50 protein-coding genes, 2 tRNA genes, 3 pseudogenes and 1 riboswitch are annotated in these 55,839 nt (G+C 53.6%); of the genes and pseudogenes, 20 read left to right on the forward strand and 35 right to left on the reverse strand.

Going from position 1 to position 55,839, the window contains the following annotated elements; all coding sequences use genetic code 11:
• Positions 1 to 99: 99 nt before the first annotated feature.
• From DES54_RS11055 to DES54_RS11100, 10 genes are all read right to left on the reverse strand, one after another.
• Positions 100 to 648 (reverse strand): hypothetical protein, encoded by a 549-nt coding sequence (locus DES54_RS11055; RefSeq protein WP_113867341.1) that lies wholly within the window; start codon positions 646 to 648, stop codon positions 100 to 102.
• Positions 649 to 716: 68 nt separating this feature from the next.
• Entirely contained in the window at positions 717 to 1,685 is a 969-nt protein-coding gene (dusC, locus tag DES54_RS11060; protein ID WP_113867343.1) for a tRNA dihydrouridine(16) synthase DusC, read from the reverse strand.
• Between the two features lie 163 nt (positions 1,686 to 1,848).
• A complete protein-coding gene (locus DES54_RS11065; protein WP_205680215.1) occupies positions 1,849 to 2,163 on the reverse strand; it encodes a YegP family protein in 315 nt (104 codons plus the stop codon).
• 213 nt (positions 2,164 to 2,376) lie between these two features.
• The gene (gene rhlE / locus DES54_RS11070; RefSeq protein ID WP_113867345.1) at positions 2,377 to 3,711 is read right to left on the reverse strand and encodes an ATP-dependent RNA helicase RhlE; all 1,335 of its coding nucleotides are present in this window, start codon (positions 3,709 to 3,711) and stop codon (positions 2,377 to 2,379) included.
• Positions 3,712 to 3,934: 223 nt separating this feature from the next.
• A complete protein-coding gene (locus tag DES54_RS11075) occupies positions 3,935 to 4,795 on the reverse strand; it encodes an IucA/IucC family C-terminal-domain containing protein (RefSeq protein ID WP_113867347.1) in 861 nt (286 codons plus the stop codon).
• On the reverse strand, positions 4,788 to 5,633 hold the full coding sequence (locus DES54_RS11080; protein ID WP_113867349.1) for an ABC transporter ATP-binding protein: 846 nt from the start codon (positions 5,631 to 5,633) through the stop codon (positions 4,788 to 4,790). The genes DES54_RS11075 and DES54_RS11080 overlap by 8 nt, the downstream gene beginning before the upstream one ends.
• Positions 5,634 to 5,645: 12 nt before the next feature.
• Entirely contained in the window at positions 5,646 to 6,680 is a 1,035-nt protein-coding gene (locus DES54_RS11085; RefSeq protein ID WP_113867351.1) for a FecCD family ABC transporter permease, read from the reverse strand.
• Positions 6,673 to 7,662 carry a FecCD family ABC transporter permease gene (locus tag DES54_RS11090; protein ID WP_113867353.1) on the reverse strand — a complete coding sequence of 330 codons (990 nt, stop codon included), beginning with the start codon at positions 7,660 to 7,662 and terminating at the stop codon, positions 6,673 to 6,675. Before DES54_RS11090 ends, DES54_RS11085 begins: the two co-directional genes overlap by 8 nt.
• Positions 7,659 to 8,633 carry an ABC transporter substrate-binding protein gene (locus tag DES54_RS11095; RefSeq protein WP_113867355.1) on the reverse strand — a complete coding sequence of 325 codons (975 nt, stop codon included), beginning with the start codon at positions 8,631 to 8,633 and terminating at the stop codon, positions 7,659 to 7,661. The genes DES54_RS11090 and DES54_RS11095 overlap by 4 nt, the downstream gene beginning before the upstream one ends.
• A complete protein-coding gene (locus tag DES54_RS11100; protein ID WP_113867357.1) occupies positions 8,623 to 10,749 on the reverse strand; it encodes a TonB-dependent receptor in 2,127 nt (708 codons plus the stop codon). The genes DES54_RS11095 and DES54_RS11100 overlap by 11 nt, the downstream gene beginning before the upstream one ends.
• Positions 10,750 to 11,120: 371 nt before the next feature.
• Between DES54_RS11100 and DES54_RS11105 the strand changes: the two genes are divergently transcribed.
• From DES54_RS11105 to DES54_RS11125, 5 genes and pseudogenes are all read left to right on the forward strand, one after another.
• On the forward strand, positions 11,121 to 11,837 hold the full coding sequence (locus DES54_RS11105) for a CerR family C-terminal domain-containing protein (RefSeq protein WP_113867358.1): 717 nt from the start codon (positions 11,121 to 11,123) through the stop codon (positions 11,835 to 11,837).
• A gap of 6 nt (positions 11,838 to 11,843) precedes the next feature.
• Positions 11,844 to 12,844, forward strand: a pseudogene (hlyD, locus tag DES54_RS11110) (secretion protein HlyD).
• Positions 12,837 to 14,578, forward strand: a pseudogene (locus DES54_RS11115) (ATP-binding cassette domain-containing protein). The pseudogenes hlyD and DES54_RS11115 overlap by 8 nt, the downstream one beginning before the upstream one ends.
• Positions 14,571 to 15,716, forward strand: a complete 1,146-nt coding sequence (locus DES54_RS11120) for an ABC transporter permease (RefSeq protein ID WP_240635002.1) — start codon at positions 14,571 to 14,573, stop codon at positions 15,714 to 15,716. Before DES54_RS11115 ends, DES54_RS11120 begins: the two are co-directional and overlap by 8 nt.
• 9 nt (positions 15,717 to 15,725) lie before the next feature.
• Positions 15,726 to 16,832, forward strand: a complete 1,107-nt coding sequence (locus DES54_RS11125) for an ABC transporter permease (protein WP_113867362.1) — start codon at positions 15,726 to 15,728, stop codon at positions 16,830 to 16,832.
• A 240-nt stretch (positions 16,833 to 17,072) separates the two neighbouring features.
• Here DES54_RS11125 and DES54_RS11130 read toward each other — a convergent pair whose 3' ends face one another.
• The 6 genes from DES54_RS11130 to moaA all read right to left on the reverse strand — a co-directional run bounded on the left by DES54_RS11130 (position 17,073) and on the right by moaA (position 20,619).
• Positions 17,073 to 17,783: a Bax inhibitor-1/YccA family protein gene (locus DES54_RS11130; RefSeq protein WP_113867364.1), complete on the reverse strand. Its 711-nt coding sequence runs from the start codon at positions 17,781 to 17,783 to the stop codon at positions 17,073 to 17,075.
• A gap of 78 nt (positions 17,784 to 17,861) precedes the next feature.
• The gene (gene moaE / locus DES54_RS11135) at positions 17,862 to 18,326 is read right to left on the reverse strand and encodes a molybdopterin synthase catalytic subunit MoaE (RefSeq protein WP_113867366.1); all 465 of its coding nucleotides are present in this window, start codon (positions 18,324 to 18,326) and stop codon (positions 17,862 to 17,864) included.
• Between the two features lie 2 nt (positions 18,327 to 18,328).
• On the reverse strand, positions 18,329 to 18,574 hold the full coding sequence (gene moaD / locus DES54_RS11140; protein ID WP_113867368.1) for a molybdopterin synthase sulfur carrier subunit: 246 nt from the start codon (positions 18,572 to 18,574) through the stop codon (positions 18,329 to 18,331).
• Positions 18,574 to 19,059 carry a cyclic pyranopterin monophosphate synthase MoaC gene (moaC, locus tag DES54_RS11145; protein WP_113867443.1) on the reverse strand — a complete coding sequence of 162 codons (486 nt, stop codon included), beginning with the start codon at positions 19,057 to 19,059 and terminating at the stop codon, positions 18,574 to 18,576. Before moaC ends, moaD begins: the two co-directional genes overlap by 1 nt.
• A gap of 17 nt (positions 19,060 to 19,076) precedes the next feature.
• Positions 19,077 to 19,595, reverse strand: coding sequence for a molybdenum cofactor biosynthesis protein B (gene moaB, locus DES54_RS11150; protein ID WP_113867370.1), 519 nt, complete (start codon positions 19,593 to 19,595; stop codon positions 19,077 to 19,079).
• A 34-nt stretch (positions 19,596 to 19,629) separates the two neighbouring features.
• On the reverse strand, positions 19,630 to 20,619 hold the full coding sequence (moaA, locus tag DES54_RS11155; protein WP_113867372.1) for a GTP 3',8-cyclase MoaA: 990 nt from the start codon (positions 20,617 to 20,619) through the stop codon (positions 19,630 to 19,632).
• Positions 20,607 to 20,754: riboswitch (molybdenum cofactor riboswitch) on the reverse strand. It overlaps the preceding gene by 13 nt.
• Before the next feature lie 301 nt (positions 20,755 to 21,055).
• Here moaA and yvcK point away from each other — a divergent pair.
• Complete coding sequence (yvcK, locus tag DES54_RS11160; protein WP_113867374.1) at positions 21,056 to 21,964, forward strand: uridine diphosphate-N-acetylglucosamine-binding protein YvcK; 909 nt, start codon at positions 21,056 to 21,058, stop codon at positions 21,962 to 21,964.
• On the opposite strand, the gene DES54_RS11165 is transcribed toward yvcK, so the two are convergent.
• From DES54_RS11165 to bioB, 6 genes are all read right to left on the reverse strand, one after another.
• Positions 21,965 to 22,396 (reverse strand): VOC family protein, encoded by a 432-nt coding sequence (locus tag DES54_RS11165; protein ID WP_113867387.1) that lies wholly within the window; start codon positions 22,394 to 22,396, stop codon positions 21,965 to 21,967.
• Positions 22,397 to 22,433: 37 nt separating this feature from the next.
• A complete protein-coding gene (uvrB, locus tag DES54_RS11170) occupies positions 22,434 to 24,446 on the reverse strand; it encodes an excinuclease ABC subunit UvrB (RefSeq protein ID WP_113867389.1) in 2,013 nt (670 codons plus the stop codon).
• 622 nt (positions 24,447 to 25,068) lie between these two features.
• Entirely contained in the window at positions 25,069 to 25,746 is a 678-nt protein-coding gene (gene bioD, locus DES54_RS11175; protein ID WP_113867391.1) for a dethiobiotin synthase, read from the reverse strand.
• Positions 25,739 to 26,500: a malonyl-ACP O-methyltransferase BioC gene (gene bioC / locus DES54_RS11180; protein WP_113867393.1), complete on the reverse strand. Its 762-nt coding sequence runs from the start codon at positions 26,498 to 26,500 to the stop codon at positions 25,739 to 25,741. Before bioC ends, bioD begins: the two co-directional genes overlap by 8 nt.
• Positions 26,490 to 27,638 carry an 8-amino-7-oxononanoate synthase gene (bioF, locus tag DES54_RS11185; protein ID WP_113867395.1) on the reverse strand — a complete coding sequence of 383 codons (1,149 nt, stop codon included), beginning with the start codon at positions 27,636 to 27,638 and terminating at the stop codon, positions 26,490 to 26,492. The genes bioC and bioF overlap by 11 nt, the downstream gene beginning before the upstream one ends.
• A gap of 36 nt (positions 27,639 to 27,674) precedes the next feature.
• A complete protein-coding gene (bioB, locus tag DES54_RS11190; protein ID WP_113867397.1) occupies positions 27,675 to 28,712 on the reverse strand; it encodes a biotin synthase BioB in 1,038 nt (345 codons plus the stop codon).
• Positions 28,713 to 28,807: 95 nt separating this feature from the next.
• On the opposite strand from bioB, the gene bioA reads away from it, so the two are divergent.
• From bioA to DES54_RS11220, 6 genes are all read left to right on the forward strand, one after another.
• A complete protein-coding gene (gene bioA / locus DES54_RS11195; RefSeq protein WP_113867399.1) occupies positions 28,808 to 30,094 on the forward strand; it encodes an adenosylmethionine--8-amino-7-oxononanoate transaminase in 1,287 nt (428 codons plus the stop codon).
• A gap of 342 nt (positions 30,095 to 30,436) precedes the next feature.
• On the forward strand, positions 30,437 to 31,231 hold the full coding sequence (locus DES54_RS11200; protein WP_113867401.1) for a GH12 family glycosyl hydrolase domain-containing protein: 795 nt from the start codon (positions 30,437 to 30,439) through the stop codon (positions 31,229 to 31,231).
• Positions 31,232 to 31,405: 174 nt separating this feature from the next.
• Positions 31,406 to 31,813, forward strand: coding sequence for a CidA/LrgA family protein (locus DES54_RS11205; RefSeq protein ID WP_113867403.1), 408 nt, complete (start codon positions 31,406 to 31,408; stop codon positions 31,811 to 31,813).
• On the forward strand, positions 31,813 to 32,511 hold the full coding sequence (locus DES54_RS11210) for a CidB/LrgB family autolysis modulator (protein WP_113867405.1): 699 nt from the start codon (positions 31,813 to 31,815) through the stop codon (positions 32,509 to 32,511). Before DES54_RS11205 ends, DES54_RS11210 begins: the two co-directional genes overlap by 1 nt.
• 198 nt (positions 32,512 to 32,709) lie before the next feature.
• A complete protein-coding gene (gene cdd, locus DES54_RS11215) occupies positions 32,710 to 33,600 on the forward strand; it encodes a cytidine deaminase (RefSeq protein ID WP_113867407.1) in 891 nt (296 codons plus the stop codon).
• A 176-nt stretch (positions 33,601 to 33,776) separates the two neighbouring features.
• Entirely contained in the window at positions 33,777 to 35,474 is a 1,698-nt protein-coding gene (locus DES54_RS11220) for an NAD-dependent malic enzyme (protein ID WP_113867409.1), read from the forward strand.
• Between the two features lie 57 nt (positions 35,475 to 35,531).
• Here DES54_RS11220 and gsiD read toward each other — a convergent pair whose 3' ends face one another.
• The 4 genes from gsiD to gsiA form a co-directional block, all read right to left on the reverse strand.
• Complete coding sequence (gene gsiD / locus DES54_RS11225) at positions 35,532 to 36,437, reverse strand: glutathione ABC transporter permease GsiD (protein ID WP_113867411.1); 906 nt, start codon at positions 36,435 to 36,437, stop codon at positions 35,532 to 35,534.
• Positions 36,438 to 36,460: 23 nt separating this feature from the next.
• Positions 36,461 to 37,381, reverse strand: coding sequence for a glutathione ABC transporter permease GsiC (gene gsiC / locus DES54_RS11230; protein ID WP_113867413.1), 921 nt, complete (start codon positions 37,379 to 37,381; stop codon positions 36,461 to 36,463).
• Positions 37,382 to 37,468: 87 nt separating this feature from the next.
• Positions 37,469 to 39,013: a glutathione ABC transporter substrate-binding protein GsiB gene (gene gsiB, locus DES54_RS11235; RefSeq protein WP_113867445.1), complete on the reverse strand. Its 1,545-nt coding sequence runs from the start codon at positions 39,011 to 39,013 to the stop codon at positions 37,469 to 37,471.
• A 28-nt stretch (positions 39,014 to 39,041) separates the two neighbouring features.
• Positions 39,042 to 40,940, reverse strand: a complete 1,899-nt coding sequence (gsiA, locus tag DES54_RS11240; RefSeq protein ID WP_113867415.1) for a glutathione ABC transporter ATP-binding protein GsiA — start codon at positions 40,938 to 40,940, stop codon at positions 39,042 to 39,044.
• A gap of 361 nt (positions 40,941 to 41,301) precedes the next feature.
• Between gsiA and moeA the strand changes: the two genes are divergently transcribed.
• From moeA to DES54_RS11255, 3 genes are all read left to right on the forward strand, one after another.
• A complete protein-coding gene (gene moeA, locus DES54_RS11245) occupies positions 41,302 to 42,537 on the forward strand; it encodes a molybdopterin molybdotransferase MoeA (protein ID WP_113867417.1) in 1,236 nt (411 codons plus the stop codon).
• Positions 42,538 to 42,539: 2 nt separating this feature from the next.
• Positions 42,540 to 43,292, forward strand: coding sequence for a molybdopterin-synthase adenylyltransferase MoeB (moeB, locus tag DES54_RS11250; RefSeq protein ID WP_113867419.1), 753 nt, complete (start codon positions 42,540 to 42,542; stop codon positions 43,290 to 43,292).
• Positions 43,293 to 43,552: 260 nt separating this feature from the next.
• Positions 43,553 to 44,152: a nitroreductase family protein gene (locus DES54_RS11255; RefSeq protein ID WP_113867421.1), complete on the forward strand. Its 600-nt coding sequence runs from the start codon at positions 43,553 to 43,555 to the stop codon at positions 44,150 to 44,152.
• Between the two features lie 125 nt (positions 44,153 to 44,277).
• Here the strand turns inward: DES54_RS11255 and DES54_RS11260 are convergent, their stop codons facing one another.
• Positions 44,278 to 45,180, reverse strand: a complete 903-nt coding sequence (locus DES54_RS11260) for a lipid kinase (RefSeq protein ID WP_427846329.1) — start codon at positions 45,178 to 45,180, stop codon at positions 44,278 to 44,280.
• Positions 45,181 to 45,523: 343 nt separating this feature from the next.
• Between DES54_RS11260 and DES54_RS11265 the strand changes: the two genes are divergently transcribed.
• Positions 45,524 to 46,984 carry a sensor domain-containing diguanylate cyclase gene (locus tag DES54_RS11265; protein WP_427846353.1) on the forward strand — a complete coding sequence of 487 codons (1,461 nt, stop codon included), beginning with the start codon at positions 45,524 to 45,526 and terminating at the stop codon, positions 46,982 to 46,984.
• 51 nt (positions 46,985 to 47,035) lie between these two features.
• Here the strand turns inward: DES54_RS11265 and DES54_RS11270 are convergent, their stop codons facing one another.
• From DES54_RS11270 to DES54_RS11280, 3 genes are all read right to left on the reverse strand, one after another.
• On the reverse strand, positions 47,036 to 47,374 hold the full coding sequence (locus DES54_RS11270) for an antibiotic biosynthesis monooxygenase family protein (RefSeq protein WP_113867425.1): 339 nt from the start codon (positions 47,372 to 47,374) through the stop codon (positions 47,036 to 47,038).
• A gap of 182 nt (positions 47,375 to 47,556) precedes the next feature.
• Entirely contained in the window at positions 47,557 to 47,724 is a 168-nt protein-coding gene (locus DES54_RS11275) for a YqaE/Pmp3 family membrane protein (RefSeq protein ID WP_113867427.1), read from the reverse strand.
• 165 nt (positions 47,725 to 47,889) lie between these two features.
• Positions 47,890 to 47,979: transfer RNA gene (locus DES54_RS11280), tRNA-Ser, on the reverse strand.
• 94 nt (positions 47,980 to 48,073) lie between these two features.
• Between DES54_RS11280 and mtfA the strand changes: the two genes are divergently transcribed.
• From mtfA to DES54_RS11295, 3 genes and pseudogenes are all read left to right on the forward strand, one after another.
• The gene (gene mtfA, locus DES54_RS11285; protein WP_113867429.1) at positions 48,074 to 48,871 is read left to right on the forward strand and encodes a DgsA anti-repressor MtfA; all 798 of its coding nucleotides are present in this window, start codon (positions 48,074 to 48,076) and stop codon (positions 48,869 to 48,871) included.
• A gap of 109 nt (positions 48,872 to 48,980) precedes the next feature.
• Positions 48,981 to 49,056 (forward strand) — tRNA-Asn (locus DES54_RS11290).
• Between the two features lie 160 nt (positions 49,057 to 49,216).
• Positions 49,217 to 50,472 (forward strand): annotated as a pseudogene (locus tag DES54_RS11295) (tyrosine-type recombinase/integrase).
• 735 nt (positions 50,473 to 51,207) lie between these two features.
• Here the strand turns inward: DES54_RS11295 and DES54_RS11305 are convergent.
• The 5 genes from DES54_RS11305 to DES54_RS11335 form a co-directional block, all read right to left on the reverse strand.
• Positions 51,208 to 52,092 carry an integrase domain-containing protein gene (locus DES54_RS11305; RefSeq protein ID WP_113867433.1) on the reverse strand — a complete coding sequence of 295 codons (885 nt, stop codon included), beginning with the start codon at positions 52,090 to 52,092 and terminating at the stop codon, positions 51,208 to 51,210.
• A 491-nt stretch (positions 52,093 to 52,583) separates the two neighbouring features.
• Positions 52,584 to 52,886 (reverse strand): transcriptional regulator ProR, encoded by a 303-nt coding sequence (gene proR / locus DES54_RS11315; protein WP_113867435.1) that lies wholly within the window; start codon positions 52,884 to 52,886, stop codon positions 52,584 to 52,586.
• A gap of 4 nt (positions 52,887 to 52,890) precedes the next feature.
• The gene (locus DES54_RS11320; protein WP_113867437.1) at positions 52,891 to 53,244 is read right to left on the reverse strand and encodes a type II toxin-antitoxin system RelE/ParE family toxin; all 354 of its coding nucleotides are present in this window, start codon (positions 53,242 to 53,244) and stop codon (positions 52,891 to 52,893) included.
• A 449-nt stretch (positions 53,245 to 53,693) separates the two neighbouring features.
• Positions 53,694 to 53,888 carry a helix-turn-helix domain-containing protein gene (locus DES54_RS11330; protein ID WP_113867439.1) on the reverse strand — a complete coding sequence of 65 codons (195 nt, stop codon included), beginning with the start codon at positions 53,886 to 53,888 and terminating at the stop codon, positions 53,694 to 53,696.
• On the reverse strand, positions 53,885 to 54,484 hold the full coding sequence (locus tag DES54_RS11335) for an ash family protein (protein WP_169050507.1): 600 nt from the start codon (positions 54,482 to 54,484) through the stop codon (positions 53,885 to 53,887). Before DES54_RS11335 ends, DES54_RS11330 begins: the two co-directional genes overlap by 4 nt.
• An 841-nt stretch (positions 54,485 to 55,325) precedes the next feature.
• Between DES54_RS11335 and DES54_RS11345 the strand changes: the two genes are divergently transcribed.
• Complete coding sequence (locus tag DES54_RS11345; RefSeq protein ID WP_240635003.1) at positions 55,326 to 55,754, forward strand: hypothetical protein; 429 nt, start codon at positions 55,326 to 55,328, stop codon at positions 55,752 to 55,754.
• The last annotated feature ends 85 nt before the right edge of the window (positions 55,755 to 55,839 follow it).

Genomic DNA, 55,839 nt, shown 5'->3' on the forward strand with positions numbered 1-55,839 from the left:
AAAAATGTCAGACAATTTATTAAAACCGCATCACCTTTCCCAGGCAACAAACCTGGACTAACAAAAGTGGAGCGGTAATAGGCGCAGTTATTTAGTACTTCACGCCACTGATGACGGATAAGGCGTAATGGTCAACGTTTCAAAGCCGTGATGGTGGATAAACTCACGCAGAATAAGCAACCGGGCGGTAAACGAGCGCTCCAGTGGAATGCCTTCCCATGAAGCGGGGCTGCCAAACATCACCCGCTCCAGACGTTTAAACGTTCTTTCTATCTCATCCTGAGAAAGCCACCAGCTTCCATCCTCTTCCTTTACGCCTGAGATCCGCGCAATCCCGGCATCGTCAGGATCGACGGAGAAGAGCGCGGAGTCTGCCAGAAGAGAGTGGCGGATACGCATTACCTCATCTTCCACGGTCATGATGGCCAGTTCCATTTCATCCGGTGTTGGCGGGAGATGCTTAAAAAACGTCTCGCCCGTTTTAACAAACCCGATGTTCAATGACAGCACGACAACGGGCTGCGCCTCGTTACCACAAACCACAACGGTTTGCTGTTCGCCAATACATAGCAATGCCACCGGCGTAGCCGGCGTAAGCCGCTGTCTGATCTGGGCGTAATGTTGACGGGCAATGGCTTCATTCTCCATGTTCTCGCTCTCTTCTTTATTAGTGATGGCGGTTTAGCGCTGGCAACATTGAACCATCTCGATGATATTTACCTGATAGGAGAAATAATAGGCACCCGGTAACAGGAAGGCGAGTCGATCACACGGGCGATCTCCGCCGAGGTTTTCAGCGCCCGGATCTCACTAAATAATGCCGTCGCCTCAGTATACTCTTTGCGTAGATAGCCCAGCCACTGCTTGATGCGCGCCACATGGTACATTCCGGTATCGCCCTGCTTTTCCAAACGAACATAGTTGCGCAACAACGCCATGACCTCGTTCCACGGCATACGCGGTGCATTATACTTAATCACCCGGCTCAGATTCGGCACATTCAGCGCACCCCGGCCAATCATGACGGCATCACAACCGGTTACCGTCAGACAATCCTGGGCGCTTTGCCAGTCCCAAATCTCGCCGTTGGCAATCACCGGAATGCTCAGACGCTTGCGGATTTCGCCAATCGCCCGCCAGTTGATGCGATCAGCCTGATAGCCATCTTCTTTCGTGCGTCCGTGCACCACCAACTCGCTCGCGCCAGCCTGCTGCACCGCATCCGCAATCTCGAACCGACGCTCGCCGGAGTCCCAGCCCAAACGTACTTTCACCGTTACCGGCAGCGATACAGGGACCGCTTCGCGCATGGCTTTGGCGGCCTGATAGATCAATTCAGGATCTTTTAACAACGTCGCGCCGCCGCCGCTGCCGTTTACCAGTTTGGAAGGACAACCACAATTTAGATCAACGCCATAAGAGCCCAACTCCACGGCACGCGCCGCATTCTCCGCCAGCCATTGCGGATGTTGCCCCAACAATTGGATACGCACCCGCGTCCCCGATGGGGTGCGGCTGCCATAACGCAGTTCAGGACACAGGCGATAGAACGATTTAATCGGCAGACGCTGATCCACCACCCGCAAGAACTCGGTGATGCACAGATCATAATCGTTAACTTCCGTCAGCAGTTCCCGCACTAACGCATCGAGAACGCCTTCCATTGGGGCAAGCAGAACACGCATAACACCACTCAGTTAAAAAAAGCACATCATGGTACTGTTCATCGTGAGCGCAACGCAATGGGAAAACATAATCGTCATGATCAGGAAGGCAATGGAAAATAACGGGCAGGCGACGCCTGCCTGAAAAGCGATTACCTTGCGGATGATTCAGTGAGATCGAAAACTATCGAATGCGGACCGTTTTTTTCACAGACTCAATGCCGTTTTCACGCGCCTGCGAGGAACTGTAAGTCTCGCTCCGGCCAATCACCTGATGATTAGCCGCTTTAAGATTAAAATAAGGTGAACCGTCTTGCGCGGTGAGACGCGCATATCGCTGATCATCCGGTGAATTTTCTATCACCGATTCAATGCCGTTTTCACAATTTGCTTTGCTGGTATAGCCTTCACTGACGAGGATGACCTCGCCATTTCCAGCTTTAAGACGAAAATAGAACTGATTATTTTTTCCAGTGTAAATCTCGTATTTACCACTCATCTTAATGACTCCCGCTAATCAGTAAAATAATGGATTCAAAGTCTGTCCCGAATAACAGGCTGAAATAAGTGTTGTCGCAGGATAAAAATACGTCAACCAACAGACGGAAGAATAGGTCTTGTCAACCATGAGACGGGATCGGCGTAAATAAGTAAGGGAGCCAACGGCTCCCTTACTTATATCAACTTATGAACTGAATGCGATAAATACCACTTAGCGGGCGGCTGGCTTGCCGCGATTTTGCGGACGCGGCGAACGGCGTTGCCCGTCGGCGCCATGACCTGACGTTTTACGCGGCTGGCGAGCGCCATCGGCGGGCTTGCGATCGGATTGGCCGCGTGGCGCGCCGGAACGACCGCCGCCGCGATTGCCCTGCCGACCGTTGATGATCGGCTCAGCCTTGATCGACGGATCAGGCTCATAGCCCGGCACCGCAATACGTGGAATTTCACGGTTCAACAGACGCTCAATATCACGCAATAGTTTATGTTCGTCGACACACACCAGCGACAGCGCTTCACCCGTCGATTCCGCCCGACCGGTACGACCGATACGGTGAACATAATCCTCCGGCACGTTCGGCAACTCATAGTTGACCACATGCGGCAATTGATCGATATCCAGACCACGGGCGGCGATATCGGTCGCCACCAGCACGCGGATCGTGCCGTCTTTAAAATTTGCCAGCGCACGGGTACGCGCGCCCTGACTTTTATTACCGTGGATCGCCGCCGCCGTAATCCCGTCTTTTTCCAGCAGTTCGGCCAGATGGTTGGCGCCATGCTTGGTGCGGGTAAACACCAGCACTTGCTGCCAGTTGTTCTCGCCAACCAATTGAGACAGCAGTTCGCGCTTACGGCGCTTATCCACAAAATGTACGTGTTGCGTCACCAGTTCCGAAGGGGTGTTGCGGCGCACCACTTCAACCGATGCCGGATTGGTCAGCAATTTGCCCGCCAGCGTTTTAATCTCATCGGAGAAAGTGGCGGAAAACAACAGGTTCTGACGTTTCGCCGGCAGCTTGGCCAACACGCGGCGGATATCATGAATGAAGCCCATATCAAGCATGCGGTCCGCTTCATCCAGCACCAGAATCTCAATCTGAGACAGATCAACCGCGTTCTGATGCTCCAGATCGAGCAAACGTCCCGGCGTCGCCACCAGAATATCCACGCCGCCACGCAATTTCATCATCTGCGGGTTGATGCTGACGCCGCCGAATACCACCAGCGAACGTAAACGCAGATATTTGCTGTAGGCACGCACGTTTTCATCTATCTGCGCCGCCAGTTCGCGGGTCGGCGTGAGGATCAACGCCCGAACCGGACGGCGGCCTTTCGCTGGAGGCGCGTTGCTGCTCAGTAATTGCAGCAACGGCAAGGTGAAACCCGCCGTTTTACCCGTACCGGTTTGCGCGCTGGCCATTAAATCACGACCAGCCAATACAACCGGGATCGCCTGACGTTGCACAGGCGTAGGTTCACGATAGCCCTGTTCTGCAACAGCACGCAGGATGTCGGCGCTCAGGCCGAGAGAATCAAATGACATAGAAAGAACAACTCCAGATCCGCCCTGACCGGATAACGACCGGTGTAGTTTTCAGAGGGATGATAAGACGGGTTTGCCGGGTCATCATTAACTCAACAATAACGACATAAGCAACAACCACGATGAACGGGCACAACTACGGTGCATAACTGACGGCGATTGTAGCAGAGATTCTGGACGTTAAGGGATTTTTATCTGTCGTACATCACTTTATTCTTTTGCCTCATTCTTTCGCCTTGCGCCTATCTTTTCCGGGACGCGACAGCGGGCAGGTGGAGCAATACGCCGGCGGTTGCGAAGCCTTATAATAGAAACAACAAGTACGGCGAAACCGAACCTCCCGGAAACACATGCCGTCCGGCGGTGGCGACGCCACCGGCACCCGCGTTTTAGGCCGATAAAAAGGCTTCAGCGGATTGTCGTCCGTGCCGAAAATCTCGCCGGACGCGTTGATCAACGCCGTAAAATCTTGCTGAATTCGCTGTGCCACGGTTAGTCCGGGCAGACATACCGCCGCCGGGTCGTCCCACTGCATTCGACGTTCGTAGAGTGAAAAGATGCGCACCGCGGTGTTTTCCCACAGTATGCGCAACGGCGCGCCCGATATCCTCGACAACACCTGCAACAGCGGAGCAAGGTGTCGGCCAAACAGGGTTTCAAACTGGCGCTGACGCCACGCCTCACGCTGCCCCGCCGTCGGCTGGGAAACGCTGAGATCGTACAATGGCATGGTTGAGGTCCACTGTTTCTGGTGTCCATATTCCAGCACGCAGTTTTCCAGCGACATATTCAGCCCTTTGTTGTACACCGACATGGCGTACAGGCTGGAAGCCGTGGTCAGAAAGGCGATACGTTTGCTCAGCAACGACGCCGTAATCTTTCTTGAAGGCGACAACAGTTTCGGCGTAAGCCGATCCAGCAACCAGCGACAATAGTCAGGATCAAGCAGCGCCGCACTGTCACAGGCCTCGCGCTTATCTCGCTGCGCGGCCGCCGTCAATTGCAGCGTGCCGGACAGCATCGCCCATTGTTGGTCATCGAATTGTTGGGCATCGAATTGCTGGGCGTTAAATTGATCATGCATTATCCGTCGCCCTGTCGGTGTGGTTGGCCTCTCGTCCAAAGGGGATACATAATGGCGTGCCAAAAAACGGATCGGTAATCATCCGGCAGTTCAGGTTAAACACCGTTTTTACAGTGGCTTCGCTGAGAATATCGCTGGGTTTGCCTTGCGCGTATACCGTCCGGTTATACACCGCGATCATATGATGGGCATAACGACAGGCCAGATTCAGATCGTGCAACACCATCACAATGGTTTTTTGCTGGCGCACATTGAGTTCACGCAGCAAGTCCAGCACCTCCATCTGATGCGCCAAATCCAGATAGGTGGTTGGTTCGTCCAGCAACAGAATACCGGTATCCTGCGCCAGCGTCATGGCAATCCATACCCGCTGTCGCTGCCCACCGGAGAGCGAATCCACGCGGCGATCCCGCAACGCCAGCACCCCGGTGCTGAGCAATGCCTGCTCCACCTGATATTCATCTTCGCGCGACCACTGTTTTAGCCATGACTGATGCGGATAGCGGCCCATTTTTACCAGTTGATGCACCGTTAAACCTTCCGGGGCAGTCGGCGTTTGCGGCAGGATCGCCAGATCTTGCGCCACGGCAACGGTGGATTTTTTATGAATATCCTCACCGTTGACAATTATCACGCCGCTTTGCGGTTTCAGCAGACGGGCAAACGCTTTCAGCAGCGTACTTTTACCGCAGCCGTTGCTCCCCACCAGCACCGTGATCTGATTGGCAGGCAGGACAATATCCAGCGCATCGATAATGACTTGCTGGTCGTAGCTTAGCGTCAACGCTCTGCTTTCAAGGGCCTGACGGGGTAAGGCATTAGGTTCAGTCGGACACATAACTCAGTCTTCTTAATGGCGTTGCCGAATCAGCAAGTAGATAAAAAACGGCGCACCCAGTACCGAAATAAAAATCCCGGCAGGTAAATCCAGTGGCAAAAACAGCGTCCGGGCAATCAGATCGGCAATCATCACCAGATTCGCCCCCAACAACGCCGCCACGATCGCCAGCCCAGGGAACGCACGTCCAACCATACGTTTGGCGATATGCGGCGCGATCAACCCGACGAACGCCATACCACCAACATAAGCGATGGACGCGCCGGCCAGCGCCACGCTCACGGCCAACAGCGCCAGTCGAATCCGTTCCACCGGCAGCCCGATCCCAACGGCCAGCCCCTCGTCCAGTTCATGAACATTAACGTGCCGGGCCAGCAATACCAGAAAAGGCATCATAGCCGCCAGCCAGCAAGCCAACGCGCTTACATCCCGCCACTGCGCGCCATACACGCTGCCGGTCAGCCAGACATAGGCCGATAACGTCGTGCTTAGCGGGCTGAAAACCAGCAGCATGGTGGTCGCCGCCCCCATTATCGCGGACAACCCCACGCCCACCAGCACCAACCTGAATGGCGAGGCGCCCTGCTTCCACGCCAGCAGATAGATCGCGCCCGCCGTCAGTCCCGCGCCGCTGATGGCCGCCAGCGGCAGCCAGCGCGGGCTGAAGGCGGCGGACAGAAACGAGAGAAAGAACACCGCCGCTGCGCACGCTCCGCTGGTGATCCCCAGAATATCCGGCGACGCCAGCGGATTACGCACCATGCTTTGTAAAATCAGCCCTGAGATCGCCAACGCGCCGCCCACCAGACACGCCAGTAGAATACGCGGCAACCGCAACTCGGTAATGATAAATCCGATGCCGCGATCCGCGTTGCCGACCAGTGCCTGCGCCACCGCCATCGGCGGAACAAAGACTTTCCCCAATGACAACGACGCCAGCATCACCAACAGAGACAGCGGCAGGAGTACTGCGGCGACCACACCGACAGTCCGTACATCCGGCAAACGCGAAAAAGCGCCGACACGCACCGGATAACCGCTATCCATGACGCATTCCTTTTCTGGCGAGATAAATAAAGAGCGGCGCGCCGAGCAAAGCGGTCATGGCGCCGACAGGAATTTCCTGTGGTTGGATCAGCAGCCGCGCAACCACATCCGACAGCACCAGCAACGTTGCCCCCAACACCGCACACCCCGGCAGCAGCCAACGATGATCGGTAGAGAGCAAACGGCGCACCATATGGGGAACAATCAAACCGATAAAACCAATGTTGCCGGCAATCGCCACCGCGCCGCCCGCCAGACCAACGACGCATAACCCCATCAGCGCGCGGATCAGCCCGGTCCGCTGCCCCAGCCCCTTCGCTACCTCCTCGCCCGCCGCCAGAATATTGATATGCCGCGCCAACAGCAGGCTCAGCGACATAGCCGCGGCAAACCAAGGCAACATGGGCAGCAACAGGGCCAGACTCCGCCCGGAGACTGAACCCGCCAGCCAGAACAGCATACTGTCCAGTCCATCCTGATTGACCACCAAGGTCGCCTGCGTAAACGCGGTGAACAGCGCGGTAATCGCCGCGCCCGCCAGCACGATGCGTAATTGGCTGGCCCGGCTGTTGCCCAGCGTACCAAGAAAATAGACCAAACCACCGGCGACCGCCGCGCCCGCATACGCCGTCCAGGTGAGCGAAAAGGAGGAAGAAAGCGGCAGCCACGCGGCAAGAAGCACAATGAAGAACATCGCCCCGGCATTGACGCCAAAGATGCCGGGCGAGGCCAGCGGATTGCGGGTCAGCGCCTGCATCAGCGCCCCCGCGACGGCAAGACTGGCGCCGACCACCACCGCAATGCAGGTGCGCGACAGCCGGGTGGTTGTCACCAGAATGTGATCGATTTGCTGCGGATCGGGGTAAAACAATGCCTTGAATACCACCGATAAGGCAATGGTCGTTTGCCCGTACATCAAACTCGCGCCGCATGCGACAAGCAGCAGGATCACCCCTGAGAACAGCACAAACGTCCTCGTCATGGCATGGTTCCGACGAACTGCTGCGCGATATCATCCAGAATTTTATTGGCGCCCAAAATCCCGCCGGATAAACTCCAGGCCACGCCATCCACCAGATAGATGCGGTGCTGCTGTGGGGCTTGCATTCGCCGCCACAACGGATGCGAGATCCAGGGTTGATAATTTTTCGTCACCGCCGGTTTTTCCGAGCGCATGAAAATGAAAAAGACGTCGGCATCCACCACCGGCATACTTTCTCTGGTCGTCAGTTTTTGCATTACTCCTTGTTGGTCCGCCGCCCGGCGCGGCCAGACGAAGCCCATCTCCGACAGTACCGAGCCGGAAAAGCTGGCGGGCAAATAGCTGCGCAGATGATCTTCCCGAAATTCCAGCACCGAAACCGTCAACGGCCAGTCCGCGCCAAAACGGGCCGCCAGCCGCTGCTGTAATGTGGTTATCCGCTGTCGCCAATGCAGCAACAACTGCTCGGCCCGCGCCTGACGATTGAGGGCCGTCCCCATGACCTGTAACGTTTTTTTAAAATCGAATACCTCGTCCAGCGCCACTGTCGGCGCAATCCGCGACAGCAGACCGTAGATCTTCTCATGGCGAAATTTTGACGCCACGATGAGATCCGGCTTGAGCAGCGCGATATCCTCCAGACTGGGCTGCGTCTCCAGCCCGACATGCGCCACGCCTTGCAAGGCGGGACGCAAATATTTATAGGTCGGTTTTTCCGTCCAGGCATCGACCACGCCCACCGGCGTGACGCCGAGAGCCACCGCCGTATCCGTCGCCCCCTGAAATAACGTGACCACCCGCAGCGGAGCGCCGGAAATCGCCGTCACGCCCAGCGCATGATGTATGCGACGCGGCGCTTCCGATACCGACGCGCCAGGCGAAAGCAGTGTCGATAACAGTATGGCGACTGACAACCGTCGCCTTACTGTTGCCTTTAACGCGCAAGAAAACGCATCGAACTTAGAAATCAATCGAATAGCCCAGCGTTAACGTGCGTCCGCGCCCGGAGAAATAGCGCGTGTCGTTAACCAGCGCGCTTTGCGAGTAGTAGGTGATGTAGTTTTCATTCAGCAGGTTGGCCACCGACACATTCAGCTTACCGTAAGGCAGCTTATAGCCAACCGCGGCGTCCACCAATGCATAGCCGTCAAAGTCTTTATCGACGCCGTCGAAGTTTTTGTCGAAGGCGTAATTCACCTGCACAAACGAGCTCCATGTCTCATTCCAGTTGGCGGACCAACTGGTAATCAGGCGATCCGGCGCGACATTCAGGCCATCCAGTTTGGCATCCAGACTGCCGTTGTCATCGCTGTCGTATTTCCCTTCACTGTGGGCATAGGACGCTTTAATTTTATGCCGATCATTAATCTGATAACCGGCGGCGACTTCAACGCCCTGAATCCGGGTTTTTTCACGTTGGGCAATAAACAGGCCATCAGCATTCGCTTCCACCCGGCTACCCAACTTGGAGTTGGACTGGTAATAGCTCATCTCAAAATCGAACCGGTTTTTATTGAACCGGAAACCCGCTTCAATATTGTCCGTGACAATCGGTTGCAGGTTGCGGAAGTTATCCACGTCCTGTCCGGCAGTTCTGATGGAGCGCAGCGCCCGCCCAACGTCGGGCATGCCGAAACCTTCGGAGTAATTGGCGAACAGGCTCAGCGAATCCAGTGGTGAATAGACGATACCCACGTTGTACAGCGTTTCATTAAACTTCGGGCTACCGCCGTCTACCATTGCGCTGTTATTGGGGCGGGTCGCCGTACTTGCCGCCAGCGTCTGGTAGCTATCGACCTTTAGCTTGGCGATTTCGTGACGCACACCCGCGTACAATACCACATCATCCAGCAGTTGATATTCACCCTGAATGAACGGCGAATAGTTGGTGTATTCCACTTCCGGCACATAGGTGCGCCCGGTCAGATACATGTCCTGTTTACTTTTATCCAGCAGGGTATCGAAACCGATAGTGACTTTCAGACGATCGTCAAGCAAATCATCCTTGGTCAGCGCCAGTTTAGTGCCATATTTAGAGGATACCGCTCTGGACTGATCGTAAAGCGCACCTATCGGCGCGATATTGACATCCTGAAAGGTGTTGGAATTATCCGCGCCAAACAGCGCTTCATATTGCTGACTGAACAGCAGCGCCGACAGTTTCATGCCCGCCAGATCGTGGTGCTCATAGGTCAGCCCGGTCGACCACACGCTATTGCGCGGCGCAATGCCTTCCGGCGTGCCGCGTACTGAGGTGGTGGGAATACCTTGATTGCGCACGCCATCCACACTGCGGTAATTGTTCTCGCCTTTGATGTGATAACGATTCACGCTCAACTGGACGCGTTGGTAATCATCCAGCCAGTAGCCGACTTTCGCCAGCACATCATAGGCGCGGGAGTCCATGGTGTCGCCCTGCGTATTGTCTACGCCCACAGGCCGGTTTTTTCCATCCAGATACAATCCCTGATTTTCATAGCCTACTGCGAACAGATAATCGAGATAGTCTTGCCGCCCGTCGACGCGATAGGTGGTTTTATAGCTGGCAGTTTCACCGCGGATCTTTTCGGTGGGGATGGTCGTCTGAACGTTCACATGTTGATTGAACGCGCCATTTTCAGGGCGGCGGGTAATAATGTTAATCACGCCGCCGGTGGCGCCCAATCCGTTGGTGGCGTTGGCGCCATGAATGACTTCAATACGTTCCACCATGGAAAAATCAATGGTATGCATTTCCCGCCCGGTCGGGCGCAAGGGGTTCGATTGGGGAATGCCGTCGATCATCACCAGCGCGGCGCGACCACGGAAAGTTTCACCGCTGCCGCTCATTTTTTGTCGGCTGGGGGAAAACGATGGCAGCAAATTACTCAGCAGTTGGGAAGAATCGGCGGAAATCAGCATCTGCTGCTCGATTTCCGCTTTGGTGATCACAGTGACGACCTGCGGTGATTTTTTCTGCTGGATGTTGGCGCGGGAGGCGGAAATCACCATCTCATCACCGCCGTCATCACTTTGTTTAGACGCGTTATTCTGAGCATAAGCCTGAGAAATCAACACGCATGGCATCAATGCGAGTAAAGCGCGCATCTGGTTCAATGTCTTCCCCTTAATGATTCAATTCGGCCACTACAATGAAAGTCCCCTAATGGGCAGCAATTCGTTTCCATGCCGGCAAGCGCAACATTATTTTTATGAGATTGCTAACGCCAATTATTATCATTTGAAATCAATAATTACAATGATTACACAACTTTTTAATTTCCTTAGTAAAAGTAGTGGTAATGAAGATATTTGCCGCCCTGACGCCGCCCCCATTACCGCCTTTCCCCCCTCCGCGTTATCGCCTCAAACCGCATCCCGGACACACCAGGTTTTTTGTGAGCCAAATCACGCCATAAGGGAAAAAAAATGGCTTAAAGTTAATCATATGATTGATTAACTCATCTCCGAGCGGCGGCATGACCAACCAATCCTTCTTTTCCAGCCGGGGCGACCAGACCCGACAGCAATTGATCCAGGCGGCGCTGGCCGTTTTCGGCGAATATGGTCTACAGGCGGCGACAACGCGTGAAATCGCGCATCGCGCGGGACAAAACATCGCCGCCATCGCCTACCACTTCCAATCCAAAGACGGACTCTATCTGGCGGTGGCGAACTGGATTGCGGACTATATCCATCAGATTTATCACCCATTGGTGGTGAAAATTGACGCCTTTATGCAACGACCGGCACATGAGCAATCCACTGAACAGGTTATGGATTATCTGCGCCAGGCATTGCTGCATTTCAGTCGGCTGATGACGAGCCCTGAAACGCTGAATCTCAGCCGCATCATGTCACGTGAGCAGCTCTCGCCCACTGAGGCTTACCCGCTGATGCATCAGCAGATTATCGAGCCGCTGCACCAGTTGATGACGCAACTGGTCGCCCGCTACACCGGACTGGCCAGCGACGATCGCATAACGATCATTCACACCCATGCATTAATTGGCGAAGCACTATCGTTCCGTGTTGCACGGGAAACCCTATTGCTACGCGCAGGTTGGCGGGATATCGGGCCGGAGGAAGCCACGCTTATCCAACAGGTTTTGGTGGAACACCTTGAAATTCTTCTTAATGGCTTGCGGGAAAATTACACGTTACAACGTAACAATATCCGACAGGACAAGGAATAATCGGTTATGAATAAGAAAAAACTGGTGAGTGCCGGTCTGATCATCATCCTGATTGCCGCCGCGGTATACGGTTTCGTCCACTATCGGCAGCAGCAGAATAAACCGCTGACGCTGTATGGCAACGTTGACATACGCACGGTTAATCTGGGGTTCCGGGTGGGCGGGCGGCTTATGGCGCTGGATGTTGACGAAGGCGACAGCATCAGGCCGGGACAAAAGCTGGCAACGCTGGATAATGCGCCCTACCAGAATGCGCTGCACCAGGGCAGGCCAATGTCGCCAGCGCGCAGGCTCAGCTTGGGTTGTTACAGGAAGGATACCGACGCGAAGAGGTAGCCCAGGTTCGCTCACAACTGGCGCAAAGCCAGGCCGCTTACGATTACGCCAACAGCTTCTATCAACGTCAGCAGGGGCTGTGGGCCAGACGCTCGATTTCCGCCAACGCATTGGACGATGCCAAAACCGCCCGCAATCAGGCGCTGGCGACGCTGCAGGCCGCCAAAGACAAACTGAGCCAGTATGAAAACGGCAACCGTCCGCAGGAAATCGCCGCTGCACAAGCAGCGCTGACGCAGGCTGAGGCCGCACAAGCGCAGGCCGAACTGGATAACAAGGATACCGAACTGTACTCCCCTTCCGCCGGCGTGATCCTCACCCGCGCGGTGGAGGCCGGCAGCATGCTTAGCACCGGCAATACCGTCTTTACCCTGTCGCTGACCAGCCCGGTCTGGATCCGCGCCTATGTCGGCGAACGGGATTTAGGCCGCGCCGTTCCCGGCAGCGAAATCCTGATTTATACCGATAGCCGTCCGGAAACGCCGTATCACGGCAAGATTGGTTTCGTCTCCCCCAGCGCCGAATTCACGCCGAAAAACGTTGAAACCGAGGATTTGCGCACCGATCTGGTTTACCGCCTGCGGATTATCGTCAATGATGCCGACGACCAGTTGCGTCAGGGCATGCCGGTTACGCTGCGTTTTGCACAGGATCAGCCGCGCCATGAATGACGCCGCCGCGCTGATTGAGCTTGACGCGCTGGAAAAACGCTTCCCCGGACAGGATAAACCAGCGCTCGCCAGCCTCACCGCGCAGATCCGCAGCGGGGCGGTGACCGGGCTGGTAGGGCCGGACGGCGCGGGTAAAACCACGCTGATGCGGATGCTGGCGGGATTGTTGACCCCCAGCCACGGCGCCATAAAAGTCATCGACTGGATCCCATCAAACAAGATCGCCAGTTGCATGCCATCCTCGGCTATATGCCGCAGAAATTTGGGCTGTACGAAGACCTTACCGTGATGGAAAACCTGACGCTGTATGCTGATTTACGCGGTATCGCCGGCGAGGAGCGGCGACAAACCTTCGATCGGCTGCTGACCTTTACCGATCTAACCAACTTTACCCGTCGGCTGGCAGGCAAGTTGTCCGGCGGGATGAAACAAAAACTGGGGCTGGCCTGTACGCTGCTGGGGCAACCGCAGGTGCTGCTGCTGGATGAACCGGGCGTCGGCGTCGATCCCATTTCACGACGCGAACTGTGGCGCATGGTGCATGACCTGGCGAATGACGGCATGCTGATCCTCTGGAGCACCTCCTATCTTGATGAAGCGGAACAGTGCCGTGACGTCCTGCTGCTCAATGAAGGTGAATTGCTGTACCGTTGCGAACCACGTGAGCTAAGCGAACGTATGGCCGGACGCAGCGTGTTGGTCAGCGCCAGCGCCGGCAACCACCGTAAATTACTTCAGCAGGCTTTGCGTCTGCCGCAGGTCAGCGATGGCGTGATCCAGGGACAATACGTGCGGCTGATCCTGAAACAGGACGCGTCGCGCAACCAACTGCTCGCCGCGCTCTCGTTGTCGGAGGACAATCTGCAAGATACCGCGCCGCGCTTTGAAGACGCCTTTATTGACCTGTTGGGCGGCGGCCCGGCCAACGAATCGTCACTGGCGAAAATCATGCCGCAGATTGCCGCCGCCCCCGAAGAAACCGTGATCGAAGCCCGGCAGTTGACCAAAAAGTTCGGTGATTTCGCCGCCACCGATCAGGTCAGTTTCCAAGTGCGGCGTGGTGAGATTTTCGGCTTACTGGGGCCGAACGGCGCCGGAAAATCCACCACCTTCAAGATGATGTGCGGATTGCTGACGCCCACGGCGGGTAAAGCGCTGGTGCTGGGTATGGATCTGAAAGCCAGTTCCGGCAAGGCGCGTCAACATTTAGGCTACATGGCGCAAAAGTTCTCGCTGTACGGCAATCTGACGGTTGAACAGAACCTGCGTTTCTTCTCCGGCGTCTATGGTCTGTCGGGTAAGGCCAGGCGCGATAAAATGGCGGAAATGACCGAAGCGTTCAATTTCAGCCCCATCTACCGTCAAACGCCCGACGACTTGCCGTTAGGGTTTAAACAACGACTGGCATTGGCGTGCGCGCTGATGCATGAGCCGGATATCCTGTTTCTGGATGAGCCGACTTCCGGCGTCGATCCCCTCACCCGCCGGGAATTCTGGATACACATCAATGGCATGGTAAACCGTGGCGTAACCGTGATGGTTACTACCCACTTTATGGATGAGGCCGAATATTGCGACCGTATCGGGTTGGTTTATCACGGCAAACTTATTGCCAGCGGAACGCCGGATGATTTAAAGCAGCAGGCCGCCAGCGACGAAACGCCAGCCCCGACCATGGAGCAGGCCTTCATTACCCTGGTACAGAATTATGATCAGGAGGCGAAAAATGGCTAACCCGCGCAGCGATTCTCATTTTTCCTGGCGTCGTCTGCGCGCCCTGTGCCTGAAAAAAACCCGCCAGATCCTGCGCGATCCCAGTAGCGGACTGATCGCGGTGGTGATCCCGCTGCTATTGTTATTTATCTTTGGCTACGGCATTAATCTGGATTCCAGTCGTCTGCATGTCGGGATACTGATGGAGCAGCAAAGCGAGGATGCCCGTAATCTGGCGAACGCTTTCGCCGCGTCCCCGTTCATCGAACCCACGATCAGCGATAACCGGCAACAACTGATCCAGATGATGCAATCCGGCGACATTCGCGGTCTGATCGTCATTCCCAATGATTTCGCCGAACGCATGGCCCGCCCCGCGTCGCAAGCACCGCTGCAAGTGATCACCGACGGCAGCGAACCCAATACCGCCAATTTCGTGCGCGGCTATGCCGAGGGCATCTGGCTTATCTGGCAGCAACAACGCGCCAGCGATCAGGGTGAGGAATTCGTGCAACTGATTGAGGTGCAGCCGCGTTACTGGTTTAACCCGGCGGCCATCAGCCAGCATTTTATTATCCCCGGCGCCATTACCATTATCATGACGGTGATTGGCGCGATCCTCACCTCGCTGGTGATCGCCCGCGAATGGGAGCGCGGCACCATGGAAGCCCTGCTTTCCACGCAGATCACCCGTAGTGAATTGCTGCTGGCGAAACTGATCCCTTACTATTTTCTTGGCATGTTCGCCTTGGTGCTGTGTATTCTGGTGTCAACGTTCCTATTGGCTGTCCCCTATCGCGGTTCGCTGCTAATCCTGTTTGGCATCAGCAGCCTGTTTCTCGCCAGTACGCTGGGGATGGGATTGCTGATCTCCACCTTGACGAGAAATCAGTTCAATGCCGCCATGGTGTCGCTCAACGCCGCTTTCCTGCCCGCCATTATGCTGTCAGGGTTTATTTTTGAAATTGACAGCATGCCCGCGCCAGTGCGCGTCGTGTCTTACCTCATTCCCGCCCGTTATTTCGTCAGCACGCTGCAAACCCTGTTTCTGGCTGGCGACATCAGCAGCGTGTTGTTGGTCAACCTGCTGTTTCTTATCGCTTCAGCCATCGTCTTTATCGGCCTCACCGCCTGGAAAACCCGGCGCAGACTGGATTAGGGAGCTTGCATGTTTCATCGTCTGTGGACATTAATCATCAAAGAGTTACAGTCGCTGTTGCGTGAACCGCAAACCCGAACGATTTTGATTCTGCCGGTGATTTTTCAGGTTTTGCTGTTCCCGTTCGCCGCCACGCTGGATGTGACGAACGCCACCATCGAGATTTACAACGAAGATAACGGTCACGCCTCGATTGAACTGACCCAGCGCTTCGCCAACGCACAATCTTTTTCCAGGGTGATGTTGCTGCATAGCGCGCAGGACATCGCTCCAACGCTGGACAATCAGAAAGCGCTGCTGATCATTCGTTTTCCACCACAGTTTTCCCGCGCTATCGTCAGCGGCAACCAGACTACATTGCCGGTTATTCTGGATGGCCGCCGTTCAAACAGCGCCCAAATCGCCGCCAATGATGTGCAGCAAATCGTGCGTGATTATCAGTTGGAATTGCTGGGCAGCCAGCCGAAACAAAATAATAGCGAACTGGTTATTCGTCACTGGTACAACCCGAATCTTGATTACAAATGGTTCGTGGTGCCGTCATTGATCGCCATGATCACCACCATCGGCGTATTGATTGTAACGGCGCTGTCCGTCGCGCGTGAACGCGAGCAAGGGACGCTGGAACAGCTTCTGGTTTCTCCGCTGTCAACCTGGCAGATATTTGTCGGCAAAGCGGTTCCCGCCCTGTTCGTCGCCACGTTTCAGGCCACCATCGTGCTGCTGGCGGGCATATTCGCCTTCCAGATCCCTTTCGCCGGTTCGCTGTTGCTGTTTTACGCCGCCATGCTGATATATAGTCTGTCGCTGGTGGGATTCGGCCTGCTGATTTCATCGCTGTGCGCCACAAAACAGCAGGCGTTTATCGGCGTCTTTGTCTTTCTTATGCCCGCCATTCTGCTCTCCGGTTACATCTCGCCGGTGGAAAACATGCCGGCGTGGTTACAACAACTCACCTGGATCAATCCTATTCGCCACTTCACCGATATCACCAAGCAGATTTACCTGAAAGACGCGGATTTCACGATCATCTGGCGCAGTCTGTGGCCGTTACTGACGATCACCATCACCACCGGCAGCGCCGCCTATGCGATGTTCCGGCGCAATATTGCGTAAAAGTCCATATTAAGGCCTTATCTGGACATCGATCTTTGGCTCAGCTAAGTTTACGTTCAGCATTCACGCTAAATAGTGTGATTGGCATGCTTTTATTCAGTACCAGGCAAAGTATCAGAGAGGCATTATTGCGCTATTGCTTACGCAAAGAATAAATTTGCGCAAAGCGTAAGTTACGAAAAACAAAAATCCCCCGGCAACTCACGTTACCGGAGGATTGAGGAAACCAAACCAGACGGTTTAGCGGCGGTTGCCGAAGATACGCAGCAGCATCAGGAACAGGTTGATGAAATCCAGATACAGCGTCAGGGCGCCGACGATGGAATATTTACGGAAATTATCCTTATCGTCCACGGATAACGCTTCACCGATACGTTTCAGTTTCTGCGTGTCATAGGCGGTCAATCCCACAAACACCACCACGCCGATATACGTCACCACCCACATCAGCGCTTCGCTTTTCAGCCACAGATTCACCAGCGAGGCCAGCACAATTCCAATCAACGCCATAAACAACATGCTGCCCAAACCGCTCAGATCGCGTTTGGTGGTGTAACCGTACAGACTCATGGCGCCAAACATCCCGGCGGTGATAACAAAGGTACTGGCGATGGACTCACCGGAATACATGATGAAAATGCTGGAAATCGTCAGTCCGGTCAGGGCGGAGTACAGCATAAAGAGTTTGGTCGCCACGCCGCCGCTCAGCCGCTGCACCATGCCGGAAATCACAAACACCAGACCCAGTTGCGCGATAATCAGACCAAAAAAGGTAATCTGACTGGAGAAAACAAAATTCAGCACCGCTGGCGTGTTGGCGGCATACCAGGAAACGAACGCCGTCAACAGCAACCCGCAAGTCATCCAGCCATAGACCTGCGCCATATAAGCCTGAAGGCCGGATTGAGCGCGTTCAACAATCGAATCATTTGAGCGTGGATACCTGTCCATGATTTTACCTTTGAATTACGTTTATACATAAGGGACATCTCGTCCCGCCTGTGTTCATCCTAACACATAAATGTCGGTTCAGCCGCCGCCGGACCAGCGCGCCGCCGCCTGTTTGTCGCTGTCGCGCGCGTCGATCCAGCGTTCTCCCTGTGGCGTCGCTTCCCTTTTCCAGAACGGCGCACGGGTCTTCAAATAGTCCATAATGAATTGCGCCGCGTCAAAGGCATCTCGGCGATGGGCGGCGCTGACGCCGACAAACACGATCTCCTCGCCGGGATAGAGCGCGCCGATCCGGTGGATGACGCTCGCACGCGGCAGCGCCCAACGTTCACGCGCCAGCGCGACAATCTCCGCCAGCGCTTTTTCCGTCATGCCGGGATAGTGTTCCAGCGTCAACGCGCTGACATCGGCAGCCAGATTGTGGTTGCGCACTTTGCCGGTGAAGGTGACGACCGCGCCATCTTCTTCGCATTGCGCCAGCCACTGATATTCATCACCGACGTTAAAGCAGGCTTCGCCGACGCGAATACGGGTTTCCGTCATCGTCATCCTCCCGTCACCGGCGGGAAAAAGGCGACTTCATCGCCATCCTGTAGCGGATGGTGCATCTCCACTAGCGATTGATTGACCGCCGCCAGCAACTTGCCGGACTCCAGCGCCAACGCCCAGCGGGAACCACGCAGACACAGCGCCTGCCGTAACGCCTCAACCGTCGCGTACCCGGCGGGCAAGACGAGCTTATCCGTCTCGGTCAATTCCCGTACCTGGGCGAAAAACAGGACATTAATCATCACGCCTCCGCCTGAAAATCCCCGGATTTGCCGCCGCTTTTCGCCAGCAGACGCACCGGGCCGATCACCATGTCTTTTTGTACGGCTTTGCACATGTCATAAATCGTCAGCGCCGCCACCGATGCCGCCGTCAGCGCTTCCATCTCCACGCCGGTTTTACCGGTCAGGCGGCATAGCGACTCGATACGCACCCGGCTATGCTCAGGTTGCGCCTCCAGCCCGACCGCCACTTTACTGAGCAGCAGCGGATGACAAAGCGGGATCAGTTCCCAGGTGCGCTTCGCCGCCTGAATACCGGCAATCCGGGCGGTGGCGAAGACATCGCCTTTATGGTGACTGCCATCCATAATCATCGCCAGCGTCTGCGGCGCCATTTCAACAAAGGCTTCCGCCCTGGCTTCACGCACCGTTTCCGCTTTGGCGGAAACATCCACCATCGATGCTTCGCCAGCGGCGTTAATATGGGTTAATTGTGGTTGTGACATTTTAGGTTGTGGCATCGTTAAACTAACTTTTTCAGATGAGGATAAAAGTTGCAGGGCTTTTGCCGCGCATCCAGTTGATCCTGAATGATACGCTCCCAGGCGGAATGACAAGCGCGGGTTGAACCCGGCATGGCGAAAATCGCCGTCTGATTGGCCAGCCCCGCCGTCGCTCTGGATTGCAATGTGGCGGTGCCGATATCTTCATACGACACCATGCGGAACAGTTCGCCAAAGCCGGCGATTTCGCGGTCGAATAATACGCCGACCGCCTCCGGCGCCTGATCGCCGGGGGTCAATCCGGTGCCGCCGTTAATCAGAATGACCTGCACATCGTCACTGGCGATCCAGGTCGAAACCTGCGCTCTGATCTGATATCGATTCTCTTTGACGATAGCGCTGGCGATAATACGGTGTCCGGCGGACTGCGCGGCTTCACGCAGGTAATCGCCAGACGTTTCATCGGTTTGCGTGCGATGATCAGACACGGTGAGCACCGCAATATTGAGAGGAATAAATTCGCTGCTGACTTTACTCATACCAGACTCCTGACGGATAGACGTTGCGGGGCGCTTAGCCACCAATAAACGACAGATTCTGCGTGATGCCACTGTTGCCCTGATGCAGGAAGTGGGTCTGTTTCTTGGCGGTCAAGCCGCCGGAAATACGCATTTTCAATGCTTCCCGTTGCTCATCGTCCGCCATCAGGTCACGCAGTTGGATCCCCTTGTCGCCAAACAGACAAAGATGCAGGTTGCCGATGGCCGACACCCGCAGGCGATTACAACTCAGGCAGAAATCTTTCTCATAAGGCATAATCAGCCCGATTTCGCCTTGATAGTCGGCATGGCGGAATACCTGCGCCGGGCCGTCGCTGCGTCCGCGCGCCTGCGGCTCCCAGCCTTGCCGCAACAGGCGCTGGCGGATCACGTCGCCGGAAATATGGTGTTTTTTGAACAACGCGCCGACCTCGCCGGTTTCCATCAGTTCGATGAAACGCAATTGAATCGGACGATGTTTGATCCAGGCCAAAAAATTTTGCAAACTGGTATCGTTGACATCGCGCATCAATACGGTATTCACCTTGACGCGGGTGAAACCGCAGGCAAACGCGGCGTCGATGCCGTCCATAACCTGCCGAAAATTATCCTGCCCGGTAATGGCGTGAAACTGACGCGCGTCCAGACTGTCGACGCTGACGTTCAGTGCGGTCAGACCGGCCTCGCGCCATCGCGCGACATCACGCGCCAGACGATAGCCATTGGTGGTCACCGCCAGCGTGCGGATCGCCGGATTTTCGCGGATCGCGGCAATGATATCGACAAAATCACGCCGCAGAGAAGGTTCTCCGCCGGTAAGACGGACTTTCTCCGTGCCAAGTTCCGCAAACGCACGGCTGACGCGACGAATTTCATCGAGTGATAAGAAATGATGGGGATTGTTGCCATTCGGCTGATAGCCATCCGGCAAACAATAGCGACAACGAAAGTTGCAGACATCAGTTATCGACAGGCGCAAATAGTAAAACTTGCGCGCAAACGCATCAGTCAGTTGACTCACCATAAACACCTTACCAAATACGGGAGATGCAGGCGTTTCCACCACGCACCCTGGCGACCATTCGGTCACGGCCAGAGCGCCGTATCATGCGTCGTCAACGCATCACTTAGGCGCCAAGGCTAGGAGTTTGATTCCTGAGGACACATCGGCAAATAAGCCCGGCACATGCGCCACAGAGATCGTGATTTGCTTGATTAGTTTACCGCCGATTATGGCCGGCAGTCACTTAAAAAACCGGTATATAAATAAATATATAACGATTTTTCAATAATTTATGCTGAATCAGCATACGGTAAAAGCGGCAGCATAAATTGTCTAAAATCATATCAGAAGAAGGATTTTTCGCCTTTTAAGCAAAAATCGGCTACCTTACCGGCAGCAACGAGCGTTTCATTTCCGCTATCATTTCTGTTCAGGCTTTCAGCACTTAAGGATTACTATGCGCAATCGCCTGTTGGCCGACCTTGACCGGGTTGTCGCCCTTGGCGGCGGACACGGATTAGGCCGTGTCCTGTCTTCCCTCTCATCTCTGGGATCACGGCTGACAGGCATTGTGACGACCACAGACAACGGCGGTTCGACCGGTCGGCTCCGTCGCTCGGAAGGCGGCATCGCCTGGGGCGATACCCGCAACTGTCTGAATCAGTTGATTACCACTCCCAGCATCGCCTCCGCGATGTTTGAGTACCGATTTAATGGCAGCGGCGAACTGGCTGGTCATAATTTGGGCAATCTGATACTGAAAGCGCTCGATGATCTGAGCGTTCGTCCGCTCGAAGCAATCAATCTGGTGCGGAATCTGTTGAAAGTGGACGCCTTTCTGATCCCCATGTCTGAACAGCCGGTGGATTTGCAGGCCACGGATGAGCAGGGGAACCCGGTTTATGGCGAAGTCGCCATCGATCTGTTATTGACCTTGCCGCAGGAACTGACGCTATTCCCGCCTGTGCCGGCGACACAGGAAGCCCTGAGCGCGATCGCGCAAGCCGACCTGATTCTGATCGGCCCCGGCAGTTTTCTGACCAGCCTGATGCCGCTGTTGCTGCTGCCCGATCTGGCGCGAGCGTTGCGCCGCACGCAGGCGCCGATGGTTTATATCGACAATTTGGGCAGAGAACAGAGTCAGGCCGCCGCCAGATTGTCGCTGCGGGAAAAACTGGATCTGATGGAAGAAAAGATTGACCGCCAGGCGATCGACGCCGTTATCGTCAGTCCGAACACGGACGTCAGCCAGATAGATGATCGTTTGGTGGCGCAGCAAGCGCTGGACGCGGCGGATGTGCCGCATCATCACGACCGTCAATTACTGCATCAGGCGATAGAGAGCGTGCTGCAAAAGCTGGGATGATTAATCCCGTAGCCAAGGCGTATATGTTACGCCCACCAGCATCCCTTCCGGGCTGAGAAAGCGCGTCACCTTTTGACCCCAAGGCTCCAGACGATTCTCCACCAACAGCGGATAGCCTTGATCTTTGATAGCCTGCGTCGCCTGCGCCATATCGCTCACTTCAAACTCCAGCCAACTTTGCGGCACAGGTAGCTCGGTCGGCCACTGCTCCCGACCAAAACAGGATTCGCTGGCTTGTTCGAGCGGCCAGAGGGCAAAGTGTTTTACGCCATCCAGCGCATCCGTAACCAGATAATCACGGTTACCCTCCAACGGCTTCAATGGCAGAGCAAGTGTTTCGACATAAAACGAATAACCCGTCGGAACCGATTTTACGATGGGGCCAAAGCCTGCGATAAATAACACATGTACACCAGGGATTTCGCTATCCATAAATCACCTCTCAAAATATTTCCACTCACGACGGTTATCAGGAAGCGGCGATAAACTGCGCACGCAATGCCTGCACTTCGTCACGCAGTTGGGCGGCTTCTTCAAATTCCAGGTTCTGCGCGTGCGTCATCATTCTGCTTTCAAGTTCGCGAATTTTCTGCTCCAGCGCCTTCGGCGTCAGCAAGGCATAGCTGGCTGACGGTTCAGCGGCTTTCTTACCGCGTCCTCTGCCCTTGCCGTGAACCGACTGACCGATTTGCAGAATATCCCCGATTTTTTTGTTTAACCCTTGCGGCACAATGCCGTGTTCCAGATTGTAAGCCTGTTGTTTTTCACGGCGACGCTCGGTTTCGCTGATGGCGCGCGCCATTGACGGCGTGATTTTATCGCCGTACAGAATCGCCTTGCCGTTCAGATTACGCGCCGCACGGCCAATAGTCTGGATCAGGGAACGCTCCGAACGCAGGAAGCCTTCTTTGTCGGCATCCAGAATCGCCACCAACGAGACTTCCGGCATGTCCAGACCTTCCCTCAGCAGGTTGATCCCCACCAGCACATCAAATTCGCCCAGCCGCAAATCACGGATGATCTCCACACGTTCGACAGTATCGATATCCGAATGCAGGTAACGCACGCGCTCGCCGTGCTCTTCCAGATATTCGGTTAAATCTTCCGCCATGCGCTTGGTCAGCGTGGTCACCAGCACGCGCTCCTTCACCGCGACGCGCAAACGTATTTCGGACAACAGGTCATCCACCTGGGTGGCGACCGGACGCACCTCAAGCAGCGGGTCCAACAGGCCGGTAGGCCGCACCACCTGATCGATCACTTCGCCGCCGGATTTTTCCATCTCGTAGTTGCCGGGCGTGGCGGAAACGTAAATCGTCTGCGGGGCCAGCGCCTCAAACTCATCGAATTTCATCGGACGGTTATCCAGTGCGGAAGGCAGGCGGAAACCATACTCCACCAACGTCTCCTTACGCGCCCGGTCGCCACGGTACATCCCGCCAATCTGCGGGATCGTCACGTGGGATTCATCCACCACCAGCAATCCATCGGCCGGCAGGTAGTCAAAGAGCGTCGGCGGCGCCTCGCCGGGACCGCGCCCGGACAGAAAGCGCGAGTAGTTTTCAATACCAGAGCAATAACCCAGTTCGTTCATCATTTCCAGATCGAACTGCGTGCGCTGGCTGAGACGCTGCTCTTCCACCAGCTTATCGTTCGCCAGCAGCACCTTGCGGCGTTCCGCCAGTTCAATCTTGATATCTTCCATCGCCTGTAAAATACGCTCGCGCGGCGTCACGTAGTGCGTTTTAGGATAAATAGTATAACGCGGCATGGTCTGAATCACTTGCCCAGTGAGTGGATCAAATAGCGATAGCCGTTCGACTTCTTCATCGAACAGTTCGACGCGCAGCGCCACATCATCCGATTCGGCAGGAAAGATGTCGATCACTTCGCCCCGCACGCGGAAAGTGCCGCGCTGAAACGCCTGATCGTTGCGGGTATACTGCAATTCCGCCAGCCGCCGTAAAATTGCGCGCTGGTCAATCAGCATCCCCTGCGTCAGATGCAGCATCATTTTCAGATAGAGATCGGGATCGCCCAGACCGTAAATCGCCGACACTGAAGCCACCACCACCACGTCGCGGCGTTCCAATAACGCTTTGGTCGCCGAAAGACGCATTTGCTCAATGTGTTCATTCACCGATGCGTCTTTCTCGATAAAGGTATCAGAGCTTGGCACATATGCTTCAGGCTGGTAATAGTCGTAGTAAGAGACGAAGTATTCCACCGCGTTATCGGGGAAAAACGCTTTCATTTCGCCATACAACTGCGCGGCCAGCGTCTTGTTCGGCGCCAGGATCATGGTGGGACGGTTCAAATCCGCGATCACATTGGCGATAGTGAACGTTTTGCCGGAACCGGTTACGCCCAGCAGCGTCTGATGCGCCAGCCCATCTTCCAGCCCCTCCTCCAAACGGCGAATGGCCTCAGGCTGATCGCCTGCCGGTTTAAATTCGGATTTCAGTTTAAAGACTTTACTCATAGTTAAACACGCTACTCATGAATGGGCGGTCAAATGACAAGCGAATGGGACGGTCTGAGCCTTTTAACCCAGCGACTTTTCACTGTATCAATTATGGGAATCAAACGCAGACTTTACTAGCGGCATAATACTGGATATAAAAACAGCATCAAGAAAATTATTGCTCTGCTGGATGATGATGAAACTCATTAATTGACTAGCACATTCAGGCACGAACCGCCAGCCATTATCAGTATTATTTATCCCCAGTTTTACAATTTCTGTAACGTAAAAGAATGACCCTTGCCGTTAATTTATGCAACGATGCCCCAACCTGCATCAAGAGACTTGATTTTAATCAACACCATGATTTTTATTGAATTAATTAAAAAGCAGAGAATAACGTCAACCTGGCGAAAACCCGCGTCCGCTCTCGTCTGGCGCGATTTTTCTGTCTCTAATGCACACAGTTATCCACAGAAATGGTGGATAACTCCCACAACCCCGCATCCGGGCTGAGTTGCTGAAACACTACGTTCATCCTTGATGACGACTGAAATGGATTTTTCTCACCTTCTTTGTACGATTTATCTTATCAGTATAGATTGAAAAATGCTAAAAACGCTCTCTGCTATGCAGGCGGTTAATCCAATCGCGACAGATCAAGATATCGCCCTAAATCCTGTTGCAATGGCGCCGTCAAATGTGGAATTTCACCCAACAGCGGGGCGGATAGACGCTGCCGCAAACTGCTCAGATATTCTTGATGCCGCTTGCCTGGCGGCATGACGTCGTTGGCGATCCAGCCACGCAACGTCAATCCCGAATGCGTAATCACGCTGGCGGTCAATAACGCATGATTAATGCAGCCCAGCTTAATCCCGACCACCAGAATGATCGGCAATTGCTCCCGGCTGACCCAATCGGCAAAGGTTGCCTGTTGCGACAGCGGCGTAAACCAACCGCCGGCACCTTCCACCAGCAACCAGTCGGCCTGCGTCTCCAGCCTGCGCAAACCGGCGGACAGCGCAGCCAGATGAATTGGCCGCCGCTCCTCGACGCTGATAATGTGCGGCGATGTCGGTTCGACAAACGCCATCGGATTCACCGCCTGATAATCGAGCGGCACGCTGCTGTTGGCCTGAAGCGCTAATGCGTCGCTGTTGCGCACGCCCGCAGGGGTGATGTCGCAGCCGGAGGCGACCGGCTTATAGCCCGCGGTTCGATACCCGGCCTGATGCGCGGCCTGCAACAAGGCGCAACTGGCGATGGTCTTGCCGACTTCCGTGTCCGTACCGGTGACGAACCAGCGTTTAATCACGATAAATCACCCCGTAAATCAAATGATAGCTGAGCGGATAACCTTCTGGCCGACGCGGATAGACCGCCGAAAACCCGTTGAGACGGGACCGGCTGAGCAATCCCGGCGCGCGCCCCTGCTGTAACCAGGTCGCCCCAATGCCTTTCAACGATTTCATTAAGTTCAGCACATCCGGGAAATAACAGGTGATACACTCCTGATGGAGTTGATGGCGATAAGGCTGACAGGCCGCCGCAATCGCCTCCGCCGGAAGAAAATGATTTACCCGCCGTGTGCCGTCCCACTGCGCCCAGGCCTGAGAAAGCTCATGCAGCGACCCCGCCGCCAGCGTGGAAAACGCGATGATCCCCGTCCTGCGCGTGACGCGGTACAACTCCGCCAGCGCACGGGGTAAATCATCACACCACTGGACTGCCAGATTGCTATAACTGATATCCACGCAGCCCGCGCCCAGCGGCAAGTGTTCAATATCCCCTTGCACGTAACATTCCGCCGCCCGCTGCTCGCGGGCATAGGCCAACATGGTCGGCGAAAGATCCAATGCGGTAACGTGCTTCCCCTGCCGTTGCCAATGCCGGCTGAAATAACCGGTGCCGCAACCCGCATCCAGAACCTGTATCCCGTTATGGGCCGGCATCAGGTCGAGCAGATGCTCCCCGCTGGCGCGCTGCACGTCGGCAAAACGATCGTAACTGGCCGCCGCCCGGCCAAAGGCCTGCGCAATCGCGTGTTTATGGTCGATGTCAGTGAACATGATGCAATACCGTCAGCAGTCGTTCGATATCTTCCGGCTGATGCGCCGCCGTTAACGTAATACGTAAACGCGCGCTGCCGGACGGCACGGTGGGCGGGCGCATCGCACTCACCCACAACCCTTGTTCACGCAACGCCGCCATTAACGCCAGCGCGCGCCCATTCTCCCCCACCACCAGCGGCTGGATGGCGCTCCGCGAATCCATCAATGAGTACGGCGAGCCTGAAAAACCGGCGTGGAAGCGGGTAATATGGCGTTGCAACGCCTCCCGCCGCGCCGGTTCGTTGCGGATACAGTGTATTGCGGCGCTCAGTGCGCACGCCTGCGGCGCGGGCATGGACGTGCTGTAAATCAGATGACGGGCGAACTGTAAGAAATATTCCGCCAGCGGTTCATCACACAATACGGCGGCGCCGCTGACGCCGAAAGCCTTGCCGAACGTCACAATCAGCAACTCCGGTTTTACCCCCTGCTGCCAACAGCTTCCACGGCCTTCTTCTCCCAACACGCCAATACCGTGGGCATCATCCACCATCAGCCATGCGCCGTGCGCAATTGCTTGCGCGTGCAATTGCGCTAACGGCGCCGTATCACCGTCCATACTGAAGACGCCTTCGGTCACCACCAGCGTTTGGCCTTCTACGGGTTTCGCCAGCAAGTGTTGCAGGCTAGCCGCCTGATTATGCCGAAAACGCCGTAGCTCAGCCGGTGAATGCGCCGCCGCTTCCAGCAAAGACGCATGACTCAGCTTATCCGCCAGAATGCGATCGCCTGTCTGAGTCAACGCCGCCACCACCGCCTGATTAGCCGCGTAGCCGGAAATAAACAGCAGCGCGCGCGGATAACCGAGCCAGTCGGCCAACTGCGTTTCCAGTACGGCATGCGCATCGGTATAACCCGTCACATGACCGGAACCGCCGCTGCCCACGCCGTATTGCGCCGCGCCTTGCTGCCAGGCGCGGATAATCTCAGGGTGATGGCTTAACCCCAGATAGTCATTACTGGAAAAATTAAGATAACAGCGCCCGCCCTGCATCAGCCAACGCCCGCTGCCACCCTGATTAATCTGGCGCTGGCGATACGCATCATCCTGCCGCCTCTGCGCCAACGCCTGTTCAATACGCGTTTGCCAACTCATCGCTCATCGCTCCGCGCGAGTAGCCGCGGCCCGGTTTTAAACCGCGGCATTATAGAATTGCTCGCTGTCGCCATGAGTCAGTTGCTGCGTCAGCCGCTGCCGCTGTTGGTTGTCACCGTATTCGACGTCGGTCTGCTGCGGGTTCAGCCCCAGCTTGCGGAATAACGCCAGATCCTTGTCTTCTTTCGGGTTCGGCGTGGTTAACAGCTTGCAACCATAGAAAATGGAGTTGGCGCCCGCCATAAAGCACATGGCCTGTGTTTGTTCATTCATCTGTTCGCGCCCGGCGGATAGCCGCACATAAGAAGAGGGCATCATGATGCGCGCGACGGCGATGGTGCGGATAAAATCAAACGGATCGACATCGTCGTTATCGGCCAGCGGCGTGCCTTTTACTTTGACCAGCATGTTAATCGGCACGCTTTCCGGCGGCGTCGGCAGGTTGGCGAGTTGCACCAGCAACCCGGCCCGATCGCGCACCGTCTCACCCAGTCCGACAATCCCGCCGGAGCATACCTTGATCCCGGCGTCACGTACCTTATCCAGCGTATCCAACCGTTCCTGATAGCTGCGCGTGGTGATGATGTTGCCGTAGAATTCCGGCGAGGTATCCAGGTTGTGGTTATAAAAATCCAGCCCCGCGCCGGCCAGACGCTGCGCCTGATCGCCGTTCAACGCGCCAAGCGTCATGCAGGTTTCCATACCCAGTGCTTTGACGCCCTGCACCATCCGCTCCAGATAAGGCATGTCGCGCTCATGGGGATTTTTCCATGCCGCGCCCATACAGAAGCGGGTCGAACCGGCCGCTTTTGCCTGGCGCGCCGATTCCAGCACTTGCTCCACCTGCATCAGCCGTTCCGTTTCAATCCCGGTGCGATAACGGGAACTTTGCGGACAATATTTACAATCTTCGGGACAAGCGCCGGTTTTTATCGATAACAGCGTACTGACCTGCACCTGACGGGGATCGAAGTGCTGGCGATGTACTTGCTGGGCTTCAAACATCAGTTCCAGAAACGGTTTATTGAATAGCTTTTGTGCTTGCTCAAGCGTCCAGTAAATTCGGTCAGCCATTTCAGCTTCTCCAAAATAAAAACGTTTCGTCAGTTTAAATTAACCCGATATACTGTCAACCAAATAGAATTAAATTTGGTTGACATAAGATCATCATGACCCCGGAAGACTTAGCTTTTGATCAGCGCCATATCTGGCATCCATATACGTCAATGACGCAGCCTCTGCCCTGTTATCCGGTGGTGTCGGCCAATGGCGTCGAACTGCAACTGGATGACGGACGGAAACTGATCGATGGCATGTCATCCTGGTGGGCGGCTATCCACGGTTATAATCATCCGGTCATTAATCAAGCGGTTGAGCGGCAACTGGCTTGTATGTCGCACGTCATGTTCGGCGGGATCACCCATCCGGCGGCCATTGCGCTGTGCCGTCAGTTGGTTGACGTCACCCCGGTCGGACTGGAGTGCGTGTTTCTGGCTGACTCAGGTTCCGTTGCCGTTGAAGTGGCGATGAAGATGGCGCTGCAATACTGGCAGGCGCGCGGCGCCGTGCGGCAGCGCTTTCTCACCCTGCGCCACGGCTATCATGGCGATACCTTTGGCGCAATGTCGGTTTGCGATCCGCACAACGCCATGCACAGCCTGTATCAGGGGTATCTTCCTCAACATTTGTTTGTGGCTGCGCCGCAGTGTGGTTTTGATGCCGACTGGCAGGATGAGGACATTGCGCCATTGCGAACCATGCTGGCCGAACAGTCGCACACGATCGCCGCCGTCATTCTCGAGCCGATCGTTCAGGGGGCGGGCGGTATGCGCTTTTATCATCCAACCTACCTGCGACAGGTGCGTGAGCTATGCGAGCAGCATGGCGTGTTGCTGATAGCGGATGAAATTGCCACCGGGTTTGGTCGTACCGGTAAGCTGTTCGCCTGCGAACACGCAGCGATCACCCCGGATATTCTCTGTCTGGGGAAAGCGCTGACCGGCGGTTATATGACATTATCCGCCACCTTGACCACCCGCACGGTAGCCGAAATCATCAGCAACGGCGCGGCAGGCTGCTTTATGCACGGCCCGACCTTTATGGGCAACCCGCTGGCCTGCGCCGCCGCCAACGCCAGCTTGTCGTTGCTGGCGGAAAATCGCTGGCAACGGCAGGTAACGGCGATTGAGCAACAATTGCGCCAGGCGCTGTCCCCGTTCGCCGCCTCCGAACTGGTCGCCGATGTGCGGGTGTTGGGCGCAATCGGTGTTGTGGAAACCCGCCGCCCGGTAAATATGGCGCGACTGCAACGTTTTTTTGTTGAACGAGGCGTGTGGCTGCGTCCCTTCGGCAAACTGATTTATCTGATGCCGCCATTTATTATCCAGCCTGAGGATTTGCGCAAATTAACGGATGCCATTGGCGTCGCCTTGAACGACGAACGTTTATTTCAATAAATGCTTTCAAGGCGACGCGTTTATCTCGGTCGCCGCCTTGAAATAAAGAGCCACGAATTTATTGTATAGATGGGTGCACACTTATAATTAATATTACTGTTATGCAGACGCCAGTATTATCGCCATCATGATTTTAAATATATTTAAATTATAAAAAGAACCAAAACAATCAATTTAAATAAATTATTAATATAAATTAAGTAATTATTTAAACACCACAAAAACCCTCCCCTGATAATATAAATCAATCATTGTATTGAAAATACTATGGACAGTTACCAAGTCCGTGGGAAATTCCTCATGGCTTCCCCCCAAAGCATAATATTTAAAAAGGAGATTTTTATGCTTACCATCAATAGGCCCGTATTATCCTCTTTTCGCGCATTACTTCCGATGCTCATCGCAACGTCATTATTTTCCCCATTGACGGCTTCCGCCGTCAGTTCATCAAAAGACGCGGATAAAATTTTTTTTGAGGATAATAAATATTACGTTTTCAATAACGTTTGGGGTAAAGACAAAGTAGAAAACTGGCAACAAACCATTTTTTATGACAAGGCTTCCAGCATGGGATGGAACTGGGATTGGCCGAGCAATACCTCTGATGTCAAAGCTTATCCTTCGCTGGTCAGCGGCTGGCACTGGACCGCTGGCTATACCGCCAATAGCGGCCTGCCGGTGAAACTATCCAGCGGTAAGCATATTACCACCCAGGTCGCCTACTCAATTGAAGCCACCGGCACTTACAATGCCGCCTATGACATCTGGTTCCATACCACGGCCAAAGCCAACTGGGATTCCACCCCGACCGATGAGTTGATGATCTGGTTAAATAGTACCAATGCCGGGCCTGCTGGCGAATATGTTGAAACCGTCAATCTGGGCGGCAGCAGTTGGAAAGTGTTTAAAGGATGGATAAACGCGGGCGACGGCAAAGGCTGGAACGTCTTCTCTTTTGTTCGCACCGCTAATACCAACAATGCGTCGATCAATATTCGCCATTTTACCAACTATCTGGTCGATAGGAAAAATTGGATGGGCAATGAAAAATATGTCAGTAGCGTTGAATTCGGCACCGAAATCTTTGGCGGCGACGGACAAATCAACATCAGCGAATGGCGCGTTGACGTGAAATAACCGGCCTTTCCCTGGTTCAACCCCGCCATCTATGCCCGTAACGCGGGGTTGAACCGTCGCACAGCCCCGGTTAAATAAACATCGCTTCCGCCTTACCGTCCTAAAATTCGTGATCTGTGGCACGCTAATTATATTAGCGCTATGATAGCCCCTTCCGTTAATCAGGAATTTCCCATGCGTAATACGATCACACTGTGCTGGCAGTATTTACGCGCTTTCGCATTGATTTATCTTTGCTTGATGGCAGGCAATGCGATATCCGCGTTATTACCGCTAACCATCCCCGGCAGCATCATTGGTATGCTGATTCTGTTCTCACTTCTTGCCTCGCAAATCTTACCCGCTCAATGGGTGAAACCTGGTTGCCATCTGTTCATCCGCTATATGGCGTTGCTGTTTGTACCGATTGGCGTGGGGGTGATGAATTATTATGACCTGCTTAGCCAACAGTTCGGCCCGATTGTCGTTTCCTGTCTTATCAGCACATTTATCGTCATGATCATCGTCGGTTTCAGCACGCAGATCATGCAACGCGAAAAAATCATTGTGGACAACCTGTTGCAAGGTAAGGATAAAGAATAATGTTGGTCTATCTGTGGTGGTCCCTGCCACTGACTCTGTTCGTTTTTTTCGCCGCGCGAAAACTGGCGATCTGGACCCAGAAGCCGTTGCTGAATCCGTTGCTGATTTCAATGGTGATTATCATTCCGCTGCTGCTGTTACTGAATATTCCTTACGATCACTATTTCAAGGGCAGTGAAATACTCAACGATCTGCTGCAACCAGCGGTGGTCGCGCTGGCGTTTCCCCTATATGAGCAGCTTCACCAAATCCGCGCCCGCTGGAAATCCATCATCAGCGTTTGTTTTATCGGCAGCGTGGCCGCCATTGTGTCTGGTACGCTGGTCGCATTATGGATGGGCGCCACGCCGGAGATTGCCGCGTCGGTGTTGCCTAAATCCGTCACGACGCCCATTGCCATGGCTGTCGCCAGTTCCATCGGCGGTATTCCCGCGATCAGCGCCGTCTGCGTGATTTTCGTCGGCATTCTGGGCGCGGTGTTAGGACACAGCCTATTCGATCGCATCGGCATTAAAACCAAAGCGGCGCGCGGCCTGTCGATGGGAACCGCTTCTCATGCCCTGGGTACGGCGCGTTGCGCGGAAGTGGACTTTCAGGAGGGGGCGTTCAGTTCATTAGCGCTGGTTATTTGCGGGATTATCACCTCGTTGATCGCGCCTTTTATCTTCCCTGTTCTGCTAAGTTTTTTTAGCCAGTGACCGCGAGTGATGAGATTCGGGAAAACGGATCTCATCCATCGTAATGACTTATTAATATCGCCGAAAAAAATTTGATATAGTTCTCACAATTAATATTTATTATTCATATATTACATTCGCAAAGAGATATTTATCGCAATTTATTGCTATTCTGCGGCTTAATACCGATTTATTGACCAGTAAATAGAGTCAGCCAATATGCATCCACGATTTGATAGCGCGTTTCAGCAGTTATCCGCCAATTTGCAGTCCGCGCTTGCTCCGATCCTGAACCGATCTGATTTTTCCGCCATGTTGATGGCCGATGAAGTTGAACGGTTATGTCTGGCCGGTGAGATGGATCGCGATACGCTGGCGTTTGCTTTATTACCGCTGGCGGCGGCTTGCGCGCAGGCCGACATTTCACATTTTCAGGTCGGCGCTATCGCCCAGGGATTAAGCGGCAACCTTTATTTCGGGGCCAACATGGAGTTTACTCGCGTTCAACTCCAACAAACCGTACACGCCGAACAGAGCGCCATCGCCCATGCCTGGCTGCGCAATGAAACAGGGTTAAGTTCCGTTACGGTAAACTACACGCCGTGCGGTCACTGCCGACAATTCATGAATGAACTGAACAGCGCCTCAACACTGCGCATCCAATTGCCGGGACGTCAGCCCGCCTTGCTCAGCCACTATTTACCTGACGCCTTTGGCCCCGGCGATTTACACATTAAGACGCTATTGCTGGACGAGGTGGATCACGGCTATCGGCTGGAAAATGCGGATACATTAACGTTGCTCGCCCTAAATGCGGCCAACCGCAGTCATGCGCCTTATAGCCAGGCCATCAGCGGTATCGCGCTGGAAACGGTGAGCGGTCATCGCTACACTGGCCGTTATGCGGAAAACGCCGCCTTCAACCCCAGCCTGCCGCCGCTGCAAGCCGCTCTGAACCTGATGAATCTTGCCGGTGAAGCGCATACCGATATCCGTCGCGCCGCCCTTGTTGAGCGTAGAAATGTCGCCATCAGCCAGATGCCAATCACGCAATCCATGCTGTGCGAACTCGGCTGCAACGATATTATCCTGAGTTTTATTGACCAATAATAAGGAATGGTTTATTAGTTGAATCGATTCATCTTATTTTAATTACCCAGCGCAAGCCATCTGTAACTATTTTAATTAACAATTCCTGTACATATTTTCTGGGTAATTTAAGATCTGCTGAGCATTCTATTTATATCACCCGAATTCGTTTCTGTTACCCAAAGAGTAAAAAAGTCATGGAATTAGAATACGAAAGTAAACGTCCTCTCTACATCCCTTATGCTGGCCCAATATTGCTTGAATTTCCGTTGCTGAATAAAAACAGTGCTTTCACTGAAGAAGAACGCGCTGATTTTAACCTGCACGGCTTACTACCAGAAGCGGTTGAGACAATTGAAGAACAGGCCGAACGAGCCTGGCGTCAATACCAGGAATTCAAGAACGATATTGAAAAGCATGTCTATCTACGCAATATCCAGGATACCAACGAAACACTGTTCTACCGTTTGCTGGACGCTCATCTGAGCGAGATGATGCCAATCATCTATACGCCGACCGTGGGTGAAGCCTGTGAACACTTCTCCGATATCTATCGCCGTGCTCGCGGCTTGTTTATTTCCTACCCGAACCGCGCACATATCGACGACATGCTGCAAAACGCCACCAAACAGAATGTAAAAGTCATTGTCGTCACCGACGGTGAGCGTATTCTGGGTCTGGGCGATCAGGGCATCGGCGGGATGGGTATTCCAATCGGTAAGCTGTCGCTGTACACCGCTTGCGGTGGCATCAGTCCGGCTTACACCCTGCCGGTTGTTTTGGATGTGGGTACCAATAACCCGCAACGACTGAACGACCCGCTGTACATGGGCTGGCGTCATCCTCGTATTACCGATGACGACTATTACGAGTTCGTGGACGAATTTATTCAAGCCGTCAAACGCCGCTGGCCGGATGTGTTGTTGCAGTTTGAAGATTTCGCCCAGAAAAACGCCACCCCGCTGCTGAACCGCTATCGTGATGAAATCTGTAGCTTCAACGACGACATTCAGGGGACCGCCGCCGTCGCGCTGGGTAGCCTGATTGCCGCCAGCCGTGCGGCGGGCAGCCAGTTGCGCGATCAGACCGTGGTCTTCCTCGGCGCCGGTTCCGCCGGTTGTGGTATCGCCGAGCAGATTATTGCGCAGATGAAATCCGAAGGTTTGAGCGCAGATGAAGCGCGCGCCCGCGTGTTCATGGTTGACCGTTTCGGTCTGCTGACCGACAAGCTGCCGAATCTGCTCGACTTCCAGAGCAAGCTGGTGCAGAAAAGCGAGCGGTTGGCGAAGTGGGACGTCACCAGTGATGCCATCTCGTTGCTGGAAGTGGTCAGCAATGCCAAACCAACCATCCTGATCGGGGTATCCGGTCAGCCGGGCCTGTTCACGGAAGAAATTATCCGTGAAATGCACAGACACTGCGCACGTCCGATCGTTATGCCGCTGTCCAACCCCACGTCACGTGTGGAAGCCCGCCCGGAAGACATTATCCGCTGGACCGACGGCGCCGCGTTGGTCGCCACCGGCAGCCCGTTCAGCCCGGTAATCTATCAGGATAAGGTTTACCCGATCCCTCAGTGCAACAACTCGTTTATCTTCCCTGGTATTGGGTTAGGCGTGCTGGCCTCTGGCGCGAAACGTATTACCGACGGCATGTTGATGGCCGCCAGCCGCGCCTTGGCCGACTGCTCCCCGATGGCCACCAACGGTGATGGCGCGTTATTGCCGGATATCGCGGATATTCAGGAAGTGTCCAAACGCATCGCGCTGGAAGTGGGTAAAGCCGCACAGTTGCAGGGCGTCGCGGTAGTGACGTCGGGCGACGCGCTGGCGGATGCCATCGCACACAATTTCTGGCAACCGCAGTACCGTAACTACAAACGCACATCGTTCTAAGCAAGCCACATTGTAAAGCGTGACCAAAAAGCGCGGCGAAAGCCGCGCTTTTTGCAGTTAGCCTTTCAACTTTGGGTCCAACGCATCACGCAGTCCGTCCCCTAACAGATTAAACGCCAGCACCGTCAGGAAAATCGCCAGACTGGGGAAGATCGCCACATGTGGCGCAATCACCATATCGGAGCGGGCTTCATTGAGCATCGCTCCCCATTCCGGCGTCGGCGGCTGCGCGCCGAGTCCCAGAAATGACAGACTGGCCGCGGTAATGATCGACATGCCGATGCGCATGGAGAAATACACCACAATCGACGATATCGTCCCCGGCAGGATATGGCGGAAAACAATGGTCCAGTCGGATGCGCCGATACTGCGGGCCGATTCAATGTAAGTCTGCTGTTTCAGCACCAGCGTATTGCCCCTGACCAGCCGGGCAAACGCCGGAATGCTGAAAATCGCCACGGCGACAATCACATTCGCCATTCCGCTGCCCATGATCGCCACCACCGCGATCGCCAACAGGATGCCGGGAAACGCGAACAAGACATCGCAAATGCGCATGATGATGCGATCCCACCAGCCTTCGTAATAACCGGCCAACAATCCCAGTGACGTACCAATCAGCATGCCGACCAGTACGGAGAAAATCCCTGCGGCCAGCGAGATGCGCGTCCCTAACAGAATGCGGCTGAAAATATCGCGCCCCAACGAATCCACGCCCAACCAGTGCGCCGCGGACGGCCCCTCGTTCAAGCGATCGTAATCAAAGTAGTTTTCCGCATCATACGGGATCAGGTAAGGAGCCAGCACAGCAATAACCATCAGCGCTACCACAAATACGCCCGCCGCCAACGCCACATGCTGAGGCCGGAAACGCCGCCAGAACTCACGCCACGGCGTACGAATTTGATTCTCTTTGAGCACCGGCAGCGTGGATAACACCGCCTGACGTCGCCAGTTTCTCATTCTCTTTCCTTATTTATAACGAATCATTTATAACGAATCGACGGATTGATCGCGGCATACAGCATATCGACCAGCAAATTGATCAGAATAAACTCCAGCGAAAACAGCAACACTTCCGCCTGAATCACCGGATAGTCACGCATTTCCACCGAGTCGACCAACAATCGTCCCAGCCCCGGCCAGTTAAATACTTTCTCCACCACAATCGAGCCGCCCAGCAGAAAGCCGAATTGCAGACCCATCATGGTTACGACCGGGATCAACGCATTACGCAAGCCATGCTTGATTACCACCAGCGATTCGCGCACCCCCTTGGCCCGCGCCGTGCGCATATAGTCTTCCTGCATCACCTCGACGAAAGAAGCACGGGTGAAACGGGCCATCACCGCCGCCACCGCCGCCCCCAACGTAATGGAAGGCAAGATATAATGCAGCCAGGTATCCGCGCCGACCGTAGGCAACCAGCCAAGCTCAACGGAGAATATCTGCATCAGCAGCATTCCCAGCGCGAAAGCGGGAAATGAAATCCCGGATACCGCCAGCGTCATGCCAATCCTGTCCGGCCAGCCATTACGCCAGACGGCTGACGTCACCCCGATCGCCATGCCAAAAATCACCGCCCAGACCATACTGCTGACGGTGAGCCAGAACGTCGGCATAAAACGCATCGCGATCTCTTCCACAACCGGGCGCTTGGATACCATCGACAGCCCAAAGTCCCCTTGCAGACTGCGCGTAAAGAAATGCCAGAATTGTTTCGGCAGCGGCTTATCCAGCCCCAGATCCTGACGCACCAGTTCGATCACCGTCACATCCGCTTCCCGCCCGGCCACCAGACGCGCCGGATCGCCCGGCAACAAATGGACGAACAGAAAAACCAGCACCATGACGATCAGCAGCGTCGGAATTAGCCCCAATAGTCGTTTGATAAAATAATTCAGCATGAATGGGTTTCCACCCTTATTCCCCTGACGATTGACAAACAGCAGGGAGGCCCGCGGGCCTCCCTGATTACGCGGGCTATAATCGGTTTATTCTTTCAGATCCGCCTCGTCAAAGCTGAATGCGGTATCCGGCATCACATAAAAACCGGTCAGTTTTTTACTGTTGGCCGAAACCAGACGCTCCGTCGCCAGGAAAATCCACGGTGCATCGGCCCAGATTTTATCTTGTGCGTCTTTGTACAGTTTTTGCTTCTCCGTCCGATCGGTGGTTTGCAGCGCGTTGGTTAAATCCGCATCAACCTGCGGGTTACTGTAAAATGCCGTATTGAACAACGCAGGCGGCCAGGAGGCGGTGGCGAACAAGGGAGACAAGGCCCAGTCCGCTTCCCCGGTGGAAGCCGACCAACCGGTATAGAACAGGCGCACGCCGGTTTCCTTCACGCCCTTGCCTTCCACTTCCGCGGCCCGTTGACCGGCGTCCATCGCGGTGACCTGCACTTTGACGCCCACCTGCGCCAGTTGTTGTTGCGTAAACTGCAACACTTTCTGTGCCGTACTGTGGTTATGCGATGACCACAGCGTGGTGGTGAAACCATTGGGATAACCCGCCTCTTTCAACAGTTCGCGGGCTTTGGCCGGATCATAAGGCCACGGCTGATACTTCACCGCATAATCAATACTGGGCGGCAACGGCCCTTCCGCCGGGGTCGCATAACCCGAGAAAGCGACTTTAATCAGCGCGTCTTTATTAATGGCGTAGTTGAGCGCCTGACGCACCCGCAGATCGTCAAACGGCTTCTGTGTCACATTGATACTGATGTAACGATGCAGAATCGACGGCGACGCCATCAGTTCCAACTGGTCATTCTTTTCCAGCACGCCAGCCTGCTCAAACGGGATCGGATAGGCAAAGTGCGCCTCGCCGGTTTGCAGCAATGCCGCGCGCGTATTGTTATCCACCACCGGACGCCAGGTGATGCTATCGAGCTTCGGCAGCCCGGCTTTCCAGTAACCGTTAAACTTCTCGGCTTTGACGTAATCAGTCTGGTTCCAGGTCACAAAACGGTACGGCCCGGTTCCCACCGGATGGAAGCCGATCTCTTTGCCGTACTGTTTTAGCGCAGCCGGTGAAATCATTACCGCCGCAGGATGCGCCAGATTATTGATAAAGGCTGAGAATGGCGATTTCAGGGTGATTTTCACCGTCTGAGCGTCCACCACCTCGGTTTTATCAATCATTTTGAACAGGTTATAGCGTTTCAGCCGATTTTCCGGGTTGCTGGCGCGATCAAGATTCACCTTGACCGCCTCGGCGTTAAAATCCGTCCCGTCATGAAACTTCACGCCCGGATGCAGCTTGACGGTATACACCAGACCATCCCGGCTGGTTTTGTAACTCTCCGCCAGTACATTGACCAGCTTCATATCCTTGTCGAAACCAAACAGCCCCTGATAGAACGATTTGGCGACAGTCTGCGATAACGAGTCATTGGCATCGTAAGGATCAAGACTGGTAAAGTTGGATGCCACCGCAATCACCGCATCCTTGGCGGCCCAGGCAGGCGCAGTCGCCATTGCCGTCGCGATACCGGCGGCAACTAACCAGTTACGCTGTAAAGTAATCGCATTCATCATATTACGTTCTCTTTGTGAGTCCCTGTCAGTAAGCGCCGGCAATCGGGTGATGCGCGACAAAATGCCGCTCACCAACCTGCACCAGAGGCGCAATGGTAGGTTCATCGCCTAGTGCCCGAATTGGGCTGGGTATTTCATCAACCAGTAAAACCTGTTCACGCTGGCGGCGCGACGGATCAGCAACCGGCACCGCCGCCATCAGCTTACGGGTATAGGGATGATGGGGGTTTTCGAACACCGCGCTGCGCGGCCCGATTTCCACGATTTGCCCCATATACATCACCGCGACCCGGTGGCTGATCCGCTCCACCACCGCCATATCATGGGATATAAATAAAAATGCAATGCCGAATTCGCGTTGCAGATCCAGCATCAGATTGATGATTTGCGCCTGAATGGAGACATCCAGCGCGGAAACCGCCTCATCCGCGATAACCACTTTGGGGTTCGGCGCCAATGCTCTGGCGATGCAGATGCGCTGACGCTGCCCACCGGAAAACTCATGCGGATAGCGGCGCGCGTGTTCAGGTTGCAGCCCTACCCGCGCCAACAGCCATGCAACGCGCTGTTCCGCCTCCTGCCTGCTCCCTATTCCATGCACCAGCAACGGTTCCATAATGGAAAACCCGACCGTCAGACGCGGGTCCAGCGAAGCATAGGGGTCCTGAAAAATAAACTGGATATCCTTGCGCAAATGCTGCAACGCCGAACCGCTCAGTTGGTTAATCCGCTGGCCATCAAAAACAATCGTTCCGCTCTGGCTTTCCACCAGTTTCAGCAAGGCCCGTCCGGTGGTGGATTTGCCGCTGCCCGATTCGCCGACCAGCGATAACGTTTCACCCGGATAGAGATCAAAACTCACTTTTTCGACCGCATGAACCTGACGGGTTATCCGGTTCAACAAGCCCGTGCGGATCGGAAAGCGCGTGACCAGATCCCGCACCTGTAAAATAGGGTCGGCATGGGCGGGAATAGTATTCTGCGGCACGCTGTCGGCAAGCGGTTGCGTCTCGCCATTCAGCAAGGGGAATTTTGCCGGGAACACCTGACCCTGCATTGAACCCAACGTCGGCACCGCCGCCAGTAAAGCCTGTGTATACGGATGCCGCGGCGTATTGAAAATCTGCTCAACGCCGCCGGCCTCCACGTTTTCGCCGCGATACATCACCATTACCCGGTCGGCCACTTTAGCGACTACGCCCATATCGTGGGTGATGAAAATAACGGCCATGTTCATTTCCCGTTGCAACACACGAATCAATTGCAGGATCTGGGCCTGAATAGTCACATCCAGCGCCGTGGTCGGCTCATCGGCAATCAGCAACGACGGTTTACACGAGAGCGCCATCGCAATCATCACCCGCTGACGCATCCCGCCGGAAAGCTGATGAGGATAGCGATCCAATACGTTACGCGCTTCAGGAATACGCACCCGCTCCAGCATACGCAACGCTTCCTGCCGCGCGGCGCGGTGATCCATGCCCTGATGCAAACGAATGGATTCGGCAATCTGCTCGCCTACCGGAAAGACCGGATTCAGCGAGGTCATCGGCTCCTGAAAAATCATGGCCAGGTCAGCGCCGCGCAGTTTACGCATCCGCGACTGCGGGAGTTCACGCAAATCAAGCACCTGACCATTGCGCCGGCGAAACAGCATTTCACCCTGATGAATCACGCCGCCGGCCTGTTCAATCAAGCGCATCACCGCCAGTGACGTCACCGACTTCCCCGAACCGGATTCGCCGACAATCGCCAGCGTTTCCCCGCGATCCACGGAAAACATCAAATCACGCACCGCATCCGTCCGTTGCCCCTGCTGCTGAAAATAAACACTCAAATCGCGCACCGCCAATACCCGCTGGTCCGGCAGGGAAAGTTCCGCAGCGGTAGGCGGCGATGCAGAATGATGCCGTGCTAATGCCATTAACCGTAGATCTCCATTTAAACAGGGGTCGCGATGACGACAGTTGGATCAGGGACGAGTGATGAACCGACTTTAGCGGCAAGAGGCCCTTCGTCATCACACGCGTTTTGACTATATTTAGCGCAAGGTATAATGTAAAGCAGAAACTTATTCGGCTCTTTGATAAAAATTCTTTTTAGAACATTAAGTTAATAAAAATAAATAAACGTTATATAACCCATGGCTCACCAGGTTCGCCGTCATCGTCCCTTCCCGAAATACCCGATTCCTTGAGCCGCCCGCGTTCTCTGACATAATAGTGGCATACAATACCTGTTTTCGCCCGCAGCCCCGCTGGGGAGAAACCAATCATGGAGTGCAGATGGAAAGCGTTACCTCAGGCTTATTGTCCCTCGAACAGGCGCTGGAAAAGATGTTTTCTCAGGTATCATTAATACCGGAAACAGAAAACGTTTCGCTGTATGACGCCGCTGGCCGAATTACCGCCAGCCCCATAACGTCGCCCATCAACGTTCCTTCCTTCGCCAATGCCGCGATGGACGGCTACGCGGTTCGTTGCGCGGATCTCAGCGCGTCGACGCCGCTGCCGGTGGCGGGCAAGGCATTCGCCGGCGCGCCGTTCAACGGCGAATGGCCTATGAGCGCGTGTATCCGTATCATGACCGGCGCGCCGATCCCCAAAGGCGCCGACGCGGTTATCATGCAGGAGCAAGCAGAAGTCAGTGATGCCGGCGTTAGTTTTCCTCAGCACGTTAAACCCGGACAGAATATTCGTCTGCCAAGTGAAGATATCCGCGCTGGCGCGGTGGTGTTGCCCGCCGGAAAAAAATTGAGCGTTGCGGAATTGCCGCTGCTGGCATCGTTAGGACTCGCCCGGATTGACGTATACCGTCGATTGAAAGTCGCCATTTTTTCAACTGGCGATGAGCTTCAACCGGTCGGCACAACGCTTCAGGCCGGACAGATTTATGACACCAACCGCTTTGCCGTGCGCCTGATGCTGGAGCAGATCGGCTGTGAGGTTAACGATCTGGGCATCATTGCCGATGATCCCGACGCGCTGCGCCACGCCTTTCATCGGGCAGACCGCAGCGCCGACCTGGTTATCAGCAGTGGCGGCGTTTCCGTGGGTGAAGCGGATTATACCAGGCAGATGCTGAGTGAGTTGGGAGATATCCATTTCTGGAAACTGGCGATCAAACCCGGCAAACCGTTCGCTTTCGGCAAGTTACAGCAGGCCTGGTTCTGCGGTCTGCCGGGAAATCCGGTTTCCGCAGTCCTCACTTTCTATCAACTGGTTCAGCCGCTGCTGGCCCGTTTAGCGGGTCATACCGATTGGCGTCTGCCCGCGCGTCTGCGGGTGAAAACCACCAGCGCCCTGAAAAAATCCCCCGGCCGCATGGATTTCCAACGCGGTATTTTCAGCCGTAACGCACAGGGTGAACTGGAAGTCAGAAGCACCGGCCACCAGGGTTCGCATGTCTTCAGTTCCTTCAGTCTGGCAAATTGTTTTATCGTGCTGGAAGCCGAGCGAGACCACGTTGCCGCCGGAGAATGGGTGGAAATAGAACCCTTCAATTCACTGCTGGGACATTGATTATGCTGCCATCACTCAGTGATGCCGAAGCGCTGCGTTACAATCGTCAGATTGTGCTGCGCGGCTTCGATTTTGACGGACAAGAGAAGCTTAAAGCGGCGCGACTGCTGATTGTCGGGCTTGGCGGATTGGGCTGCGCGGCAGCCCAATACCTGGCCGCCGCGGGCGTCGGCCATTTGACGCTGCTGGATTTTGACGCCGTTTCGCTTTCCAACCTGCAACGTCAGATCCTGCACCGCGATGAACGTATTGGCATGGCGAAAGTCGAATCGGCACGGATCGCGCTGGCGGCCATCAATCCGCATCTTGCGTTGAATACAGTAAACGCCAGCCTGAATGACGACGCGCTGGGCGCGCTGATGGAAAAGCACGATGCGGTGCTGGATTGCACCGACCATGTCGCGATCCGCGAAAGGTTGAACCGCCTTGGTTTCCAGCTAAGGAAACCCCTGATTTCCGGTGCGGCGATCCGCATGGAAGGCCAGATCAGCGTGTTTACCTACCAACCGGATGAACCTTGCTACCGCTGCCTCAGCCGATTGTTTGGCGACAACAGGCCGACCTGCGCGGAAACCGGCGTGATGGCGCCCTTGGTCGGCACCATTGGCAGTTTGCAAGCTCTGGAAGCGATTAAACTCCTGACCGGCTACGGTAAGGTCGCCACAGGGCGCTTGCTGATGTTCGATGCTATGACGCTGCAATTTCGCGAAATCAAGCTGCCGAAAAACGCCAACTGCGAGGTGTGCGGCGATTAATCAGACTTACGCGGCAAAGTGCCGCGAACCGGATAGCAAGTAGGCGCGTTGACATTGAGCCGTCATTATCTCAAGTTCATTCATCGTTAGAAAATTGCATACATAAATCAATCTACTATTTTCTTGTATACGATAGATATCAGTGTCACTGTGTAAATACTCGTCACCTTTAAGGTTGCAGGTGCGTTGATTAGGTTGCCGACTCCCTGTGCTTCGAAATCTGTTGGGTATATAAGCAACTAGATAAAGAGGAATACATCATGAGTAATGCTTTTTTGCAAGCTATCAAAACACGTCGCAGCATCTATGCCATCGGAAATAAATTACCCCTCGCAGAAGACGCTGTAACCGCGCTGATTACAGAAGCGGTCAAAGAGAGCCCGTCAGCATTCAACTCACAAAGTTCTCGCGTTGTGATACTGTTTGGCCAACAACACGATAAAGTCTGGGATATCGTGAAGCAGCAGTTGAAGAAAATCGTTCCGGCGGATGCATTCACCGCCACGGAACAGAAGCTGGCTTCGTTTGCCGCCGGCGCGGGGACGGTCTTATTCTTTGAAGACACAAAAGTCATCGAAGATCTGCAAACGAAGTTTGCTCTGTATGCGGACAATTTCCCGGTCTGGTCAGAGCATTCTACCGGGATCGCCCAGTTCGCGGTGTGGTCTACGCTCGCGCAGGAAAAAATCGGCGCATCGTTGCAGCACTATAATCCATTGATTGACGATGAAGTGAAACAACAGTGGAATTTGCCTGCCAGTTGGAAACTTCGTGCTCAGATGCCGTTTGGTTCAATTGAACAACCCGCCGGTGAAAAAACCTATATCCCGGATGAAGAACGTTTCCGTATTTTCAAATAATACGACGATCGATAAAAGTTGCCTGAGAAAAAGGGACCATGCAGTCCCTTTTTATTATCGTTATGCGCTGGTTTTCCGTTATTGAAAAGACTTATCGCATTGCCATAACCTTACCCGCATTAGCGTCATTTCGGCGCAAATACCTGAATGGCTTTTTCCCGAATATTGAATATCGCCGGGGTTTTTCCAATTAACTCCCCATCCGCATTGATATCATGGGGTTTTGCTGTATGCAGAGATAAATGCCGACCGGAAAACGTGCGGACATTACGCCAACGGCCATGCGTTCCCCGCCGCATAAACGGAATAAGCGCAATCATCTCCCACCAGTGAGACACTTCCAGGCTGTAGACATCAAGGCGGCCATCATCCGGCGCGGCGGAATGTTGTACCGTCATCCCGCCACCGTAAAATCGGCCATTTCCGACGGAAACCTGCACCGTGCGAACCCGTTCCTTAACGCCATCATGTTCGATTTCCGCCCGAAAGGGACGGCTCTGCTTCAATAGTTTAAATGCTGCCAGCGCGTAACCTAATGTTCCCCAACGTTTTTTAGACTTAGCCGACAAACCGCGGGCTAACGCGGCGGAAAAACCAATACTGGATACATTAAAGAACAGATGGCCGTTGACATCGCCTAAATCAATGGTGCGCAAGTGGCCCGCGGCAATGATTTCCACCGCCTGTTTGATATCCTTCGGGATCCCCAAAGTACGTGCAAAATCATTGGCCGTTCCCAACGGTAGAACGCCCAGCGCCAACCCCGATTCAACCAATCCCGGCGCCGCCGCATTCAGCGTGCCGTCGCCGCCGCCGACAATAACAAAATCAATTTCTGCGGCATAAGTCCGAATAATATCACTACAGTTTCCCGTCTCTTTTTCAACCGGTTCAATAATATTGATATGCTTTGACTGTAATAATTGTTTCACATAACGCGCAGATGATTCGCCATTACGCGCTCTTTTATTAATAAAGAGCAGGGCCGTCGGGCGTTGCTTTTTATTATCTAAATCATGGTTCATCATCGTTTGTTAACCTAAATTGTTCAGAAAAATCAAATTGAATCTAACCATAAATGTAATAAATGTCACAAGAGCGCTTTAATAAGCCCACAATAAAATACAAAAAATTACATACACAGTCGCTACTTTATTCAGCTACTTAATGATGGAGGCTATTTTCAGGTTCTTTCGATATGTCCGACCGTTGCCGCGTTGACCTTTCATTGTCCATCCACGTATTGATGTTTCCGGGGGTGACTGCTTAACTTCTGTAAGGTAGTCTACGACAATCGTCATGATCGAATAGATTTGTGTTGTCATTTCATTCAGTTACTACATTGAGGAAAGGGTCTTGCGATTTGGATTAATGATCAACTCTAACTGGCTGAATAAACCCAGGGCGATCGCCCTGCTTGCCGTTATGCTGTTCACTGCATTTTTGATCATTAGTTGGACCAGTTATCAAGTAGCAAAAGAGTCGCTGGAAGCAGAGATAGAAGAAAACACCCTGCCCCTGACCAGCGACAATGTCTACTCAGAAATCCAGCAAGACTTGCTAAAACCGACTTTTATCTCATCACTGATGGCGCATGATACATTTGTACGTGACTGGGTTATCAATAACGAAAGCGATCCACAGGCGATGATCCGCTATCTGAAAGAAATCGATAATCGCTTCAATACCATATTTTCTTTTTTCGTTTCGGATAAAACCAAACGTTACTACGATCCGCAGCGCATTCTAAAAACCGTTTCCGAAGACGTTCCCGACGATCAATGGTATTTTCAGGCCAGAACGCTGTTGGATGAAACGCCCTATTCCATTGATATTCGCGTCGATCCTGAAAAACGCACTCGTCTGGATATCTTAATCAATCACCGGGTTATGGACTATAACGGCAACTTCATCGGAGTCACCGGTGTCGGGATCCCCGTTGAACGGGTAAAACATCTGATTGAAAAATACGAGCAACGTTATAACCGCACCATCTATTTTATAGACAAAACAGGGAATGTGACATTGCACGGGGATACCTATCACCGCCCGCTGAAAATTCAGCAACAAGCCGGTTTATCCGCGCTGTCCACCTCAATTTTGACGGTCCCTGGCGGCGCATATGTGTATGAGATAGACGATAACCAAATTTTTCTGAACACGCGGTTATTACCTGAGTTTGGCTGGTATCTGATGGTGGAGCAAAGTAATCACCCCAGCGAAAAACGACTGTTTGCCACGCTGATAACCAATCTCGGCATTAGCGTTGGCTTCAGTATGCTGTTTTTATTCCTGCTCTGGCTGACCATTGGCGGCTACCAACGGCGACTAGAACAGATGGCCACCACGGATAAACTGACCGGCATCATGAACCGGCAGGCCTTTGACTACTTCTTCACCCGGTTATTAGCCAAACGTATTTCTCATCAACAGCCTATCGCCATCGTGTTGATTGATATCGATCACTTTAAACAGATAAACGACCGCTATGGTCATGGCGTTGGCGATATAGTGCTTCAGCATATCGCCAGCCTGCTCCAGCAAACCATCCGACGCAACGATCAAATCTGCCGCTGGGGGGGCGAAGAGTTCGTTGTGCTGTTGGATGACTGCAATCTTGATAACGCATTACTGCGTGCCGACACGCTGCGCAAAGAGATTGAATCAACGAAAATCAAATCCGCACGCGATACTATTCAGGTCACCATTAGTGGTGGCGTGGCGGAGTATCAACCCAATGAAACACTGGATACATTGATTAACCGTGCGGATATTGCGCTCTACCAGGCGAAACAGCAAGGGCGCAACCGGGTGGTTAAATCGGAAGCATAATCGCTTTCGCCTGGTTATCCCGATAACCGGCAGAAGTTGCCGCAGGAATGCCTACCCTACCCGTTTCCCGTAGGCGTATTTCACTTCAGAAATGCGCAACTCGTAATGCTTGTACCACTCGGTGATACCAAACTCCTGCGCAATACGGTGTTCCGCATGATTTTTCCATTGCCTGATGGCTTCCAACGAATCCCAATAAGAGACGGTGATGCCGAATCCATGACTGTCACGCGCGCTTTCCGCCCCTAAATAACCGAGTTGCTGCATCGCCAATGCCACCATGCGATTCGACATGGCGTGATATCCGGCGTCCCCCGCGGTGCGCTGAGATGAAAAAATAACCGCAAAATAAGGCGGTTCCGGCAAGCAAGCAAAAGACGTATCCGACATATCACCGCCTCTGAATGTGAAGGAGAATAAAAAAGGCGCAGCGGCACCATTGGCCCAGAGGAATCCGAGACTGAATACGTTTTAATATATTGAATTAACAAGCGCAATCGCAAAATAATTACATCGATGGGATAAAATAAAGCGGGTATTGCTACACTACCGGCGATACCCGCTCAACTCGATTAAATGCTATCGGTTTTGGTCTGAACCCAAAACGCGTGGATCAATCCGGGGAAATATCCCAGCAAAGTAAGAAGAATATTCAGGATAAATGCGCCGCCAATCCCTTTCCCCAGTAATACGCCCAGGGGCGGCAAAAGAATGGTAAATACAATGCGCCAAAAACCCATATCAATCTCCATAACGTAGTAATGATTTATGACCTTAGTACAGTGAATACGATTTGTCAGTATCCTCCGGGGACATCATGAAAACAGAAGGAAAAAAGGTTTTACGTATGATGCTCTCACCGGGAGTTTTATCACAGAATAGGATGACGATAATTGCTTGAATAGTGGCGGAGAGAGAGGGATTTGAACCCTCGGAGGGATTGCTCCCTCAACGGTTTTCGAGACCGTCCCGTTCAGCCACTCCGGCACCTCTCCGTTTAAGCGGTTGCTATGATGCCCGCTTTTGCGGCATTTTAACAGCATTAGCTCTCGCCTTTAAATTCAAGTGATGACTTAGCGAGCAACAGCGATGATTAAATGGCCGTGGAAGACAAATGAATGTGCGACTGAAACGTTGGAGCAGTGGCAACCCGCGCTGTCGATTCCCCTGTTAGCGCCATTGAGTGACGCGGAACGGCAAAAATTGATAATGATTGCTGAAAAATTTATGAAATTAAAACGCCTGATCCCGTTACAGGAACTGGCGCTAACCGAAATTATGCAGCAACGAATCTCGCTATTGTTTTCCCTGCCGGTGTTGGAACTGGGCATCGAATGTCTGGATGGCTTTCATGAGGTGCTGATTTATCCCGGCCCCTTCATTGTTGATGATGAATGGCAGGATGATATCGGGCTGGTACATACCGGTAAAATCGTGCAATCGGGGCAAAGTTGGGATCAAGGCCCGGTGATCCTCAACTGGCAGGAAGTTCAGGATTCGTTTGATCTATCCGGCTTCAATCTCATCATTCATGAAGTCGCCCACAAACTCGATGTACGCAGCAGCGGCACCGCCACGGGCGTGCCGGCCATCGCCCTGCGCGATATCGCCGCATGGGAACAGCATTTGCACGCAGCGATGGATGCATTGCAGGAAGAAATTGATTTGGTAGGCGAAGACGCCGCCAGCATGGACCCCTACGCCGCACAAGATCCTGTCGAATGTTTCGCGGTACTTTCCGAATATTTCTTCAGCGCGCCGGAACTGTTATCGGAACGATTCCCGGCGCTGTACCGCTGTTTTCAAGAATTTTACCGTCAAGACCCATTGAGCCGTCTCATCGACTGGAAAAAGAGCACCAACGACAACGCCCCGGTAATTTATTGATCGCGATAAAAGAAAGAATTGTATATAGCCTAAACAGTCAGACGATAACACCGATTTTACCGTTGACAGCATAACAGGCGCCGGATATGATGCGCCCCGTTCACACAATTCCTCTGTAGTTCAGTCGGTAGAACGGCGGACTGTTAATCCGTATGTCACTGGTTCGAGTCCAGTCAGAGGAGCCAGATTCTTGTTTTCATGCTTCTTTATGAATCCTTATTTGATGAGGGTTCAATGAGTTAGCGTAAAACCCTTCCCGATGCATGTTTAGTTTTCCCTCCGCATCGGGGAAAATTGGTGGTCTGATTTGGGGTCATTTCAGTTCGATTATGGAGTGACCACCATATGTCTCTTAACAACGCGAAAATCCGCAACTTAAAACCATCCGCAAAACCCTTCAAAGTCTCCGATTCACACGGTCTATACCTTCTGGTCAATCCTGGCGGTTCACGTCTCTGGTATCTCAAGTACCGCTTCAGCGGCAAAGAATCCCGCATCGGTTTAGGCGGCTATCCACAGGTTTCCCTTGCCGAAGCGCGACAACAGCGCGATGGCATCCGCAAACTGCTGGCTCAGAATATCAACCCCGCGCAGCAGCGGGCGACCGAAAAAACTGCCCGTTCGCCGGAAAAATGCTTTAAGTCCGTGGCGCTGGACTGGCATAAAACAACAGAACCTGGTCGGAAAACCATGCCGTCCGTCTGCTTGCCAGCATGAACAATCATATCTTCCCGGTACTCGGTCATCTGTCGATAACCGAACTGAAAACCCAGCAATTTACCGCCCTGCTGAAAGGCATTGAGGAAAAAGGTTTACTGGAAGTCGCGTCCCGCACCCGGCAGCACCTGTGCAACATTATGCGTCACGCCGTGCATCAGGGATTAATTGAAACTAACCCGGCGCTGAATCTGGACGGCGTGACGGCTCCGCCGGTTAAACGCCACTATCCGGCTCTGCCGCTGGCGCGACTGCCGGAGCTACTGGAGCGCATCGACGGCTACCAGCAGGGACGGGTGTTAACCCAGCTGGCGGTATCGCTCACTTTGCACCTGTTTATCCGTTCCAGCGAACTGCGCTTCGCCCGCTGGCGCGAGATTGATTTCAAAAACAAAATCTGGACTATTCCCGCCACCCGCGAAGCCATTGCTGGCGCACGTTATTCAGGGCGAGGCGCGAAAATGCGCACGCCGCATATCGTGCCGCTGTCACGGCAGACGATTGTCATCCTCAAGCAAATTAAAGCGATTTCCGGCCATCTGGAACTGGTGTTCCCCGGCGACCATAATCCGTATAAACCCATTTGTGAAAACACGGTGAACAAGGCGCTGCGGCTGATGGGCTATGACACCAAAACGGATGTCTGCGGCCACGGATTCCGGGCGATGGCCTGTAGCGCATTAATGGAATCTGAACGTTGGTCACAGGATGCCGTTGAGCGCCAGATGAGCCACCAAGAACACAATAGCGTGCGGGCGGCCTATATCCACAAAGCAGAGCACCTTGATGCCCGCAAAGCGATGATGCAGTGGTGGTCGGATTATCTGGATGCGTGCCGGGAAACTTACATTCCGCCTTATATTTGGGGCAAACAGGCTGGCTAAGCCCGCGATGACGTAATCAATGGATAATACGAAAGCAGATCCAGACAGTTCAGGATCTGCTTTATCCATCTTTAATAGATGTTGACTTTATATTTTTATTAATCAATAGGAAGGCATCAAAAAATATTCTGGCAGAATATTTTCAGGTCATTACCTATCAATAAGGGTAATTTTTGAGGTAAAGCTTATCGTCATTGCAACGATAAAAAATCTGCACCATAGGATAGTTGTCTGCCAACATGACACTGCGCCAGAACCCGATATTGCGGCCAACTGCACCAGTATCCCGCCGCAGGAAAAACACAAAGCTGCACCAGATACCCGTTGAACAAACATCGAACTGCGCCGGTTACGGCCTTTTCTGTCCTTTGACCCTTTCTGGTTTGGCGCTATTACCCTTAACGGCCCTTTTTACTCTTAACAGCCCTTTACTCTTATGGCCTTTTCCTTTTCTGGCGCAACTGTTTTTATTCGCGTAACGCAGTAGCGATAATTTTTGTCGCAACGCTGGATTGCCTTTGGCTATTAATTGCACCAGTATCGATAGGAAATCGTACAAAATTATTTGGCCCCAAATATTTTTGTACAAAAACCGATTAATGATACGGGTCATGAAAGATAATACCTTCTGAATAGTCATGTTCTATTAAAATAACAGAAAGTAAAAGGAAAAAGCCTCATCACGTTTACCTTCAAACATTTTCCGCTGGATAACGATTGAGTACCAAAAAACTATCAGTCAGTATTCGCCCGACTGCCGTAAACCTGCGCCACATAGCGCCCACGCCCGTCGCCGTGGCCCAAATCCATCGCGACCAATGCCAGCGCTTCTTTTTCGCTGAATCCCTGCGCCAGATAATGGCGAATGGCATCCAGCGCCCAGGCATAACGCAATGAATGCGGGGAATATGCGCCGGTCAAGCCGATACGCGACGCCTGACCGTGCCAGTATTTCATCGCGCTTTTCAGGTCGGGCTTATCAATCAGCCTGCCGTTGCGTTGTTCTGCCACAGACAATGCATTTTCCAGCGCTTTCCGTACTGCGCCAACATCCAAAATTATTGTCTCGCGAGGCCGCCCGCCTTTAGTGCCGAACACCACGGTAAGCAGGGTTTCGCCGCGCTCCAGAGCCTGTTTCCACGTCCTGAGCGATTGCGCACACTGCACTGCTTCCTGAGAGCGCAATCCCATCAACCTTGAAAGCTCTAGCGCCGCCGCCACCCCGGTGTCTTTTTCGCGAGCGGTTTCCAGCACCTGCCGATAATGCTCTGCCGTGATAGCCTGCCTGGTGCCGTTGCGGGATGCGCCGGACAAGCCGAGCGATTTATTGGATAACCGTTCACTGGTGGCTAATCGATCACTCCCGGCTTGCTTCAGCAGACAGCGGAGCGCCGCCATTTCGTTTTGTAGGCTGCGTTTCTTTATGCCCTGCTCCAGCCGTTCCCGGATGTAGCTTTCAATATGCCGCGCTTTTAGTTGCTCCACCCGCCGGATCTGTACATTCTGCCCCAGTAAGCGCTCACAAAATCGCTGCGCCAGCGCCATACGGTCATGAACGGTTTTATGACTGCCGCCCGCCTGCCGCGCCAGCGTTTTCATTTCCTGCTCCAGAATGCCCATGTTCTCTTTCCCCTTTTCATGATTGCAGCAACTCCAAAATCTGATACAACCTTCCCCGGCGCGTAGGCCGATAGCCCCTGATATTCGTCGGGGCTGCGAACGATACCTGAGCGCCGGGGCGGCAGCCGTTGAGGTATTGCGGGGCTTCGGTTGTGCTCTCTGAGCAGCCGCCCGCTTGCGCGAGTTATCCCCCGGATCGTCCTAATCCCCCTCCGGTATCGGTTCAAGTTCTCTTATGGGTAAATGGCCTGAAATACGGTGTCAGAATCCCGCAGCGCGCTGGCGCAGTGGAATTGTCTGGTGCAGTAACATGGTGCTGGTGCGTCACTTTCCCGCTCGGCGCGGTTAAAGTGACGCACTGGACTGGCGCAGTGAGTGAAAATTGAAATTTTGGTGCAGGATTGCGGTCACGCGGCAGCAAAGCCTTACGGCAATGCGGGCCGCTGCCCGTTATAACGGGGTTGACGCTCCGTTTCATGGAGCGTCAGTATTTACAGTACAAATCCGTAGTGAGAACCATCCGGCAGTTCAACATCAAGGCGCAGTTTGCCGCCGGTCGCCTCTACGTAACGTTTAAGCGTGGACAGTTTCAGGTCGCGCCCCGGTTTTTCCATACCGGCAACGGTAGGCTGCCTGATGCCCAGAGCCTGCGCCATTTCAACCTGTGTTTTCTGTACTTTCTCACGCAGTTCGGCAAGGTGGATGTTGAGCAGGATATCCGCCGCCATCGCCTGAGCGTCGGCCACGACTTCCGGTTTTTCATCTGCAAGAAGCTGTTCGAGCGTTTTGCCCATCGCGTTACTCCTTATCATCTAATGTCTTCAGATAATTCGTGAATTCCCGATCAGCAACCGGGATCATCTGGTCATAAAAACGTTTTTCATTGCCGACCTTGTTACCGCCGCAAAGCAGAATGCCGGTTCGGTAAGGGTCGAAGGCGAAAAACACCCGTATCGGATCGCCCCGGCTCTGAACGCGTAGTTCTTTCATGTTGCTGTAGCGAGAGCCTTTAATCGTATCGGCATAAGGTCTGGGCAAACCCGGCCCTTTTTGCCGCAAAACGATAAGCGACGCCAGCACGCTGGTTCGATCGGTTTTACAAAGTGAACTGAACCAGCCGTCAAATATGTCCGTTGTTTTAATCGTCCACACGGTATCTCTTTATTGATATAGCATAAAGACTATATAGGCGCAAAGCGATAATGAAGAGTCTGAAGTCGCCCAAGGCGAAATGCATTCCTCTTTACCGGGAAACTAAAGGCGTATTCCGGTCATTCATTAAATGCTGTGCAAAGTTGTCGCCGCTTTGCGGCGCAGGCCGCAGAAACAGCGGAAAAGTAAAGCAGAGTAGAGAATGACCTTAACCGCAATGCGGTCCGGCATTTTCAAAGGTTGATGCCGGTAAAAGGCGACCGACCTGATACATCAGGCGCTTCTCTCAGGTCATGAAGCATTTTGTGCCGGAGGGATATTACTGCTCAGCAAAGGTGCAGATAAGAGAAAACTGTTTTTCCTTTTTAAAGGATTATTGGTTGATTTTTTGGCAATCAGATAAACAGGAAACGGCGCAGAACCTGTATTTGATCTGCGCCGGTGGAACGTCAATGGTAGCGAGAAGGCCAGATTTTCTCAGGCGCGACGCCCAGCGCTTCAGCAATCAGCCTTTCACCTTTGGGCCAGTGTTTTGTCAGCGTGGAGGAGGCCAGCCCTGCGTTACGCGAAACCGCTGCCAGCGATGTCCCCCGCTTTTTCAGCGCCGCAATAATATCGGCGGGATGCCAGTTTTGTCGGTTCATGCGGCCACCTCATCAATACATTTCACGCCGTCAGAGGTGCGAATCCAGCAAGGGGCTTTCAGTTCAGCGGCAAAGTAATCAACCAGTTCCGCCAGGAGCCAGCACAATTGTTCTTCCGCTTGTGGCGGAAACATTCGGCAAAGCAGAAGCTGAGTCAGGGTAAAACAGTAATCGCAAAGCGTATCCGCATCAGGGGCAAAACGGGGAGAGTTTGTGGGCAGGGTATCAACGGTCAGACTGTCTATCAGGTGAGGCGGAATAGGATCGCGCAGGCCCGGTTTCAGTAGTGCAAGACCGGCGGCAAGCCGACCGCAGAGGGCCATCTTCAGTACAGGATCGTAGCATTCCGCCTGAGTATCTGCGCACTTTTCGCAATGATCGGCCAGCACGGTAAAATCAGTATCGGCATTAAAAGGGAAGGAAAGTAACGGATGAGTTTGATCGAAGGTTGTAGCCATAAGGCAGCCTCCAGTGAGTAACAAATTATTTCCACCACCAGAGAGGTCAATCTCATGGGTGGTGGAACCGGGCGGGGTTGACCTTACCGGCCTCACTGGCACCGGCGCGTCTTGCGACGCCCCCGCCCGGCCCACCATTGAAACGTAGCCGAACGCACGACACAAAAAAAACGCATACGCGCCTTATGTCGTCAGTGAAGTGCTTTCAGGAGGTCAATCCCGGCGCCTGATTTTGCAGGTGCGAGGAAAAGATACCGCTTTAGGTAACTAACGGCAAGAAGGTTTTATGGAATGCGGATCGTAAATGCAATGATGCTGTCGGTAAATACATGGCAATCATATATTTTTTTTAAAAATTTCGTTTTTGATGAGTCTGACTGCTCCAATGGGGATACCGCTGGTCGTCGCTACGGCGTTAGGGCGCAAGTCTGAGTATGTAGGGAAATCGTCATGATTTTTCTCCGTCAGTGGTGCGATTTTCGTCTTCGTATCGCCTGACGGTTCGCTTTCCCGGTTCGTACCGGCGCGCAAGAGCGCAGAATGCATGCCATTTACCCTTGCGGGACGGGTTGTGTTGGGAAACGATTAACCGGAAGCAGATACGGGGAACGGAAATCACGCGGGAGGAAAAACTGACCCTGCATAGGCGGGCGTAGCGTCCCTTGGTTCGCTGCGGTGAAATGGGTTTGGGGTTTAAATAGCGGTATTAACTCAGCCCTTCTTTGGCAGTATGACCTTCATCCCAAAAATTTACTCAATTAGTCACGAATCCACTATTGGTGGGTAAGATCACTTGCATATCGCGAATGTAAAATGTGATGAATGTCAATAAGATGTATAATGTGTCCAGTAGTTGATAAAACAGCCCCCCAATAAAGAAAAAATGCCGTACTATCTCTGACAGAAGCAAGAAAACTCAGGCGCAGCTTTACTTTCTGCTGGAATATTTGAGCTATCCAACACGAAGCATTTTGTAACTATGAATTCAATCTTCTATCTTGAACGTAATTTTATGCACGGTGACAGGACGTACACAGAGACAGAGTTGCTGGCTGCTTCAACGCACATTGTTGTGTTAGCAGAACCCGGCGGCGGGAAAACAGATCTGATGAAAAGCATCGCTCAGAAACTGAACACTTCTGTCTTAAATGCCAGCGTATTTGCTTATGTGGGAGCAGATAAAGAAAATAGCTCACTGATAATCGACGCCGTTGATGAAGTCGCCAGAATCGATCAATCAGGTATCCATAAACTCCTTGCGCTCGCCAGAACATCAAAGCCAAATCGCGTAATCATGTCGAGTAGGTCAAGCGAATGGGGACTGGCTTCAACTAGTATTTTTGAAAAATTTCTTGGTGTCTCCCCTATGATTGTGAGACTGAGAGAATTCGATCAAGAGACCCTGTAAATAATTCTGTGTAACTGCCACCGTATTAAAGGTGATCGCTCAGGCGGTCACCGAACTCGATAATAAAACGGCTCATTGCCAACCG

The sequence above is a fragment of the Brenneria salicis ATCC 15712 = DSM 30166 genome (assembly GCF_003315515.1).
GTDB classification, from domain to species: Bacteria; Pseudomonadota; Gammaproteobacteria; order Enterobacterales; family Enterobacteriaceae; genus Brenneria; species Brenneria salicis.

Coding starts and splice junctions, on each gene's coding strand:
- DES54_RS11330 (WP_113867439.1), bottom strand. CDS start 53,888: ATGAACCGACAAAACTGGCATCCCGCCGATATTATTGCGGCGCTGAAA.
- moaC (WP_113867443.1), bottom strand. CDS start 19,059: ATGTCACAACCACAATTAACCCATATTAACGCCGCTGGCGAAGCATCG.
- moeB (WP_113867419.1), top strand. CDS start 42,540: ATGCTGCCATCACTCAGTGATGCCGAAGCGCTGCGTTACAATCGTCAG.
- DES54_RS11345 (WP_240635003.1), top strand. CDS start 55,326: ATGAATTCAATCTTCTATCTTGAACGTAATTTTATGCACGGTGACAGG.
- mtfA (WP_113867429.1), top strand. CDS start 48,074: ATGATTAAATGGCCGTGGAAGACAAATGAATGTGCGACTGAAACGTTG.
- DES54_RS11125 (WP_113867362.1), top strand. CDS start 15,726: ATGTTTCATCGTCTGTGGACATTAATCATCAAAGAGTTACAGTCGCTG.
- DES54_RS11210 (WP_113867405.1), top strand. CDS start 31,813: ATGTTGGTCTATCTGTGGTGGTCCCTGCCACTGACTCTGTTCGTTTTT.
- DES54_RS11305 (WP_113867433.1), bottom strand. CDS start 52,092: ATGGGCATTCTGGAGCAGGAAATGAAAACGCTGGCGCGGCAGGCGGGC.
- moaD (WP_113867368.1), bottom strand. CDS start 18,574: ATGATTAATGTCCTGTTTTTCGCCCAGGTACGGGAATTGACCGAGACG.
- DES54_RS11205 (WP_113867403.1), top strand. CDS start 31,406: ATGCGTAATACGATCACACTGTGCTGGCAGTATTTACGCGCTTTCGCA.
- DES54_RS11085 (WP_113867351.1), bottom strand. CDS start 6,680: ATGGATAGCGGTTATCCGGTGCGTGTCGGCGCTTTTTCGCGTTTGCCG.
- uvrB (WP_113867389.1), bottom strand. CDS start 24,446: ATGAGTAAAGTCTTTAAACTGAAATCCGAATTTAAACCGGCAGGCGAT.
- bioA (WP_113867399.1), top strand. CDS start 28,808: ATGACCCCGGAAGACTTAGCTTTTGATCAGCGCCATATCTGGCATCCA.
- rhlE (WP_113867345.1), bottom strand. CDS start 3,711: ATGTCATTTGATTCTCTCGGCCTGAGCGCCGACATCCTGCGTGCTGTT.
- DES54_RS11055 (WP_113867341.1), bottom strand. CDS start 648: ATGGAGAATGAAGCCATTGCCCGTCAACATTACGCCCAGATCAGACAG.
- DES54_RS11265 (WP_427846353.1), top strand. CDS start 45,524: ATGATCAACTCTAACTGGCTGAATAAACCCAGGGCGATCGCCCTGCTT.
- DES54_RS11275 (WP_113867427.1), bottom strand. CDS start 47,724: ATGGGTTTTTGGCGCATTGTATTTACCATTCTTTTGCCGCCCCTGGGC.
- DES54_RS11080 (WP_113867349.1), bottom strand. CDS start 5,633: ATGTGTCCGACTGAACCTAATGCCTTACCCCGTCAGGCCCTTGAAAGC.
- DES54_RS11165 (WP_113867387.1), bottom strand. CDS start 22,396: ATGGATAGCGAAATCCCTGGTGTACATGTGTTATTTATCGCAGGCTTT.
- DES54_RS11120 (WP_240635002.1), top strand. CDS start 14,571: ATGGCTAACCCGCGCAGCGATTCTCATTTTTCCTGGCGTCGTCTGCGC.
- moaB (WP_113867370.1), bottom strand. CDS start 19,595: ATGAGTAAAGTCAGCAGCGAATTTATTCCTCTCAATATTGCGGTGCTC.
- gsiB (WP_113867445.1), bottom strand. CDS start 39,013: ATGAATGCGATTACTTTACAGCGTAACTGGTTAGTTGCCGCCGGTATC.
- DES54_RS11100 (WP_113867357.1), bottom strand. CDS start 10,749: ATGCGCGCTTTACTCGCATTGATGCCATGCGTGTTGATTTCTCAGGCT.
- bioC (WP_113867393.1), bottom strand. CDS start 26,500: ATGTTCACTGACATCGACCATAAACACGCGATTGCGCAGGCCTTTGGC.
- DES54_RS11105 (WP_113867358.1), top strand. CDS start 11,121: ATGACCAACCAATCCTTCTTTTCCAGCCGGGGCGACCAGACCCGACAG.
- DES54_RS11065 (WP_205680215.1), bottom strand. CDS start 2,163: ATGAGTGGTAAATACGAGATTTACACTGGAAAAAATAATCAGTTCTAT.
- moaA (WP_113867372.1), bottom strand. CDS start 20,619: ATGGTGAGTCAACTGACTGATGCGTTTGCGCGCAAGTTTTACTATTTG.
- dusC (WP_113867343.1), bottom strand. CDS start 1,685: ATGCGTGTTCTGCTTGCCCCAATGGAAGGCGTTCTCGATGCGTTAGTG.
- bioB (WP_113867397.1), bottom strand. CDS start 28,712: ATGGCTGACCGAATTTACTGGACGCTTGAGCAAGCACAAAAGCTATTC.
- DES54_RS11335 (WP_169050507.1), bottom strand. CDS start 54,484: ATGGTGGGCCGGGCGGGGGCGTCGCAAGACGCGCCGGTGCCAGTGAGG.
- gsiC (WP_113867413.1), bottom strand. CDS start 37,381: ATGCTGAATTATTTTATCAAACGACTATTGGGGCTAATTCCGACGCTG.
- DES54_RS11220 (WP_113867409.1), top strand. CDS start 33,777: ATGGAATTAGAATACGAAAGTAAACGTCCTCTCTACATCCCTTATGCT.
- gsiA (WP_113867415.1), bottom strand. CDS start 40,940: ATGGCATTAGCACGGCATCATTCTGCATCGCCGCCTACCGCTGCGGAA.
- DES54_RS11255 (WP_113867421.1), top strand. CDS start 43,553: ATGAGTAATGCTTTTTTGCAAGCTATCAAAACACGTCGCAGCATCTAT.
- DES54_RS11130 (WP_113867364.1), bottom strand. CDS start 17,783: ATGGACAGGTATCCACGCTCAAATGATTCGATTGTTGAACGCGCTCAA.
- bioF (WP_113867395.1), bottom strand. CDS start 27,638: ATGAGTTGGCAAACGCGTATTGAACAGGCGTTGGCGCAGAGGCGGCAG.
- yvcK (WP_113867374.1), top strand. CDS start 21,056: ATGCGCAATCGCCTGTTGGCCGACCTTGACCGGGTTGTCGCCCTTGGC.
- DES54_RS11200 (WP_113867401.1), top strand. CDS start 30,437: ATGCTTACCATCAATAGGCCCGTATTATCCTCTTTTCGCGCATTACTT.
- DES54_RS11090 (WP_113867353.1), bottom strand. CDS start 7,662: ATGACGAGGACGTTTGTGCTGTTCTCAGGGGTGATCCTGCTGCTTGTC.
- gsiD (WP_113867411.1), bottom strand. CDS start 36,437: ATGAGAAACTGGCGACGTCAGGCGGTGTTATCCACGCTGCCGGTGCTC.
- DES54_RS11075 (WP_113867347.1), bottom strand. CDS start 4,795: ATGCATGATCAATTTAACGCCCAGCAATTCGATGCCCAACAATTCGAT.
- moaE (WP_113867366.1), bottom strand. CDS start 18,326: ATGACGGAAACCCGTATTCGCGTCGGCGAAGCCTGCTTTAACGTCGGT.
- moeA (WP_113867417.1), top strand. CDS start 41,302: ATGGAAAGCGTTACCTCAGGCTTATTGTCCCTCGAACAGGCGCTGGAA.
- proR (WP_113867435.1), bottom strand. CDS start 52,886: ATGGGCAAAACGCTCGAACAGCTTCTTGCAGATGAAAAACCGGAAGTC.
- DES54_RS11270 (WP_113867425.1), bottom strand. CDS start 47,374: ATGTCGGATACGTCTTTTGCTTGCTTGCCGGAACCGCCTTATTTTGCG.
- cdd (WP_113867407.1), top strand. CDS start 32,710: ATGCATCCACGATTTGATAGCGCGTTTCAGCAGTTATCCGCCAATTTG.
- DES54_RS11260 (WP_427846329.1), bottom strand. CDS start 45,180: ATGATGAACCATGATTTAGATAATAAAAAGCAACGCCCGACGGCCCTG.